The sequence below is a fragment of the Aminobacter sp. 01T433 genome (assembly GCF_056398585.1).
The window spans coordinates 55,671-111,454 of record NZ_JBFTPR010000010.1; the positions used below are offsets into that span (position 1 = coordinate 55,671).

Annotated in this window: 57 protein-coding genes (1 of these 57 only partly in view); 37 read left to right on the plus strand and 20 right to left on the minus strand. The window is 62.3% G+C overall.

Annotated elements, in window-relative coordinates:
• The first annotated feature begins 8 nt into the window (after positions 1-8).
• The 8 genes from ccoO (at position 9) to holA (ending at position 7,498) form a co-directional block, all read left to right on the plus strand.
• Positions 9-740 (plus strand): cytochrome-c oxidase, cbb3-type subunit II, encoded by a 732-nt coding sequence (ccoO, locus tag AC1DLV_RS18250; protein WP_476801311.1) that lies wholly within the window; start codon positions 9-11, stop codon positions 738-740.
• Positions 741-750: 10 nt separating this feature from the next.
• Complete coding sequence (locus AC1DLV_RS18255) at positions 751-900, plus strand: cbb3-type cytochrome oxidase subunit 3 (RefSeq protein ID WP_476782226.1); 150 nt, start codon at positions 751-753, stop codon at positions 898-900.
• Between the two features lie 3 nt (positions 901-903).
• A complete protein-coding gene (gene ccoP / locus AC1DLV_RS18260) occupies positions 904-1,767 on the plus strand; it encodes a cytochrome-c oxidase, cbb3-type subunit III (protein WP_476801312.1) in 864 nt (287 codons plus the stop codon).
• A gap of 165 nt (positions 1,768-1,932) precedes the next feature.
• Positions 1,933-3,495 (plus strand): cytochrome c oxidase accessory protein CcoG, encoded by a 1,563-nt coding sequence (ccoG, locus tag AC1DLV_RS18265; protein ID WP_476801313.1) that lies wholly within the window; start codon positions 1,933-1,935, stop codon positions 3,493-3,495.
• Positions 3,492-3,989 carry a FixH family protein gene (locus AC1DLV_RS18270; RefSeq protein WP_476801314.1) on the plus strand — a complete coding sequence of 166 codons (498 nt, stop codon included), beginning with the start codon at positions 3,492-3,494 and terminating at the stop codon, positions 3,987-3,989. Before ccoG ends, AC1DLV_RS18270 begins: the two co-directional genes overlap by 4 nt.
• A complete protein-coding gene (locus tag AC1DLV_RS18275; protein ID WP_476801315.1) occupies positions 3,986-6,259 on the plus strand; it encodes a cation-translocating P-type ATPase in 2,274 nt (757 codons plus the stop codon). Before AC1DLV_RS18270 ends, AC1DLV_RS18275 begins: the two co-directional genes overlap by 4 nt.
• Positions 6,256-6,396, plus strand: coding sequence for a cbb3-type cytochrome oxidase assembly protein CcoS (ccoS, locus tag AC1DLV_RS18280; RefSeq protein WP_476782221.1), 141 nt, complete (start codon positions 6,256-6,258; stop codon positions 6,394-6,396). The genes AC1DLV_RS18275 and ccoS overlap by 4 nt, the downstream gene beginning before the upstream one ends.
• A gap of 52 nt (positions 6,397-6,448) precedes the next feature.
• Positions 6,449-7,498 (plus strand): DNA polymerase III subunit delta, encoded by a 1,050-nt coding sequence (gene holA / locus AC1DLV_RS18285; protein WP_476801316.1) that lies wholly within the window; start codon positions 6,449-6,451, stop codon positions 7,496-7,498.
• A 62-nt stretch (positions 7,499-7,560) separates the two neighbouring features.
• On the opposite strand, the gene AC1DLV_RS18290 is transcribed toward holA, so the two are convergent.
• From AC1DLV_RS18290 to mnmE, 5 genes are all read right to left on the minus strand, one after another.
• Positions 7,561-8,442: a ParB/RepB/Spo0J family partition protein gene (locus AC1DLV_RS18290; RefSeq protein WP_476801317.1), complete on the minus strand. Its 882-nt coding sequence runs from the start codon at positions 8,440-8,442 to the stop codon at positions 7,561-7,563.
• A 33-nt stretch (positions 8,443-8,475) separates the two neighbouring features.
• Complete coding sequence (locus AC1DLV_RS18295) at positions 8,476-9,273, minus strand: ParA family protein (RefSeq protein ID WP_476801318.1); 798 nt, start codon at positions 9,271-9,273, stop codon at positions 8,476-8,478.
• A gap of 41 nt (positions 9,274-9,314) precedes the next feature.
• Complete coding sequence (gene rsmG / locus AC1DLV_RS18300; RefSeq protein WP_476801319.1) at positions 9,315-9,947, minus strand: 16S rRNA (guanine(527)-N(7))-methyltransferase RsmG; 633 nt, start codon at positions 9,945-9,947, stop codon at positions 9,315-9,317.
• Complete coding sequence (gene mnmG, locus AC1DLV_RS18305; RefSeq protein WP_476836205.1) at positions 9,944-11,818, minus strand: tRNA uridine-5-carboxymethylaminomethyl(34) synthesis enzyme MnmG; 1,875 nt, start codon at positions 11,816-11,818, stop codon at positions 9,944-9,946. The genes rsmG and mnmG overlap by 4 nt, the downstream gene beginning before the upstream one ends.
• Before the next feature lie 169 nt (positions 11,819-11,987).
• Entirely contained in the window at positions 11,988-13,307 is a 1,320-nt protein-coding gene (gene mnmE / locus AC1DLV_RS18310) for a tRNA uridine-5-carboxymethylaminomethyl(34) synthesis GTPase MnmE (protein ID WP_476801321.1), read from the minus strand.
• Positions 13,308-13,369: 62 nt separating this feature from the next.
• On the opposite strand from mnmE, the gene AC1DLV_RS18315 reads away from it, so the two are divergent.
• Positions 13,370-15,388: a thioredoxin domain-containing protein gene (locus tag AC1DLV_RS18315; RefSeq protein WP_476801322.1), complete on the plus strand. Its 2,019-nt coding sequence runs from the start codon at positions 13,370-13,372 to the stop codon at positions 15,386-15,388.
• Between the two features lie 10 nt (positions 15,389-15,398).
• On the opposite strand, the gene rho is transcribed toward AC1DLV_RS18315, so the two are convergent.
• The 3 genes from rho to hemE form a co-directional block, all read right to left on the minus strand.
• Positions 15,399-16,664, minus strand: coding sequence for a transcription termination factor Rho (gene rho, locus AC1DLV_RS18320; protein WP_115730026.1), 1,266 nt, complete (start codon positions 16,662-16,664; stop codon positions 15,399-15,401).
• Between the two features lie 170 nt (positions 16,665-16,834).
• Complete coding sequence (gene hemJ, locus AC1DLV_RS18325; protein WP_476801323.1) at positions 16,835-17,374, minus strand: protoporphyrinogen oxidase HemJ; 540 nt, start codon at positions 17,372-17,374, stop codon at positions 16,835-16,837.
• Positions 17,371-18,405 carry a uroporphyrinogen decarboxylase gene (hemE, locus tag AC1DLV_RS18330; protein ID WP_476801324.1) on the minus strand — a complete coding sequence of 345 codons (1,035 nt, stop codon included), beginning with the start codon at positions 18,403-18,405 and terminating at the stop codon, positions 17,371-17,373. The genes hemJ and hemE overlap by 4 nt, the downstream gene beginning before the upstream one ends.
• Positions 18,406-18,805: 400 nt before the next feature.
• Between hemE and AC1DLV_RS18335 the strand changes: the two genes are divergently transcribed.
• The 5 genes from AC1DLV_RS18335 (at position 18,806) to dnaQ (ending at position 22,576) form a co-directional block, all read left to right on the plus strand.
• Positions 18,806-19,627 carry a pyruvate, water dikinase regulatory protein gene (locus tag AC1DLV_RS18335; protein ID WP_476801325.1) on the plus strand — a complete coding sequence of 274 codons (822 nt, stop codon included), beginning with the start codon at positions 18,806-18,808 and terminating at the stop codon, positions 19,625-19,627.
• A 152-nt stretch (positions 19,628-19,779) separates the two neighbouring features.
• Positions 19,780-20,379, plus strand: coding sequence for a Maf-like protein (locus tag AC1DLV_RS18340; RefSeq protein ID WP_476801326.1), 600 nt, complete (start codon positions 19,780-19,782; stop codon positions 20,377-20,379).
• On the plus strand, positions 20,372-21,214 hold the full coding sequence (locus tag AC1DLV_RS18345; RefSeq protein ID WP_476801327.1) for a shikimate dehydrogenase: 843 nt from the start codon (positions 20,372-20,374) through the stop codon (positions 21,212-21,214). Before AC1DLV_RS18340 ends, AC1DLV_RS18345 begins: the two co-directional genes overlap by 8 nt.
• On the plus strand, positions 21,211-21,816 hold the full coding sequence (gene coaE / locus AC1DLV_RS18350; RefSeq protein ID WP_476801328.1) for a dephospho-CoA kinase: 606 nt from the start codon (positions 21,211-21,213) through the stop codon (positions 21,814-21,816). Before AC1DLV_RS18345 ends, coaE begins: the two co-directional genes overlap by 4 nt.
• 55 nt (positions 21,817-21,871) lie before the next feature.
• A complete protein-coding gene (gene dnaQ / locus AC1DLV_RS18355) occupies positions 21,872-22,576 on the plus strand; it encodes a DNA polymerase III subunit epsilon (RefSeq protein WP_476801329.1) in 705 nt (234 codons plus the stop codon).
• 60 nt (positions 22,577-22,636) lie between these two features.
• On the opposite strand, the gene secB is transcribed toward dnaQ, so the two are convergent.
• Both secB and AC1DLV_RS18365 read right to left on the minus strand, forming a co-directional pair.
• Positions 22,637-23,131, minus strand: coding sequence for a protein-export chaperone SecB (secB, locus tag AC1DLV_RS18360; protein WP_476783238.1), 495 nt, complete (start codon positions 23,129-23,131; stop codon positions 22,637-22,639).
• A 110-nt stretch (positions 23,132-23,241) separates the two neighbouring features.
• Complete coding sequence (locus AC1DLV_RS18365; RefSeq protein ID WP_476801330.1) at positions 23,242-23,715, minus strand: FxsA family protein; 474 nt, start codon at positions 23,713-23,715, stop codon at positions 23,242-23,244.
• Between the two features lie 217 nt (positions 23,716-23,932).
• Between AC1DLV_RS18365 and AC1DLV_RS18370 the strand changes: the two genes are divergently transcribed.
• From AC1DLV_RS18370 to AC1DLV_RS18385, 4 genes are read left to right on the plus strand one after another with little or no spacing between them, the layout of a single operon-like run.
• Positions 23,933-24,643, plus strand: a complete 711-nt coding sequence (locus AC1DLV_RS18370; protein WP_476801331.1) for a Tim44/TimA family putative adaptor protein — start codon at positions 23,933-23,935, stop codon at positions 24,641-24,643.
• Between the two features lie 22 nt (positions 24,644-24,665).
• Positions 24,666-25,772 carry a murein transglycosylase A gene (gene mltA, locus AC1DLV_RS18375; RefSeq protein WP_476801332.1) on the plus strand — a complete coding sequence of 369 codons (1,107 nt, stop codon included), beginning with the start codon at positions 24,666-24,668 and terminating at the stop codon, positions 25,770-25,772.
• Positions 25,769-26,314, plus strand: a complete 546-nt coding sequence (locus tag AC1DLV_RS18380; protein ID WP_476801333.1) for a Smr/MutS family protein — start codon at positions 25,769-25,771, stop codon at positions 26,312-26,314. The genes mltA and AC1DLV_RS18380 overlap by 4 nt, the downstream gene beginning before the upstream one ends.
• On the plus strand, positions 26,311-26,685 hold the full coding sequence (locus AC1DLV_RS18385) for a helix-turn-helix domain-containing protein (RefSeq protein WP_476801334.1): 375 nt from the start codon (positions 26,311-26,313) through the stop codon (positions 26,683-26,685). The genes AC1DLV_RS18380 and AC1DLV_RS18385 overlap by 4 nt, the downstream gene beginning before the upstream one ends.
• Here AC1DLV_RS18385 and AC1DLV_RS18390 read toward each other — a convergent pair.
• The 6 genes from AC1DLV_RS18390 to hslV form a co-directional block, all read right to left on the minus strand.
• Positions 26,682-27,641, minus strand: a complete 960-nt coding sequence (locus AC1DLV_RS18390) for a DUF1402 family protein (protein ID WP_476801335.1) — start codon at positions 27,639-27,641, stop codon at positions 26,682-26,684. The two genes, AC1DLV_RS18385 and AC1DLV_RS18390, sit on opposite strands and share 4 nt — an antisense overlap.
• Positions 27,642-27,803: 162 nt before the next feature.
• On the minus strand, positions 27,804-29,111 hold the full coding sequence (hslU, locus tag AC1DLV_RS18395; protein ID WP_476801336.1) for an ATP-dependent protease ATPase subunit HslU: 1,308 nt from the start codon (positions 29,109-29,111) through the stop codon (positions 27,804-27,806).
• Positions 29,112-29,140: 29 nt separating this feature from the next.
• Positions 29,141-30,211: a hypothetical protein gene (locus AC1DLV_RS18400; RefSeq protein ID WP_476801337.1), complete on the minus strand. Its 1,071-nt coding sequence runs from the start codon at positions 30,209-30,211 to the stop codon at positions 29,141-29,143.
• The gene (locus AC1DLV_RS18405; protein ID WP_476783247.1) at positions 30,211-30,813 is read right to left on the minus strand and encodes a DUF2585 domain-containing protein; all 603 of its coding nucleotides are present in this window, start codon (positions 30,811-30,813) and stop codon (positions 30,211-30,213) included. The genes AC1DLV_RS18400 and AC1DLV_RS18405 overlap by 1 nt, the downstream gene beginning before the upstream one ends.
• The gene (locus AC1DLV_RS18410) at positions 30,810-31,331 is read right to left on the minus strand and encodes a GNAT family N-acetyltransferase (RefSeq protein ID WP_476801338.1); all 522 of its coding nucleotides are present in this window, start codon (positions 31,329-31,331) and stop codon (positions 30,810-30,812) included. The genes AC1DLV_RS18405 and AC1DLV_RS18410 overlap by 4 nt, the downstream gene beginning before the upstream one ends.
• Positions 31,321-31,869 (minus strand): ATP-dependent protease subunit HslV, encoded by a 549-nt coding sequence (gene hslV / locus AC1DLV_RS18415; RefSeq protein WP_109578294.1) that lies wholly within the window; start codon positions 31,867-31,869, stop codon positions 31,321-31,323. Before hslV ends, AC1DLV_RS18410 begins: the two co-directional genes overlap by 11 nt.
• A gap of 299 nt (positions 31,870-32,168) precedes the next feature.
• Between hslV and hisB the strand changes: the two genes are divergently transcribed.
• From hisB to coaA, 8 genes are read left to right on the plus strand one after another with little or no spacing between them, the layout of a single operon-like run.
• Positions 32,169-32,768 (plus strand): imidazoleglycerol-phosphate dehydratase HisB, encoded by a 600-nt coding sequence (gene hisB, locus AC1DLV_RS18420; RefSeq protein ID WP_476801339.1) that lies wholly within the window; start codon positions 32,169-32,171, stop codon positions 32,766-32,768.
• A 2-nt stretch (positions 32,769-32,770) separates the two neighbouring features.
• Positions 32,771-33,247 (plus strand): DUF2628 domain-containing protein, encoded by a 477-nt coding sequence (locus AC1DLV_RS18425; RefSeq protein WP_476801340.1) that lies wholly within the window; start codon positions 32,771-32,773, stop codon positions 33,245-33,247.
• A gap of 1 nt (position 33,248) precedes the next feature.
• A complete protein-coding gene (gene hisH / locus AC1DLV_RS18430; RefSeq protein WP_476801341.1) occupies positions 33,249-33,899 on the plus strand; it encodes an imidazole glycerol phosphate synthase subunit HisH in 651 nt (216 codons plus the stop codon).
• Positions 33,896-34,189: a DUF1330 domain-containing protein gene (locus AC1DLV_RS18435; protein ID WP_476801342.1), complete on the plus strand. Its 294-nt coding sequence runs from the start codon at positions 33,896-33,898 to the stop codon at positions 34,187-34,189. Before hisH ends, AC1DLV_RS18435 begins: the two co-directional genes overlap by 4 nt.
• Before the next feature lie 2 nt (positions 34,190-34,191).
• Complete coding sequence (hisA, locus tag AC1DLV_RS18440; RefSeq protein WP_476801343.1) at positions 34,192-34,956, plus strand: 1-(5-phosphoribosyl)-5-[(5-phosphoribosylamino)methylideneamino]imidazole-4-carboxamide isomerase; 765 nt, start codon at positions 34,192-34,194, stop codon at positions 34,954-34,956.
• Entirely contained in the window at positions 34,953-35,738 is a 786-nt protein-coding gene (hisF, locus tag AC1DLV_RS18445) for an imidazole glycerol phosphate synthase subunit HisF (RefSeq protein ID WP_476801344.1), read from the plus strand. The genes hisA and hisF overlap by 4 nt, the downstream gene beginning before the upstream one ends.
• A gap of 15 nt (positions 35,739-35,753) precedes the next feature.
• Positions 35,754-36,080, plus strand: a complete 327-nt coding sequence (locus AC1DLV_RS18450; RefSeq protein WP_476801345.1) for a phosphoribosyl-ATP diphosphatase — start codon at positions 35,754-35,756, stop codon at positions 36,078-36,080.
• A gap of 30 nt (positions 36,081-36,110) precedes the next feature.
• A complete protein-coding gene (coaA, locus tag AC1DLV_RS18455; protein WP_476801346.1) occupies positions 36,111-37,073 on the plus strand; it encodes a type I pantothenate kinase in 963 nt (320 codons plus the stop codon).
• Between the two features lie 59 nt (positions 37,074-37,132).
• On the opposite strand, the gene AC1DLV_RS18460 is transcribed toward coaA, so the two are convergent.
• The 4 genes from AC1DLV_RS18460 to AC1DLV_RS18475 form a co-directional block, all read right to left on the minus strand.
• Positions 37,133-37,750, minus strand: a complete 618-nt coding sequence (locus AC1DLV_RS18460; protein ID WP_476801347.1) for an alpha-ketoglutarate-dependent dioxygenase AlkB family protein — start codon at positions 37,748-37,750, stop codon at positions 37,133-37,135.
• A 96-nt stretch (positions 37,751-37,846) separates the two neighbouring features.
• Positions 37,847-38,362 (minus strand): peptidoglycan-binding protein LysM, encoded by a 516-nt coding sequence (lysM, locus tag AC1DLV_RS18465; RefSeq protein WP_476801348.1) that lies wholly within the window; start codon positions 38,360-38,362, stop codon positions 37,847-37,849.
• A gap of 80 nt (positions 38,363-38,442) precedes the next feature.
• Positions 38,443-38,880, minus strand: a complete 438-nt coding sequence (arfB, locus tag AC1DLV_RS18470) for an alternative ribosome rescue aminoacyl-tRNA hydrolase ArfB (RefSeq protein ID WP_476801349.1) — start codon at positions 38,878-38,880, stop codon at positions 38,443-38,445.
• A gap of 87 nt (positions 38,881-38,967) precedes the next feature.
• Positions 38,968-40,578, minus strand: coding sequence for a phosphoenolpyruvate carboxykinase (locus AC1DLV_RS18475; RefSeq protein ID WP_476836206.1), 1,611 nt, complete (start codon positions 40,576-40,578; stop codon positions 38,968-38,970).
• 359 nt (positions 40,579-40,937) lie between these two features.
• Between AC1DLV_RS18475 and AC1DLV_RS18480 the strand changes: the two genes are divergently transcribed.
• The 11 genes from AC1DLV_RS18480 to addA form a co-directional block, all read left to right on the plus strand.
• Positions 40,938-41,639: a response regulator transcription factor gene (locus tag AC1DLV_RS18480; RefSeq protein WP_476781684.1), complete on the plus strand. Its 702-nt coding sequence runs from the start codon at positions 40,938-40,940 to the stop codon at positions 41,637-41,639.
• A 28-nt stretch (positions 41,640-41,667) separates the two neighbouring features.
• A complete protein-coding gene (locus tag AC1DLV_RS18485) occupies positions 41,668-43,443 on the plus strand; it encodes a stimulus-sensing domain-containing protein (RefSeq protein WP_476801443.1) in 1,776 nt (591 codons plus the stop codon).
• 13 nt (positions 43,444-43,456) lie between these two features.
• Positions 43,457-43,888: an HPr kinase/phosphorylase gene (locus AC1DLV_RS18490; protein ID WP_476801444.1), complete on the plus strand. Its 432-nt coding sequence runs from the start codon at positions 43,457-43,459 to the stop codon at positions 43,886-43,888.
• A gap of 163 nt (positions 43,889-44,051) precedes the next feature.
• Positions 44,052-44,453, plus strand: coding sequence for a PTS sugar transporter subunit IIA (locus AC1DLV_RS18495; protein ID WP_432285855.1), 402 nt, complete (start codon positions 44,052-44,054; stop codon positions 44,451-44,453).
• Positions 44,450-44,752, plus strand: coding sequence for an HPr family phosphocarrier protein (locus AC1DLV_RS18500; RefSeq protein WP_476781682.1), 303 nt, complete (start codon positions 44,450-44,452; stop codon positions 44,750-44,752). The genes AC1DLV_RS18495 and AC1DLV_RS18500 overlap by 4 nt, the downstream gene beginning before the upstream one ends.
• Before the next feature lie 152 nt (positions 44,753-44,904).
• Positions 44,905-46,305, plus strand: coding sequence for an adenosylhomocysteinase (gene ahcY, locus AC1DLV_RS18505; protein WP_476801351.1), 1,401 nt, complete (start codon positions 44,905-44,907; stop codon positions 46,303-46,305).
• A gap of 196 nt (positions 46,306-46,501) precedes the next feature.
• Positions 46,502-49,051: a sensor histidine kinase gene (locus AC1DLV_RS18510; protein WP_476801352.1), complete on the plus strand. Its 2,550-nt coding sequence runs from the start codon at positions 46,502-46,504 to the stop codon at positions 49,049-49,051.
• 8 nt (positions 49,052-49,059) lie between these two features.
• Positions 49,060-50,571 carry a tRNA (adenosine(37)-N6)-threonylcarbamoyltransferase complex ATPase subunit type 1 TsaE gene (gene tsaE / locus AC1DLV_RS18515; protein WP_476801353.1) on the plus strand — a complete coding sequence of 504 codons (1,512 nt, stop codon included), beginning with the start codon at positions 49,060-49,062 and terminating at the stop codon, positions 50,569-50,571.
• 26 nt (positions 50,572-50,597) lie between these two features.
• Entirely contained in the window at positions 50,598-51,302 is a 705-nt protein-coding gene (locus AC1DLV_RS18520; protein WP_476836208.1) for a nucleotidyltransferase family protein, read from the plus strand.
• Entirely contained in the window at positions 51,299-54,424 is a 3,126-nt protein-coding gene (gene addB / locus AC1DLV_RS18525; protein ID WP_476801354.1) for a double-strand break repair protein AddB, read from the plus strand. The genes AC1DLV_RS18520 and addB overlap by 4 nt, the downstream gene beginning before the upstream one ends.
• Positions 54,421-55,784, plus strand: the beginning of a protein-coding gene (addA, locus tag AC1DLV_RS18530; protein WP_476801355.1) for a double-strand break repair helicase AddA. It continues 2,173 nt past the right edge of the window; 1,364 of the gene's 3,537 nt are visible here — the first part of the coding sequence; it begins with the start codon at positions 54,421-54,423; its stop codon lies off the right edge, out of view. The genes addB and addA overlap by 4 nt, the downstream gene beginning before the upstream one ends.

The following is a 55,784-nucleotide window of genomic DNA, read 5'->3' on the forward strand; positions in this document are numbered from 1 at the left end:
AGCCCGATATGGCACTGCTCGAAAAACACAAGATCATCGAGAAGAACGCGACGCTCCTGCTGGTCGGCACGCTTTTGGTGGTCAGCATCGGCGGCATCGTCCAGATCGCGCCGCTCTTTTATCTCGAAAACACCATCGAGAAGGTCGATGGCATGCGTCCCTACTCGCCACTGGAGCTGGCCGGCCGCAACATCTACGTCCGCGAAGGCTGCTATCTCTGCCACAGCCAGATGATCCGGCCGTTCCGTGACGAGGTGGAGCGTTACGGCCACTACTCCCTGGCGGCCGAGTCGATGTACGACCACCCCTTCCAGTGGGGATCCAAGCGCACCGGCCCGGACCTCGCCCGGGTCGGCGACCGCTACTCCAACGAATGGCACGTCCAGCATCTGATCGAGCCGCGCTCTGTGGTGCCGGAATCGATCATGCCGAGCTATGCCTTCCTCAAGGAAACGCCCGTTGTGGTGAAGAACATCAGCTACGACCTGATCGCCAACCGCCGCGTCGGCGTGCCCTACAGCGACGAGATGATCGCCAGCGCCGAGGCCGACATGAAGGCACAGGCTGACCCGAATGCCGACACGTCAGGTCTTCTGGCGCGCTATCCCAAGGCGAAGATCGGCGACTTCGACGGCAACCCGGCAGCACTGACCGAGATGGACGCGCTTGTCGCCTATCTGCAGATGCTCGGCACCTTGGTCGATTTCTCGACCTACGACCCAGCCACCGGCTACCGCTAGGAGATTTGTCATGGACTACAACACCTTGAGACATTTCGCCGACAGCTGGGGGCTGCTGGCGATGACCGTCTTCTTCATCGGCGCGGTTATTTTCGCGCTTCGCCCCGGCAGCCGCGAATCGGCCGAGCAGGCCGCCCAAATTCCGCTCAAGGAGGACTGATCTGTGGGCGACAAGAATATCGACGAACTGTCTGGCGTCGAGACCACCGGACATGAATGGGACGGCATCACCGAGCTCAACAATCCCATGCCGCGCTGGTGGCTGTGGACCTTTTACGCTACAATCGTCTGGGCTGTGGCTTACACCATCGCCTACCCGGCCTGGCCGATGATTCATTCCGTCACCACTGGCGTTCTGGGCTACTCCAGCCGCGCGGATGTCCAGGCCGAACTCACTGCCGCCGAAGACGCCAAGAGCGCCTATGTCGATGCGGTGAAAAGCAAGAGCGTCAGCGAGATCATGGCCGACGAAAACCTGCGCCAGTTCGCGACTTCTGCCGGTTCGGCTGCCTTCAAGGTCAACTGCATCCAGTGCCACGGCTCGGGTGCGCAGGGTTCGCCCGGCTTTCCCAACCTGAATGACGACGAATGGCTGTGGGGCGGCAAGATCGACCAGATCTACCAGACCATTGCGCACGGCGTCCGCTTTGCCGGCGACGAGGAAACACATGTTTCGGAGATGCCGGGCTTTGCCGAAATTCTTGAGCCGCAGCAGATCAACGAGGTTTCGGCCTATGTCGCAAGTCTTGCGGGCAAGGCCGACACCCCGGATCTGGTGCCCGCCGGCGCCAAGGTCTTCGCCGACAATTGTGCCGCCTGCCACGGCGAAAACGCCAAGGGCAACAAGGAATTGGGTGCGCCGGACCTGACCGACGCGATTTTCCTCTATGCCTCCGGGCAAAACGCGATTGCCCAGCAGGTACGCCATCCCAAGCACGGCGTCATGCCAGCCTGGGGTGCGCGTCTGGGCGACGTGAAGGTCAAGGAGCTTGCCATCTTCGTCTATTCGCTGGGTGGCGGCGAATAGCCCGCCATCGCCGACATGCGGTGGACAAAAAGCAAGCAAGGGGGCTCGGCAGAAATGCCGGGCCTCGACGCGTAGAAAACCCAGGGCTTGACCTGGGTCAAAGCCGGTTGACAGCTGGCCAAGCATAAAGAGCAAACCCGGATTTCGGGGGTGCAGGAGATACAGATGCTGGACGAGACGGAAGTCGAGAGGCTCGAAGTAGAAGCGGTCAACTCCGCAAAGACCCGCCAGCCGCTTTACACTGCGCGCAAAAAGGTTTTCCCCAAGCGCGCCTCCGGACGTTTCCGCCAGTTCAAATGGCTGATCATGGCGATCACGCTCGGCATCTACTATCTGACGCCGTGGATCAGGTGGGACCGCGGGCCTTACGCGCCCGACCAGGCGGTTCTGCTCGACATCGCCAACAGGCGTTTCTACTTCTTCGCCATCGAAATCTGGCCCCAGGAATTCTACTACGTCGCCGGCCTGCTGGTCATGGCCGGTATCGGGCTGTTCCTCGTCACCTCGACGGTCGGCCGCGCCTGGTGCGGCTACACCTGCCCGCAGACGGTGTGGGTCGACCTGTTCCTCGTCGTCGAGCGCGGCATTGAGGGCGACCGCAACGCCCGCATCAAGCTCGACGCAGCGCCGATGTCGGCAAACAAGCTCGCCAAGCGCACGGTAAAACACCTGATCTGGCTGTTGATCGCAGTTGCCACCGGTGGCGCCTGGATCTTCTATTTCGCCGACGCACCTACCCTGCTCCGCGATGTCGTCACCGGCCACGCCGAGCCTGTCGCCTACATCACCGTCGCCGTCCTCACCGCCACCACCTATCTCTTCGGCGGGCTGATGCGCGAACAGGTCTGCACCTATATGTGCCCCTGGCCACGCATCCAGGCAGCGATGCTGGACGAAAACTCGCTGACCGTCACCTACAATGACTGGCGTGGCGAGCCGCGCTCGCGCCATGCCAAGAAGGCCGCCGCCGAAGGCCTTGTCGTTGGCGATTGCGTCGACTGCAACGCTTGCGTCGCCGTCTGCCCGATGGGCATCGACATTCGCGATGGCCAGCAGCTCGAATGCATCACCTGCGCGCTCTGCATCGACGCCTGCGACAGCGTCATGGATAAGATCGGCAAGGAACGCGGCCTGATCTCCTACGCCACGCTTGCCGACTATCAGTCGAACATGGCGATCGCCACGGATCCGGTAAGCAAGACCATCGACCCGAAGCGGGTGCGCGACGACAAAGGCAAAGGCAAGCTCAACGCGGCAATTGCTCATTTCCGCCTCGGCCGGATATTCCGCCTGCGAACCTTCATCTATGCCGCCGCCTGGAGCCTGATCGGCGTTGCCCTGCTTTTTGCCCTGCTGAGCCGCGACAGGCTCGAGGTCAACGTGCTGCAGGACCGCAATCCGCAATTCGTCCGCCTGTCGGACGGGTCGATCCGAAACGGCTATACCGTCAAGCTGCTCAACATGGTGCCTGAGCCGCGCAGCTTCGAGCTCAGTATCGAGGGTTTGACCGGTGCCAGCATGAGCGTCGTGGGTATGGACTTGCCCGAGAGCCGTTCCATCATCGTCGAGGCCGAACCCGATAAGCTCAAGACGATCAGGGTCTATGTCCGCCAGCCACGCGAAAACCTGGCGGAGGGGCAAAGCTTCAGATTCAACGTGGTGGACAAGGCAGGTTCCGAAAGAGCCTCTTATGTCGCAAAGTTCAACGTTCCGGAGGCAAGCAGATGAGCTCTCGCGCCATTCAGCCCAAACCATTCACTGGCCGGCACATGCTGGCCATCATGGTCGCGTTCTTCGGCGTCATCATTGCCGTCAATCTGCTCATGGCCACCTTGGCCAATACGAGCTGGACCGGGCTTGTCGTGCAAAACACCTATGTCGCCAGCCAGCAGTTCAACGAGCGCATTGCCGAGTCACGCGCCCAGGCAGCACTTGGTTGGAAAGCCACGCTCAAGATCGCCAATGGCGACATACACTACAGCCTGGTCGATGCTTCCGGCGCGCCCATCGCGGTCGAGGCGGTCACGGTTTCTTTCCGCCGCCCGGCCTATGAGGCGGAGGATTGGCAAGCAACACTCGCCCGCAACGCCGACGGCACCTTCTCCACAACTGCTGCCGTCCGCGACGGCATCTGGATCGTCAACACCGAGGCAAAGCTGAAGGACGGCGCGCCCTATCATGAGGCGCATCGCCTGATCGTTGCCGCTGGAGAGGCAAAATGAGCTGCTGCGCGCCTGACGTCGATGCCGCGATGGGCCTCGCTGCGAGCGCACCCCAAGGCCCGTCCCGCGACGAGCTGGCGCTGTCGAGCCGCACCTTGCCCGGCGGCCTACGCCAGACCGATCTCTCCGTTCCCGGCGTGCACTGCGGCGCTTGCATGACCAACATCGAGTCAGCACTCGGCAAGCTCGACGGCGTCGAGCAGGCGCGGGTGAACCTGTCGACCAAACGCGTTTCCATACGCTGGCGCGAAGATGCGGGCGCACCAGCCATCACCGATGCTCTTGGCAAGCTTGGCTACGAGAGCCATCTGTTCGAGCAAGGTGCCGACGAAAAAGACGAAACCCTCGCCGAACTGATCCGCGGCCTGGGCATCGCCGGTTTCGCTGCCGGCAACATCATGCTGCTTTCGGTGTCGGTATGGTCAGGCGCGCAAGATTCGACGCGTGATCTGTTTCATTGGCTCTCGGCACTGATAGCGCTGCCTGCGCTTGCCTATTCCGGCCGCATTTTCTTCCGCTCGGCATGGGGCGCCTTGCGCAATGGCCGCACCAACATGGACGTCCCGATCTCGATCGGTGTCCTTCTCGCCTATGGCATGAGCCTCTATGAGACGGCCAATCACGGCCCTCACGCCTATTTCGACGCCTCGGCATCGCTGTTGTTTTTCCTGCTCATCGGCCGCACGCTTGACCATGTCATGCGTGAGCGCGCCCGCGTCGCGGTCAAGGGTCTGGCGCGACTTGCCGCCCGTGGCGCGACAGTGCTTCAACCCGACGGCACCAGCGCCTATGTGCCGGTCAGCGACCTCAAGCCGGGCACGCACATCCTGCTTTCGGCCGGCGAACGCGTACCAGTCGACGCCAAGGTGCTCAAGGGCCGCTCCGAGCTCGATTGCGCCATCGTTTCGGGTGAGAGCGAACCCGTTGCCGTAGAGTCAGGCGCCGAACTGCGCGCAGGAACGCTCAACCTGACCGGTCCATTGACCATCGAGGCGACCGCTGCGGCACAGGATTCCTTCCTGGCCGAAATGATGCGCCTGATGGAAGCTGCAGAGAGCGGACGCGGCGGCTATCGCCGCATCGCCGACAAGGCAGCCTCACTTTATGCCCCTGTCGTGCATTTGACCGCATTCCTGGCCTTCATCGGCTGGATGGTAGCTGCCGGCAACTGGCACCAGGCGATCACCATCGCCATCGCAGTCCTCATCATCACCTGCCCCTGCGCACTTGGCCTTGCCGTGCCGATCGTCCAGGTGGCTGCCGCGCGGCGCCTGTTTGAAAACGGCATCATGGTCAAGGACGGCTCCGCCATGGAGCGGCTGGCAGAGATCGACACGGTCGTCTTCGACAAGACCGGAACACTGACGCTGGGCAAGCCCAGGCTGGTCAATATGAACGAGATTCCAGCCGAACTGCGCTCACTTGCCGGTGCCATGGCGCTGCATTCGCGTCATCCGGTCTCGCAGGCGCTCGCCGAAGCGGGCGGCACTGGAGCTACCCGGCAATGGAGCTTCGATAGCATCCAAGAGGTTCCTGGCTTCGGGCTGGAGGCAAAGCTCGGCGAAGACATCTACCGGCTTGGCCGCGCGCCCTGGGCAACTGGAAAAGAAGGCTCCATCGCCGGCACGGTGCTGTCGAAGAATGGTACAGAGATCGCAGAATTCGCCTTTGACGACCGGCCTCGCGCCGGTGCTGCCATGGCGATCGCCGAATTGCGGGACCAAGGCCTGGCTATCGAGATCGTTTCGGGCGATCGCCCAGCCGCGGTGGCTTCCATTGCCGCCGCACTCGGTATCGAACGCTTCTCTGCCGGAGTATTGCCCAGCGGCAAGGTCGAAAGGCTGGCAGCGCTCAAGGCGGAAGGCCGCAAGGTTCTGATGGTCGGCGACGGGCTCAACGACGCGCCCGCACTGGCTGCGGCGCACGTTTCCATGGCGCCGGCGAGTGCTGCAGACATCGGCCGTGCGGCTGCAGACTTCGTCTTCCTGCGCGAAAGCCTCTCGGCCATCCCGCTGACGCTCGCAACCTCCCGGAAAGCGAACCGCCTGATCCGCCAGAACCTTACGCTCGCCGTCGTCTACAACGCGATTGCCGTGCCCATTGCGCTGCTCGGCTATGTCACGCCGCTGGTTGCCGCGTTGGCGATGTCGCTGTCATCGGTTATTGTCATTGCCAACGGGTTGCGGCTCAGCGCGGGAAAAACCAGCGCACCGCAGCCTGCCGCAAACAAGGAGCAAGCCTTCCCCGGCAAGGAGGCTATGGCATCATGAGCAATCTGCTGTTTCTTCTACCCGTAGCACTCTTTCTCGGCGGGCTTGGCCTTGCAGCCTTCCTGTGGTCGCTGCGCAGCGGTCAATATGAAGACATGGACGGTGCTGCTGAGCGCATTCTGGTCGACGACGACTAACGTCGGGACAAAAATGCTGCGGCCTCCCAAGCGCCTGTGCTAACAGAGCGGAATGGCGCAAAAGAAAGCTCACGAGGTCGATTCCTGGCTTGCACGTCCCGCTGCCGAGGCGGTGATCGTGCTCATTTATGGCCCTGACCGCGGCCTCGTTTCCGAGCGCGCGGCAGCCTTTGCCGCCAAGACCGGCCTTCCCCTCGACGATCCGTTTTCCGTGGTGAAACTCGACGCCGCCGATGTCGAACGCGACAGCGGTCGCCTTGTCGACGAAGCGCGCACCGTACCGATGTTTTCGCCGCGCCGCCTGATCTGGGTGCGCAACGCGGCTGCCCAGAAAAACCTCGCCGACGACATCAAGGCGCTGGTGGCCGAGCCGCCACGCGACGCCATCATCCTGATCGAGGCCCAGGACCTCAAGAAGGGCGCGCCCTTGCGCACTGTCGTTGAAGGCGCTTTTGCCGGCATGGCGCTGCCCTGCTATGGCGACGAAGCGCGCGACATCGAAACCGTCATCGACGACGAGCTGCGCGCGTCCGGCCTGACCATGGCGCTCGACGCCCGCAATGCGCTGCGACGCAGCCTCGGCGGAGACCGTCTGGCGACACGCGGAGAAGTTCAAAAACTCACCCTTTATGCCATGGGACGCGGGGAAATCAGCCTCGAAGACGTCAAGGATATGACTGGCGACGTCTCGGCTTTGTCGCTGGACGATGCCATCGACGCAGCACTTGGCGGCAACATCGCCGAGTTCGATGCCGCCTTCACCAAACAGTGCCAGACAGGCAGCCAGGCAGCACAATTGCTGGCCACGGCCACCCGCCACCTGCAGAACATCCATTTGATGCGTGGCGAGATGGAAAACGGCAGCCGCAACGCCGCCGCCATCATAGCAGCGGCCAGGCCGCCGGTGTTTTTTGCGCGGCGCCGCGCGGTCGAACGTACGCTGACAAGCTGGAGTTCGGCCGCCTTGACCCGGGCGCTGACGAGGCTGCAGTCGACGACGCTTCAGACCCGGCGCAGGCCCGACCTGGCTGTTGCACTGGCGCGTCAGGCGATGCTGGGCATTGCGGTCGAAGGCGCACGTCTCGCCAGCGGCAGGCGCTGAAAACAAAAAGAAACGCCGGCTAACGAGCCGGCGCCTTCAAAAACAAGATTCAATAGAATCAATCAGATATGGTCGTTCTTCAGGCGGCGGCAAAGATCGTCGAGCTGCTCGAGCGAACGATAGCTGACGCGCAATTCACCACCCTTTTCCTTGTGCGCGATCGAAATCTTCATGCCGACAACGTCGGTGAGAAGCTTTTCCAGCGCAATCGTATCCGGATCCTTCTCGACCGGACGCGTCGGCTGCTTTTCCACGATCGCATCTGCCGGAAGCTGAGCCAGAGCCTCGGCCTGGCGCACCGACAGGCCCTCTTCAACGATCCGCTTGGCAAGCCCGGCCGGGTCCTGGGCCGTGATCAGGGCACGCGCATGGCCGGCCGACAGTTCGCCATTGATCAGCATGTCGCGAACCACGTCCGGCAGCTTGAGCAGCCGCAGCGTATTGGCGACGTGGCTACGGCTCTTGCCGATGACCTGGCCGAGGTCAGCCTGGGTATAGCTGTGGTCGTCGATCAGCTGCTGGTAGCCCATCGCCTCTTCGATGGCATTGAGATCACTGCGCTGAACGTTTTCGATGATGGCGAGTTCAAGCGCGGTGCGATCATTGACGTCACGCACGATGACAGGGATTTCGTTGACCCCTGCACGCTGGGCCGCGCGCCAGCGGCGCTCGCCTGCGATGATCTCATAGCGGCCGGGTTCGGCGGCGGGCCTGACTACAACCGGCTGCACCAGCCCATGCTCACGGATCGACTGCGCCAGATCGGCCAGTTCGGCTTCGCCAAAATGGCGGCGCGGGTTGCGCGGGTTCGGGCTGACGAACTCGATCGGTACGCGTCCATCGGCCAGTGCGGCCGGCTTTTCCGGCGCAACCGGCTTGTCCATCTCGCCGATTAGGGCGGCGAGTCCTCGCCCAAGGCGTTTTCTGGAAAGGTCTTCGTTCATGTCTTGTCCAGCTTGTTTCGAGTCCGAATCGATTTACGCGGCCCGGAGTTTACGTTCGCGCCTGATGACTTCCGAGGCGAGCTGCAGATAGGCCTGGCTTCCGGAGCACTTCAAATCGTAGAGAATCGCCGGCTTGCCGTAGGACGGTGCTTCCGAGATACGCACATTGCGCGGGATCACCGTATCGTAGACCTTTTCGCCCATATGAGCGCGCACATCTTCGACCACCTGGTTGGCCAAATTGTTGCGGCCATCAAACATCGTCAGCACGATGCCTTGGATGGTTAGGTCCGGATTGATCGACCGGCGCACCTGATCCACCGTCTCAAGCAGTTGGCTCAAGCCCTCGAGTGCGAAGAATTCGCATTGCAACGGCACCAGAACGGAATCGGCCGCGGCCATCGAGTTCAACGTCAAAAGATTGAGTGACGGCGGGCAATCGATCAGCACATAGCTGTAGCCAGCCGCCCGCTCCGACGACGCCCGCAAGGCGTTGCGCAGCTTCAGCACACGATCCGGCGCCGAGGCGATTTCCATTTCAATTCCAAGCAGATCGAGTGTCGACGGGATGATCGACAGGCCAGGTACGGCCGTTTCCATCGCTGCCTGCTCGATCTCCAGTTCGCCGGTCAGCACGTCATAGGACGACACGCTGCGATCCTTGCGATCAATACCAAGACCCGTGCTGGCATTGCCCTGCGGATCGAGGTCGATGATGAGCACGCGCTCGCCAATGGCAGCAAGTGCCGTCGCCAGGTTGATGGCGGTGGTCGTTTTGCCGACGCCGCCTTTCTGGTTGGCGACTGTGATGATTCTAGGTGTGATCTTCATGGCTCGACTGCTGTTTTCCGTCTCGTCACATGGCGCCGCAATCAAATGTGGCGCAGGTTCCGAATCTCGAGGATGACTCCCTGCGCGTCGGTCAGGCTTGGGTGTTCTACCAGATCGAATCCCCACTGATGAGCGCTATCTTCGATTTCCTGGCGGTAATCCCGGCCTTTATGGAAAAGGGCTGTAGTCCCTGCCTGCAGCCAGGGCGCTGACAGCTCCAACAGCAATGGCAGTGGCGCCAAAGCCCGTGCGCTCAAGATCTCAGGCGAACGAACCACACCATGAACATCTTCGATTCGCTTGGCATGAACCCGCGCCGGAAGATGAAGCTCGCCAACAACAGCCTGCAGGAACCCGGCCTTTTTGCGGTTGCTTTCGACCAGATCGATGGACGCGCCTGCCCGCTCAGTGATCATCGATGCGATGATCAGGCCAGGGAACCCGCCACCCGAGCCGATATCGAGCCAGCTCTTGGCTTCACCGCCAAGCCTCACCACCTGGGCACTGTCGAGAATATGACGCTCCCAAGCGTCATCCAAAGTCGATGGCGCCACGAGATTGATGCGCTGCGCCCACTTGCGGAACACAGTTTCGAAGGCGATCAGCTTGTCAAATGTTTCACGTGAAACGGGACCTGCTACTTCTTGCAACCTTGCATAGGCGTCTCGTTTCAAGCTGCGCCCCTGCGTGATTGTGCTTCTGAATTGCGAACATGCGCGAGAATAATCGCCAAAGCTGCCGGCGTCATGCCATCGATACGCTGCGCTTCGGCCAAGGAACGTGGCCTGCGGGTCCGCATCTTCTGGCGCAACTCGTTCGAAAGCCCAGGAACCGACTCAAAATCAAGCGCTTCGGGGATGACCCTCTCCTCTTCCTTGAGCATCAAGGCCGCGTCGGCCTTCTGCCGATCCAGGTACACGGCATATTTCGCTTCAGTTTCAATAGCTTCTGCCGTCTTAGCGTCAATCGAAGCGAGTTCTGGCAAGACCTTAACAAGTTGGATGAGGTCAATATTCGGATACGCCAGCAGGTCATAAAGCGAACGCTTGACGCCATCAAAGTTGACTTCGATGCCATGGCGACGCGCCTCGTTGGGCGACAATTTATGCGATTTGGTCAATGTCCGAGCTGCATCGACGCGCGCAGTCATCTCGTCAAAGCGCTTTTCACGCTCCGTCGATGCGATGCCCAGCGAGATCGCCAGGGGCGTCAGGCGCTCATCGGCGTTGTCCGCGCGCAGCGAAAGGCGGAATTCGGCGCGCGAGGTGAACATGCGGTATGGCTCGCTGATCCCCCTACTCGTCAGATCGTCGACCATGACACCAATATAAGCCTGGCTTCGGCTGAGGATCAGCTGTTCGCTGTCACCAGCGAGACGGGCCGCGTTGATGCCGGCAAGCAGGCCTTGCGCGCCGGCCTCTTCATAACCCGTCGTGCCATTGATCTGCCCCGCGAGAAACAAACCGCGCACGCGCTTGGCTTCAAGCGTCGGCTCCAATTCGCGCGGATCAATGTGATCATATTCGATGGCATAGCCGGGCTGCAGCATGACAGCTCGCTCGAGGCCAGGAATGGATTTCAGGATGTCGAGCTGCACATCCTCCGGTAGCGAAGTCGAAATGCCGTTGGGATAGACAGTGTCGTCGTCGAGGCCTTCCGGTTCGAGGAATATCTGGTGACCCTCGCGATCGCCGAACTTGACGATCTTGTCTTCGATCGACGGGCAATAACGCGGCCCGATGCCTTCGATCGATCCCGAATACATCGCCGAGCGGCCAAGATTCTCGCGAATGATCTGATGCGTTGCAGTTGTCGTGCGCGTGATGCCGCATTCAATCTGCGGATTGGTGATCTTGTCGGTGAGCAGTGAAAAGGGCACCGGATCCTCGTCGGCCGCCTGCGTTTCGAGCGAGGACCAGTCAATCGTGCGCCCATCGAGCCGCGGAGGCGTTCCAGTCTTCAGGCGCCCGAGTCGAAGGCCAGCGCGTTTGAGCGTTTCAGACAGCCCCAACGAAGCCTGTTCATTCATCCGGCCCGCAGGGAATTTGCGCTCACCAATATGAATCAAGCCGCGCAGGAATGTACCAGTGGTCAAGACCACCGCAGCGCAGGAAAGTCGGCGGCCGTCGGCGAGGACGACAGCACTCAGACAGTTACTATCTATAATGAAATCAAAGACTTCCGCCTCAACGACGGTGAGGTTTGGCTGTGCCGCGATGGCTTCCTGCATCGCCAGCCGATAGAGCTTTCGATCGGCTTGAGTGCGCGGACCACGCACCGCCGGGCCTTTGCGGCGATTGAGCAGACGAAACTGGATGCCAGCGGCGTCTGCGACCCGGCCCATGAGCCCATCCAGTGCGTCGATCTCACGGACGAGATGGCCCTTGCCGAGCCCTCCGATCGCCGGATTGCAGGACATCGTGCCTATGGTGTCGCGACGAAGGGTAACGAGCGCTGTCTTGGCGCCAGCTCGTGCCGAGGCAGAAGCCGCCTCACAGCCGGCATGGCCGCCACCGACCACGACGACGTCGTAGCTTTCACTCATGACTGTCTCCAGGAACTTGTGCGGCGACAAATGTCCCGATCACCGCCCCATGTCAAGAGAATCGCTGTGGTGGTGGTTTCACGTGAAACAACCTGGCCGCGCGGCAGGGAGTCAACGGTGGTGTTTCACGTGAATCAAGGCAATCCACTGCCAAGATGTTTCACGTGAATCACTTTCCGATACAGAATTGCGAGAAAATGACGTCGAGCAAGTCTTCGACGTCGACTGCGCCAGACAGTTTGGCGATTCGGTCGCTAGCTAGGCGCAGGTTTTCTGCCTTCAACTCCAGCATGGCATCCGGTGCAGCGAGCGCAGATACAAGGTAACTGCTAGCATCCCTTAGCAATTCGACGTGGCGCAAGCGCGAAGGCAGGATATCGCCACGTTGCCCGATAGCGCCGGCGGCCCGATCGCCGATCATCTTGAGTAGGTCATCGATGCCATGCCCCGTCGCCGTTGAGATCACGAGCGCGTAGCGAGCGTCTCCGGCAGCTTTCCGATGGAGATCGAGTTTCGAGCCTATCAGTATGGCCGGTACATCAGACGGCGCGCTCAACTCGCCTGCCTCGGATACATCCTCCAGGAAAAGCACGAGGTCGGCGGATTTTGCGCGCTCCTTGGCGCGCTCGATTCCGATCGCCTCCACTTTACCGGCTGGCTCACGCAGGCCGGCTGTGTCGGTTATGCGAACCTTCAGCCCGTCCAGATCAAGAACGGCCTCGACCAGATCGCGTGTGGTACCCGGTTCGTCGGTCACGATCGCTGCTTCACGTTGCAACAGCGCATTGAGAAGGCTGGATTTTCCAGCGTTTGGGGCGCCCAGGATGACGACATCGAAGCCGTCGCGGATCATCTCGGCCTTGCTGTAGCCAGCGACGTGAAGCGTGATTTCTTCAATCAGCAAGCTGACGTCCTGCCAGACCAGTGACGATACCGAACCCGGAACGTCGGCCTCGTCGGCAAAGTCCATCTCGGCTTCTATCATCGCGCGCGCATGGATCAGCCGTTTGCGCCAGCCAAGATAAAGCTCGCTTTGCGCGCCGCCGGAATTCATCACAGCGAATTGCCGTTGGGCTTCGGTCTCGGCATTGATCAAATCGGCTAGCGCCTCGGCTTCCAACAGATCCATCTTGCCGTTCAAAAAGGCGCGCTTGGTGAATTCGCCAGCCTCTGCCTGCCTGAAGCCGGGCAGCTTGCCGATCTCGCCGAGCAGGGAAGTCACCACCGCGCGGCCGCCATGGACCTGGAACTCGCCGCAATCCTCCCCGGTGAAGCTATTTGGTCCCGGAAAGAACAATGTCAGGCCGTGGTCGATCAGCTTTCCATCAGGAGTCTGCAGGGGGCCATAATGCACCTTGCGCGGTTGCGGCAGCAGTCCGGAAATCGTTTCGAGTGCGAATCGAACATGTGGCCCTGAAATGCGCACTATCGCCACGCCGGATGGCAAATGGCCGCTGGAAAGTGCGGCGATGGAATCGGTGAATAGCATTTGCCGGTCTCTCGGAAGCGCCCTAGGTTGGGCCTGTTATCACTGTTTTGGGCCGAATACGCATGCTTCCGCAAGACAACCTGCTTCGCGACGAAGGTAGCCCCTATCTGCGCCAACATGGCGACAACCCGGTGCATTGGCGCCCTTGGTCGCCAGCGGCACTTGCCGAAGCAGTGCGGCTTGATCGGCCAATCCTGCTGTCGGTTGGTTACGCCGCCTGCCATTGGTGCCACGTCATGGCGCATGAAAGCTTCGAAAACAACGAAGTTGCCGAGGTCATGAACCGGCTCTTCGTCAATATCAAGGTCGACCGCGAGGAGCGGCCTGATATCGACCAGATCTATATGGCCGCGCTGGCCAGCATGGGCGAGCAAGGCGGCTGGCCGCTGACAATGTTCCTGACGCCCGATGCCAAGCCGTTCTGGGGCGGGACCTATTTTCCACGCGAGCCGCGCTATGGGCGGCCCGGCTTCATCCAGGTGCTCAATGCTGTCGACGCAGCCTGGCGTGGCAAACGTGCCAGCATCCTGCAGAGCGGTACCGAGCTTGCCCAGCATGTCGGCAAGCGCCTTGGTGGAAGCAGCGCACCGGGTAAGCTGTCGATTGATACGGCCAGGACACTGGCTTCGGGCATCTATGACATGATCGACCGAGATCTGGGCGGACTACGCGGCGCGCCCAAGTTCCCCAATGCGCCTTTCATGCAGGCCCTGTGGCTGTCCTGGCTGCGCTCCGACAACCAGGAGCATCGTGACGCGGTGACGGAAAGCATGGAGCGCATGCTCGCAGGCGGGATCTACGACCATATCGGCGGCGGTTTGGCGCGCTATTCGACCGATGCACAGTGGCTCGTTCCGCATTTCGAAAAGATGCTGTACGACAATGCCCAGCTGATCCGCCAAGCAAACTGGGCCTATGCCGCGACTGGCAATGAACTGTTTCGGATACGAATCGAAGATACGATCACCTGGTTGCTGCGTGAAATGCGCCTGCCCACCGGCACGTTCGCATCGAGCCTCGATGCCGACAGCGAAGGTGAAGAAGGACTGTTCTACACCTGGACCGCAGACAGCATAAAGGCTGTCTTGGGAGACGAATCGCCCATATTTTTCAACTACTTCACGCTCACCAAGCCAAATGGTTGGGAAGGCGATCCGATTATTCACCAGACGGGGAGCCAAGCGCAGCAATCGGCCAAGGACCAAGAGAGCGTTTCCAGGCTGACGTTGCGCCTGCTTGCAGAGCGGGAAAAGCGCATCCGCCCCGGCCGCGATGACAAGGCGCTCACGGACTGGAACGGCCTGGCCATCGTTGCACTCGCTGAGGCTGGCCGGAGCCTAGATCGCAACGACTGGGTGGCGGCAGCGGCGACCGCTTTCGATGCCATCCTGGCCTCCGCGACGCTTGAGGGCCGGTTGCCGCATTCAAGTCTCGGCGAAAAGCGGCTCTATCCCGCCTTGTCGAGCGATTATGCCGCGATGATCAACGCCGCCATTTCATTGTTCGAGGCGACCAGGGCTGCGCGATACCTCGACCATGGCGCGCATTTCCTGAAAATGCTCGAAACCTGGCACGCGGATGCCGACAAGACAGGCCATTACCTGACTGCGTCTGACAGCGCCGACGTGCCGATGCGTATTCGTGGCGACATCGACGAAGCGATTCCGTCGGCCACCAGCCAGATCATCGAAGCAGTGGTGCGATTGGCGAACATCACGGGCGACATCGAGCTCCAGCAACGTGCCTGGACCATCGCTGAGCACGCCACCGGCCGCATTCAAAACCAGCAATACGGCCAGGCCGGCATCGTTAACGCCTGCGTCCTGGCGTTAGAACCGTCGAAACTTATTGTTGTCGAAGGCCCAGCGCAGCCAAGCCTTGTTACGGTAGCGAATCGGAATCCAGATCCGCGCCGCGTCGACGTTTTTATCACCTTGGGCGGCGATACAGAGCGCGCGAAACTGCCCGGCAACACGCTGCCGGATACGAAAAAGGCCGGTGCCTATCTGTGCACCGGCCTTATCTGTCTGCCTGTGATCAGCGATCCGGCGAAGCTTGAAGAAGCGCTTCGCCGCCGCTGACGCGACTTCGTCAAGTATTCATCGAATCGAAGAAGTCGGCGTTGGTCTTGGTCTGCTTGAGCTTGTCGATCAGGAATTCGATCGCATCTGTCGTGCCCATCGGCGCAAGGATACGGCGCAGCACGAAGATCTTCTGCAGATCCTGGCGTGCGACCAGCAAATCTTCCTTACGCGTGCCGGACTTGAGGATGTCCATCGCCGGGTAGATGCGCTTGTCTGCAACCTTGCGGTCGAGCACGATTTCCGAGTTACCGGTGCCCTTGAATTCTTCGAAGATGACTTCGTCCATGCGGCTGCCGGTATCGATCAGCGCGGTGGCGATGATGGTCAGCGAACCGCCCTCTTCGATGTTGCGGGCGGCACCGAAGAAGCGCTTCGGGCGCTGCAGCGCGTTGGCGTCGACACCACCGGTCAGAACCTTGCCGGATGACGGCACGACCGTGTTGTAGGCGCGGCCGAGGCGGGTGATCGAATCGAGCAGGATAACGACGTCGCGGCCATGTTCGACAAGGCGCTTGGCCTTTTCGATGACCATTTCGGCGACCTGAACGTGGCGAACCGCCGGTTCGTCGAAGGTCGAGGACACGACCTCGCCCTTCACCGAACGCTGCATGTCGGTCACCTCTTCCGGACGCTCGTCGATCAAAAGCACGATCAGGTAGCATTCGGGATGGTTGGTGGTGATCGAGTGCGCGATGTTCTGCAGCAGCACGGTCTTGCCGGTACGCGGCTGTGCCACGATCAGAGCGCGCTGGCCCTTGCCGAGCGGCGCGACCAGGTCGATGACGCGAGGCGAAATGTCCTTGGTGGTCGGGTTTTCGACTTCCATCTTGAGCCGCGAAGTCGGGTAGAGCGGCGTCAGATTGTCGAAGTGGATCTTGTGGCGGATCTTTTCGGGATCGTCGAAATTGATCGTGTTGACCTTGAGCAACGCGAAATAGCGCTCGCCTTCCTTGGGGCTGCGGATCGGTCCTTCGACCGTATCGCCGGTCTTCAGCGAAAACCGCCTAATCTGCGAGGGCGAAATGTAGATATCGTCCGGACCCGGGAGATAATTGGCGTTGGCCGAGCGCAGGAAGCCGAAACCGTCCTGCAGAACTTCGACAACGCCGTCACCGATGATCTCGATATCCTGGCCAGCCAGTTTCTTGAGGATCGCAAACATCAGTTCCTGCTTGCGCATGACGCTGGCGTTTTCGACCTCGAGCGATTCGGCGTAAGCGATCAGCTCCGGCGGCTTCTTGTTCTTGAATTCGGCGAGTTTGGTTTCCTGCATGGACGGACTCTGAGCGTGGGGAATTAGGGAAGTTGGCTATCGGCGTTTTGCGATAAGCGCCGAGCGCGGCCGGGGAATGGAAATGGGGCGGCGCATGGCGGGAAGGAAGAACAGCCTTTTAGCTCTCCCGAATTGAAAGAGCAAGGCGCAGTCCAGCAATTTTAGGCAGGTCAGAAAGGTTTCACGACCACCAGGATGACGATGACGATCATCAGCACGGTCGGAATCTCGTTGACGATGCGCCAATGCCGCGCGGGCTTTTCGTTGCGGTCCTCAGCAAAACGGCGAACCGACGCCGAGAGATAACCGTGAACGCCCGACATCAGCAGCACGGCGGTGATCTTAGCGTGCAGCCAGCCGCCGGCAAAGCCAAAGCCTTTCCAGGCGAGCCACAGGCCGAACACCCAGGTGACGATCATCGCCGGATTAATGATGGCGCGCAGCAGCCGGCGCTCCATCACCTTGAAGGTCTCGGACTGAACCGAGCCCTTCTCCGCTTCCACGTGATAAACAAACAGGCGTGGCAGATAGAGCATGCCGGCCATCCACGAGATCACGGCGATGATGTGGATTGCCTTGGCCCAGAGGTAGAAATCCTCGGGCGCCGCATAAAATAGCAGGGCTGTGAGCGCCACCAGGACAATGACGGCGATGACGGCTCGTTTGGCCGCTGCAGCACCGCTCGACGGCGCAAGGTTTTGACTGCTCATTGCTGGGTTGCCTTTCGCACCTGGCGTACCATCGCTTCGACATGCGCCACCGGCGTCTCGGGCGTGATGCCGTGGCCGAGGTTGAAGATCAGCGGACCAGCGCCCAGCGCCTTCAGGATGGCGTCTACGCCCTCTTCCAGCGCCTTGCCGCCGACAACGAGCCTGAGAGGGTCGAGATTGCCCTGGACCGCTCCAGCGCCCTGCAGACGCTGCGCCTGTGACAGAGGCACCGTCCAGTCGAGGCCGAGGCCGGTGACACCCGTACGCTGCCTGTAACTGTCGAGCTGGGCGCCTGCGCCTTTCGGAAAGCCGATGATCGGAACGTCTGGATAGACCGCACGCACCTGGCGCACGATGTCTGCGACCGGCTTGACGCAGCAAGCCTCGAACGTCGCCTCGTCGAGCACACCCGACCAGGAATCGAAAATCTGCACGACATCAGCGCCGGCCTCGATCTGGCGGATGAGATAGGCGGCCGAATGATCGGCAAGGATCGACAGCAGCTGCGCCATCGCTTCCGGCTCGCGATAGGCAAACAGCCGGGCTGGTGCCTGATCCGGCGTGCCGTGGCCGGCGATCATGTAGGTGGCAACCGTCCAGGGTGCGCCGCAGAAGCCGATCAGTGCCGTCTTCTCAGGCAATTCGCGGCGCAGCCGGCGCACGGTTTCGTAGACCGGCTCGAGATTCACGTGAAACTTTGAGCCGTCGAGGGCAGCGATACCGTCGGCGGTGATCGGCGTCATCAGCGGGCCCCTGCCTTCCTCAAAGCGCAGATCGCGGCCGAGCGCATGGGGAACGACCAGAATATCGGAAAACATGATCGAGGCATCGAAGTCGAAGCGCCGGATCGGCTGCAGCGTCACTTCGACGGCGAAATCGGGATTGTAGCAAAGGTCAAGGAAGCTCCCGGCCTTTTTCCGCGTCTCGCGATACTCGGGGAGATAGCGGCCTGCCTGACGCATCATCCAGAGCGGAGGGACCTCCAGGCTTTCGCCTTTCAGGACTTGGAGCAGAGCGCGTTTCACGGGCATCAGCCTGCCTTTCCTTGAGCCTTCTATAAATAAAAATTTATATCCGAAGGATTCTTCTAATTCTTAGAGTCTGTTGGAATCGAGAATTACGACCTGTCCATAGGCGGCCTGAGATATCCACTTGTCATAGTGACGCGCGGACGATTTCGCCAGCGGGGAAAACTTCGGGTAGCAGGCGGATTCGTTGATTTGAATCAGGAATCTAGCCTGGGGCACGGGAAGTGCTGATTCTGTGGACAGCCGGGGACTAAAAAACTATCCCCATAATACTCCCCGGCGCTGAATCGAAACAGACAGGAGGGCGAATTGTGGACAAGTGGCCATCTGATACAGTCGCTCCGACCGCTTCGGGCCAAACTGCCCGTTTATCCACATTTGACCACAGACCCAGGCGCCCGCTGTGAACAAACCCCAAAGCTTCTTCCATCTGCACCTGATTTCCGATGCCACCGGCGAAACGCTGCTGGCGGCGGGGCGCGCGGCTTCGGCGCAATACAAGGATGCGCGCGCGATCGAGCACATCTACCCGCTGATCCGCACCGAAAAGCAGCTGATGAAGGTGTTCGACGACATCGAAGAAGAGCCGGGCATCGTGCTCTATACGGTGGTCGACCAGCACCTTGCCGGCACCATCGACAGCCGTTGTGCGGCGATGGGCCTGCCCTGTGTGTCAGTGCTTGAGCCGGTGCTGACGGTGTTCCAGTCTTATCTCGGCACGCCGGCGGGCCGCCGTGTCGGCGCCCAGCACGTGCTCGACGCCGAGTATTTCCGCCGCATCGATGCGCTCAATTTTACCATGGAGCACGATGACGGCCAGTTGCCCGTCGACATGGAACAGGCCGACGTGGTCCTGATCGGTATTTCCAGAACGTCGAAGACGCCGACGAGCATTTATCTCGCCAATCGCGGCATCAAGACCGCCAATATCCCGATCGTGCTGGGCGTTCCCGTGCCCGACAGCCTGGTCCAGGCGGAGAAGCCGCTGGTCGTCGGACTGATCGCCACCGCCGAGCGCATCTCGCATGTGCGCCAGAACCGCGTTCTCGGAACGACAATGGCATTCGACGCACAGGAATATGTCGATCGTGCCTCTATTACCGAAGAGCTGGCCTATGCCCGCAAGATTTGCACGAAGCACAACTGGCCGATGATCGACGTCAGTCGCCGCTCGATCGAGGAAACGGCCGCCGCCATCGTCGCGCTGCGCAACAAGAACCGCTAGGCTCGCCGCATCGCCGCGCAGGTGTGGAACCGACCGCTATTGGTAGCCATCTCAGCCTGGCGAAAATCGATTCCGCTTTACGGATCGATGCGCTAGGACCACTTTTGTAGCCGCACAAGCTTCCCTGCAACGTGTCCTTCAGGAGAAAAGCCGTGACCGAAAAACTGATCCTGGCATCTGCAAGCCCGTTCCGGAAGAAGATGCTGGAAAATGCCGGCGTCGATGTCGAGGCTATCCCAGCCGATCTTGATGAAAGAGCCGTCGAAGCCCCCTTGGCTGAAACCGGCGCCTCGCCCCAAGACGTGGCGCTTATTCTGGCTGAGGCCAAGGCGGTCGCGGTCAGCGAAGCGCATCCTGGTCGACTGGTGCTTGGTTGCGACCAGACGCTTTCACTTGACGGAGAGGTGTTTCACAAGCCCACCGACATGGAAGCCGCGCGTCGCCATCTGCTCAAGCTTTCAGGTCGGACGCATCAGTTGAACAGTGCGGTCGTCATCGCTCGCGACGGAGAAACGCTTTGGCGCCACGTCGAGGTCGCATCCATGACGATGCGCCATCTTGAGCCTGGATTCATCGGCCGCCATCTTGCTCGCGTCGGTGATAGGGCGCTATCGAGCGTCGGCGCATATCAGATTGAAGGCGAAGGCATTCAGCTCTTCGACAAGATCGATGGCGATTATTTCACGATTGTCGGCCTGCCCTTGCTGCCAGTGCTGGCGGAACTGAGGAAACTGGGCGCGATTGATGGCTGAAGCGGACTTGAAGGCATTTGTTTGCGGCCATCCTATCGCGCATTCGCGCTCGCCGATGATCCACGGCCATTGGCTGAAGAGCTATGGCATCGACGGCAGCTACACGGCGATAGATGTCGCGCCCGAGAATTTTGCCGCCTTTGTCGCTGGACTTGCTGCGGCTGGCCTGCGCGGCGGCAACGTCACCATTCCGCACAAGGAAGCGGCGTTCGCTGCGGTCCAGCGCTGCGACGAGGCAGCCGAACAGATCGGCGCGGTCAACACGCTATGGCTCGAGGATGGTGTCTTGTGGGGCGGCAATACCGACGCCTACGGTTTTGCCGCCAATCTCGATCATCTGGCGCCCGGCTGGACCAAGGGCGATGTCGCAGTCGTTCTCGGCGCAGGTGGGGCGTCGCGGGCGATCATCCATGCGCTCAAGCAGCGCGGCTTCAAGGATATCCGCATCGTCAACCGCACGGTTGCGCGCGCAGAAGAGCTTGCCGACCAGTTCGGCGCAGGCATCACGGCGCATCCGCCAGCTGCTACGGCCGAATTGCTGGGCGATGCATCTCTGCTGGTCAACACGACGGCACTTGGCATGCACGGCAATGAGGGCCTGCCCGCCGATCCGGCTGCGTTGCCCGACCATGCCATTGTCACCGACATCGTTTATGTGCCGCTCGAAACCCCACTGCTTGCTGCTGCCAAGGCGCGCGGGTTGAAGACGGTGGACGGGCTCGGCATGCTGCTGCACCAGGCGGTGCCTGGCTTCGAACGCTGGTTTGGCCATCGGCCCGAAGTGACTGCCGAATTGCGCAACCTGATCGTCGCCGACCTGGACAGGACAAAATGATCGTTCTGGGGCTGACAGGGTCGATCGGCATGGGCAAGTCGACGACGGCGAAGATGTTCGCCGAAGCGGGCGTTCCGGTTCACGATTCCGACGAGGCCGTGCATCGGCTCTACGCCGGCGAAGCTGCACCTTTGATCGAGGCGGCTTTCCCTGGAACGGTGAAGGACGGCGTCGTCGATCGCACTGAGCTTTCCCGCCATGTGCTGGGCGATGCAGCGGCACTGAAGAAGCTCGAAGGCATCATCCACCCGTTGGTCCGGGCCGATGCGAATGCCTTTCTCGACCGCAACCGTGCCGACGGTACGCCAATTGCCGTGCTCGACATCCCGTTGCTGTTCGAAACGAATGGTCGAGGCCGCGTCGACAAGGTGGTGGTGGTCACGGCTTCGGCAGAGGTCCAGCGCGAACGTGTCTTGGCGCGGCCCGCCATGACCGAGCAGAAATTCGAGGCGATCCTTGCCAAGCAGGTTCCCGACGCTGAAAAGCGCAAGCTCGCCGACTACATCATCGATACGGGCAGCGGCCTCGACGCCGCGCGTGGGGCCGTACGGTCAATCATTGACGATTTGACGGTGGGAAAGCCGGCGCCGCGGGCCTCCTAGGCCTTGTTTGGGTGCAAATGGCGGGCGCATGCTCGCGCCAAGGAGAATCAATACATTGCGCGAGATCATATTCGATACGGAAACGACCGGGCTTGATTCACGCGAGGACCGCGTCATCGAAATCGGCGCCATCGAGATGGTCAACCGCTTCCCGACCGGCAACACCTTCCACAAATACATCAATCCGCAAGGGCGGCAGGTCCATCCCGACGCCCAGAATGTGCACGGCATCTCGAACGCCGACCTCGAGGGCAAGCCGACTTTCTCCGAGATCATCGATGAATTCATCGACTTCATCGACGGCGCCAAGCTTGTCGCGCACAACGGCAACTTCGATCTGGGCTTCATCAATGCCGAATTCGCAAGGCTCGATCAGCCCGCCATCGACCCCGGCCAGCTGATCGATACGCTGGCGCTTGCCCGCCGCAAGCACCCGATGGGTCCGAATTCGCTCGATGCGCTGTGCCGTCGCTACGGCATCGACAACAGCCGCCGCACCAAGCATGGCGCCCTGCTCGACTCCGAGCTTTTGGCCGAGGTCTATATCGAGCTGATTGGCGGCAAGCAGTCGGCGCTGGTTCTGGAAAGCTATTCGTCATCGAACGGCAATGGCGGCTCAACGCGGCAGATCGAAATCATTGTCGCCGAGCGGCCCGAACCCTTGCCGTCGCGGCTGACCGAGGCCGAACTTGCCGCGCATGAAAAGCTGGTTGGCGGTCTTGGCGAAAAGGCCCTTTGGGCCAAGCTCACACAAGCTTGAATACGAAAAAGCCCGGCGCTGAGGCCGGGCTTTCGATGAATGACGCTTTTGGGCGTGGTCTTAGCTGACCTTGACCTTGGAAGCGGCCTGTTCCTCGGCGATCTTCTGCTGGAACATCTGCGCGAAATCGATCGGGTCGAGCATCAGCGGCGGGAAGCCGCCATTGCGGGTGGCTTCGGCGATGATCTGGCGTGCGAAGGGGAACAGCAGGCGCGGGCACTCGATGAAGAGCAGCGGCAGCATGTGCTCCTGCGGGAAGCCGTCAATGCGGAACACGCCGCCATAGACCAGCTCGACGTTGAACAGCACGTCCTTGTCGAAGGCGGCCTTGGCGCTCAACGTCAGGTTGACGTCGAACTGCTTGTCCGTCATCGGATTGGCGTTGACGTTGACATTGATGTTGATGCCAGGAGCCTTGTCGCGGCCGCGCAGCGAATTCGGAGCGCCGGGGCTTTCGAAGGAGAAATCCTTCACATACTGCGCCAGCACGTTGAGCGTGGGCTGCTGTGCATTACCGTTGCCGTTGGCACCTTCCGGCGCTTCATTAGTGGCCATAAGCCCATGTCCTCTTGGCTCGGCCGCGACGCGGCCCGGATTGGAATCCGCGGTTCGCTAGCATGCTCGGCATGCCAAGACAAGGTTTTGCCTGTGGCGGAGGCCGCCCGCTACTCGTCGCGGATGGAGCGCCAGGGCGATTTCGGGTTGGGCTGGCGCGAAAAGTCGTCCTCATCGAGATCGATGGTCTTGCCACCTGCTGGGCCGCCGCGACGGGCAAAACCGCTGAAATCGGAGGTGAAACGCACCCGCTTGCTGAGGAATCGCCAGGCCAAGGCGCGACCCGGCGGCAGGAACAGCAGGATGCCGACAATGTCGCTGATGAAGCCGGGAATGACCAGCAGGATGCCGGCCAGCACGATCATCGCACCGTTGGCGAGTTCCTTTGACGGGTCACGACCGGCTTCCATTTCGGTACGGATACGGGTCATGACGCCAAAACCCTGCACGCGCAGCAGGATGGAGCCCAAGACAGCGCTGAGCAGAACAAGCCCGATGGTCGACAGCACGCCGATTTCGCTGCCCACCAGCACAAATCCGGCTATTTCGAGCAAAGGCAGGGCAAGGAGCAGGAGAGGCAGCATCTAGAGCGTTGTTCCGGTCCGGTTTGAGTTGACGTGACAGCCATATGCGGTCACAGGCATAGCGCATACATCTTTAGATAGGGCGCTGCGCCTTTAATTTGAATGATCGGTGCATGCGTTCTATATGCAAGGCTAACAGGCGCTGCACAGATGCGGCGCCGGCGAATGGCACTTAAGCTGGCTTCGGCCGCGAACAAGGGACGGATCGGCAGAAGATATGGAATTCTTCGATTTCGGCACGATTTTCTTTCTAATCGCAGCGGTGGTGATCTTTTTCCAGCTCCGCAACGTGCTTGGACGCCGTACCGGCAATGAACGTCCGCCCTTCGACCCCTACACGGCGGCCCGCAACAAGCCTCAGGACGCCAATGGCAAGCCCGAGAACGTCGTGTCGCTGCCGCAGCGCAAGCGCGCCGCTGGCGAGCCGGCTGAAGACGTCTATGTCGCCATCGACGCCTTCGCCAAGCCCGGCACCGACCTGAACAAGGGCCTGCGCGCCATCAGGGACGCCGACGCATCTTTCGAGCCCAAGGGTTTCGTCGAAGGCGCCAAGATGGCCTACGAGATGATCGTCATGGCCTATGCCGACGGCGACCGTAAGACGCTCAAGAACCTTCTGTCGCGCGAGGTCTATGACGGCTTTGTTGCGGCGATCGCCGACCGCGAAGGCCGCTCGGAGAAGATCCAGTCCTCTTTCGTCGGCATCAACAAGGCCGATATCGTATCGGCGGAGATGAAGGGCGGCGAGGCTCATGTCACCTTGCGCATCGTCAGCGAGCTGATTTCGGCGACGCGCGACAAGGCCGGCGACGTCATCGACGGCGATCCGGAGACCGTGGCCGAGGTCAAGGATGTCTGGACCTTTGCCCGCGACACCCGTTCGCGCGACCCGAACTGGAAGCTTGTCGCCACCGAGGAAGAAGACTGACCGCGCGTGGCGGGCGAAGCCCGTGTTGCTCTCGCCCGCATTCGCTCCGGTCGGTTTTGCCGACCTTCCCGGTTGGCTGGAAGATGACCATCTAGCAGCCTTCGGGGCCTTTCGCCGCTCTGCCTTCCATGTCCTGAGCAAACCCTATCGCAGCGGCGCCCTCGGTGTCGCTTTCGATGCTTTTGGCCCAGCCTACGCCGAGGCGCGCGCGCGACCGGCGAGCAATGGTGCCGAAGCCCGCGCGTTCTTCGAACGTCATTTCCAGCCCGCCTTTGTTGCGCCGGAAGGCCGCGAGGCCGGTTTCGTCACCGGCTTTTACGAGCCCGAAGTCGAGGCCTCGTCCGTCAGGACAGAGATTTTCCAGGTGCCGCTGCTGTCGCGACCGGCCGATCTTGTCGACATTGACGACCACAACCGCCCCGCCGGCATGGACCCCTATCTCGCTTTCGCGCGTCAGACGCCCGAGGGGCTGGTCGAGTATTTCGACCGCCCAGCGATCGAACAGGGCGCGCTTTCAGGCAAGGGACTTGAGATCGCCTGGCTTGCCGATCCGGTCGACGCGTTCTTCGTCCATGTCCAAGGCGCTGCCCGACTGAACATGACCGACGGTTCGCTGCGGCGTGTCACCTATGCCGCCAAATCCGGCCAGCGTTTCACCGGTCCGGGCGGAATTCTGGCCGAAGTCGGTGAGATTCCGCTCGCAAAAGTAACGATGCAGTCGATCCGCGCCTGGTTCAAAGCCAATCCGCAGCGCGTCGAAGATATCTTGTGGCGCAATCGCTCCTACATCTTCTTCAGGCATGCCGAGGTCGATGATCCGTCGCTTGGGCCCATCGCTGCGGCGAAGGTGCCGCTGACACCGGGCCGTTCGGTTGCGGTCGACCGCCTGCTCCACACCTTCGGCACGCCGTTCTTCATCGCCGCCCCTGCCCTCACCGCATTTGGCGGCAAATCTTTTGCCCGGCTGATGATTGCCCAGGATACCGGTTCAGCCATCACCGGCGCGGCGCGTGGCGATTTGTTTGCCGGCTCAGGTTTCGATGCAGGCGAGATTGCCGGCGTGGTGCGCAACGGCGCCGATTTCTTCGCTTTGCTGCCGAAGCCCCTGTTTTTTGGTGGTGCGTCATGAGCACACGCCGCGACCGCAAGCTCAGCGACGAAGAACGCGTGTTGTGGAACGTCATTGCCCGCACGACCTCGCCGCTCAAGGGCAAACGGGCGATCGAGATCCCCGAGCTGCCAGCACCTGTTGTCGCCAAGCCGGATCCGACACCTGCCAAGGCGACGCCTGCGCAGGCAGCTTCACCCGCAGCTGCGCCCAAGCGCCTCTATGTCGCCCATTCGCTCGATGAACCGACGCGCGACAAGCTGTCGAAAGGCCGCCTGCCGATCGAAGGCCGGGTCGATCTCCACGGCATGACCCAGGACGAAGCCTATTCGCTGCTGCTGCATTTCCTGGCGCGCGCGCATGCCGGCGGCGTCCGTTATGTGCTTGTCATCACCGGCAAGGGCAATTCCAAGGGCGGCGATGGTGTGTTGCGTCGCATGGTTCCGGCATGGCTGAACACCGCACCGTTCCGCATGCTGGTGTCGAGTCATGATCATGCCGCCCGCCATCATGGCGGTTCGGGCGCGATCTACATCAGGCTGCGGCGGAGTATGGGCATTTGACGCCGCTCGGCGAGCGGATCCGCGAGCTCAGGCGCGAGCGCGGCGTCAGCCAGAAGGATATGGCCGCGACCATTGGCGTCAGTGCCGCCTATCTTTCAGCGCTCGAGCACGGCCATCGCGGCGTGCCGACATGGGCGATGATCCAGAAGATCATCGGCTACTTCAATGTCATCTGGGACGATGCCGAGGAGCTGCAGAAGCTGGCCGAAGGCTCGCATCCGCGCGTGGTGGTCGACACGGCAGGACTTTCGCCCGCCGCCACTGAGCTTGCCAACCTGATGGCCCAAGCCATCGGCGAAATGAATGACAGCGAGCTTGCCGCCCTCAATAGCCAGGTGCGCGAGGCGATAGCGCGGAAGAAACGCGGCTAAAACAGCGCTTCGAGTTCGGTCAGCTTGTCGTTGACCAGCCAGCCATAATAGTTCTCTTCAGGCATTTTCGCCGGTTCGCCCGCAGCCGCGCGCCTGTCGTTTTCGGCTTTGAGCGCATGGGCGCGAGCTTCAGGGTTGCCGACATTGTAGAGCGTGGCGGTGAGCCCTGGATTGCCCGAGATGTCGAAGCCGGCGATGTTTTTATAGGCCTCGATTGAGGTCTTCACAGTGGCTGCGACGTAAGGCAGCGTCAGGTCGGGATCCATGATGGTCTTGTAGACGCTGTTCGGGTCGGCGGCATCGAGCTTGGGCAGGCGCGAGACCTTGTGCACGAGGTCGCTCATCTGGAGCGCTGTTAGCGGATTGAGCTGGCCGATGCCAAAGGTCTGGCCGGCGTAGAAGGGCTGGAAGAATGTGGCGCTGAAGCGATCGTCGGGAAAGCTGGTGCCGCCCACAGTCTTGCCGCGAAAGCTCTGGTTCCATACCGTTTCGCGGCATTCCCACAAATCGTAGCTGTCCGACTTCGCCGCGCATTCGGAAAATTGCGGCCGCTTGACGAAATCGGTGACCTCTTCGCCGCCGTAGCTGAAGTTGAATTTGCTCGACAGGTAGGACACCGCCTTGACGTAGTAGGTCTGCATCCGGTCGTAGGCGTCGACATTGTAGGTGTGCTCGCCGACGATGGCGCCGACGACGTGGATCGGATCGATCCCATAGGCGCGCGCCACTGTCTTGATCTTGCCGCGCAGTTCGGCATCGTTCTGCAGCAGCGCGTAGACCTTGCGATACTTGGCGTCGAAGGTGGTCTTGCCGGCCTTGGTGCGCTTGGACGAGGCACCAGGCACATCAGGCTGCTCGGCATGGATATTGCCGGCGGCGACCAGGGTCGTTGCCGATGCCTGCGGCACGCCGAAGACCGCCGCCAGAAGAAATGCCGAGAGAAATACGCGTTTCATATGCTGCTGTTGCCCAAGCTCTATCAAGGCAAACTAAGAAAAGCCCTCGGCTTAGTCGAGGGCGTTGTCGCCTGACGGAAGCGAAAGGTGGCCGGATGGTTCCATTCGGCCACATGTCACATTGTTCCGGCGCGTGCACTGCGCCCGTGCCGGAAGCCCGCTTTAAAGGATGAAACGCGACAAATCTGTGTTCCTGGAGAGATCGCCGACGTGCTTTTCGACATAGGCCGCGTCGATCTTCACAGTCGTGCCGTTGCGATCGGGCGCGTCATAGGAGACCTCGTCGAGAACACGCTCCATCACCGTCTGCAAACGCCTGGCGCCGATATTCTCGACACTGCCGTTGAGGTCGACCGCGATGCCGGCGAGCGCGTCGATGGCGTCGTCGGTGAATTCGAGGTTGACGCCCTCGGTCGCCATCAAAGCGATATACTGCTTGATCAGGCTGGCTTCGGTCTCGGTCAGGATGCGAACGAAATCGTTCTTCTCCAGCGCCCGCAGCTCAACGCGGATCGGCAAGCGGCCCTGAAGCTCCGGCAGGAGATCCGAAGGCTTGGAGATGTGGAACGCACCCGAAGCGATGAACAGGATGTGGTCGGTCTTCACCTGCCCATATTTGGTCGCAACCGTCGTGCCCTCGACCAGCGGCAGCAGATCGCGCTGCACGCCTTCACGCGAGGGGCCGCCGGAGACGTCGCCACGCGCAATCTTGTCGATCTCGTCGAGGAAGACGATGCCTTCGTTCTCGGTCACTTCGAGCGCGCGCCGCACCACCTCATCCTGGTCGAGCAGCTTGTCGGACTCATCGCCGATCAGCAGTGCGTAGGATTCCTTGACGGAGGTCTTGCGCGTCTTGGTGCGCTGGCCGCCCATCGCCTTTTGCAGCATGTCGTTGATATTGAGCACGCCGACATTGCCGCCCGGCATGCCGGGGATATCGAAGCTCGGCATGCCGCCTGTGCCGCTATCGGCGACCTCGATTTCGATTTCCTTGTCGTCGAGCTCGCCGTCGCGCAGCTTCTTGCGGAAACTATCGCGGGTCGCCGGGCTTGCCGTCTTGCCCACGAGGGCTTCCAGCACGCGCTCTTCGGCGTTGACATGGGCACGCGCCTTGACGTCTTCGCGCATCTTCTCGCGCACCAGGCCGATGGCAATCTCGACCAGATCGCGGATGATCTGCTCGACGTCGCGGCCGACATAGCCGACTTCGGTGAACTTGGTCGCCTCGACCTTGACGAAAGGCGCGCCTGCAAGCTTCGCCAGGCGGCGCGAGATCTCGGTCTTGCCGACGCCGGTGGGTCCGATCATCAGGATGTTCTTGGGCATGACCTCTTCGCGCATCTGGCCTTCCAGCTGCTGGCGGCGCCAGCGGTTGCGCAGCGCGATCGCCACGGCGCGCTTGGCGTCCTTCTGGCCGATGATGAAGCGGTCGAGTTCTGAAACGATCTCACGGGGAGAAAATGTTGACATAGCGATACTCTTGAATACTCGGTTGTGGCTTATGTATGGGCTGGAAGCCGGCGCGCAAGGGCACCTGGCAGCAGCGGCACAAGGCCCCGGCGTAGCGTATGCCAGCCAGCGCTGAGCAGCAGCACAAGCGCGCCAAGCACCAGCATGGTGAGTGGCACGACGCTGTCGGAAAGCCCCGCCTTGACGACCAACGCACCGAAGGCGAAGCCGGCATAAGACAGGCCCGAGACCAAAATGGCCCGCCTGTCGACCACAAGCGCAACGAAGGCCAGCCCGATGAAGATCGCCAGGATGCTCCAGGCCGAACCCGCTTCAGTGCCATCCTGTCCGACCAGTCCGCTGACCAGCGGATGCACGATCAGCGGTGCTGCCAGCATGTGCAGCCAAAATGCGATGTCGGTGCGACGGGTTTGGCGCAGCGGATCGCTGAGGTCGAAACGCATGGCAAGCGTAAACACGGCAAGGCCGCAGGCCAGCAGCAGCGGCTTGGCGGCCTGGATGGCGAAATCGGGTGCCGCCATGAAAAGAAGCCCGACGGCGGAGGCGACAAGGGCCGCGACGCCGGCTGCGATCGTCACCGGCACGCGGAAACGCCAGTAGTGCAGCCAAGCCGCCCCAGCGGTAACAAGACCGGCAACGACGATCGGCGAGCCGCCGTGGTTGCCGAGGCCCATGCCGAAGCTCTGGCTGGGGTTGAAGGCTGCCGCCACCGCCGAAAAGACCGCTCCGGCATAGACCAGAAGCAACACGATGCTGGGCAGCGCCATGCGCTGCTTGCGGGTGAAGTACTCGGCCAGAAGCCAGCTCGCCACGGCGATGACAACGAACATGCCGGTGTTGCCGATCATGTCGCCGGAGAAATAGCCCAGGGCGCCCAAGAACAGCCCAAGGCCGATGGTGACGAAGATGTCGCTGAAACCGCTGATGAAACGAAACCTCTCGTCGTCATGCGGTTCCCTGTCGAAGGCGGGCGTTCTGGCGCTTTCCAGATCGCGCAGGCCTTGCGCCTGCGCGGCCGTCACCAGCCCGTTCGCCACTGCGGTGCGCAGCGCGTCGGGCGAAATGGCGAGCATGTCGGGCGGTGTCGAAGACTCGTTCACTACAGGATACCCGCCTGCCAATGCTTGATCGTATCGAGCGGATAAACCAGCATGATGACGTTGAGCGTCAGGTTGTCACGGATGACATAACCGACGCCGATTTCGAAGATGACGGCCAAGGCAACGACGCTCCAGACCGGAAGCCGCGCGGCCATGAAGAAGCCCAGCACCATGGCCAGCGTGTCGAACACCGAGTTCAGGACGCTGTCGCCGTAATAGTCGAGGGAAATGGTGCCCTCGCGGTAGCGGTTGATGATGAAATCGCTGTTTTCGACCAGCTCCCACGCCACTTCGATGCCGATGGCGACCGCAAGGCGGAAACCAAGCGAACTCTTGGGCGCGAGCCAGGTCAGCAGCGCGTAGAACAGGAATCCGTGGATGATATGCGAGAAGGTGTACCAGTCGGAGATGTGCTGGGAGTTCTCCGAACTCATCACGACGCCCTGCCACAGCTTGACGTAGCCGCATTTGCAGATTGCCGGGTGGCCCATCCAGTAAAGCGCCACCGCCTGTCCTGCGATCAGCAAGGCAGCCACAAGCAGCCACCAGCCCAGCTTCTCGCGTTGCCCGGCTGCCGCCTCCTCCCCTTGCGCAAGCATCATTCGTCGAAATCCCCCTCTTCGGCATCGCGCGCCATCATCAGCGTCGGACCGTAAATCGACGTTCGCGTATCGAAAGCCACGAAGCCAGCTTTTTCATAAGCGCGGATGGCCCGTTTGTTCGCCGGATTAGGATCGATGATCACGCGCGGCACGCCTTCCTCGAACAGTTCGTCGACGAATTGCCGGATGATGGCCGCACCATGACCCTTGCCGACCAGGTCCGGCACGCCGATCGACAAGTCGATGCCGAGCGTGCCGAATGGCTGGTCCTGGTAGGGGTGGTCGTCCTCCATATGCGGGTCGTAGCTCTGGAGGTAGCCGATCGGCTTGCCGTTCAGCTCGACGATCAGCGGCTCGACCGAGATGCTGTCGATGTGCTCCTCGATCGCTGCGATCTCGTCTTCGGGATGGCTCCACCATTCGGCGACGTGCGGCTGGGCCAACCATGCCTTGATCATCGGCAGGTCGGCCTTGGTCACCGGACGGAAGTCGTAGCGCGCGGTTGCCTCAATCGGCATCGAGCGTTTCGATCACGAAGCTGTGGTTGGTGTAGACGCAAATGTCGGCCGCGATCTGCATCGCCTTGCGGGCGATCTCCTCGGCGTCCTTGTCGGTGTCCATCAGCGCGCGCGCTGCAGCCAGCGCATAGTTGCCGCCCGAGCCGATGGCCATGACGCCGAATTCCGGCTCCAGCACGTCGCCGGTGCCGGTCAGCGCCAGCGAGACATTCTTGTCGGCGACCAGCATCATTGCTTCGAGGCGGCGCAAATAGCGGTCGGTGCGCCAGTCTTTGGCGAGCTCGACGCAGGCGCGCGTCAGCTGGTCTGGATATTGCTCAAGCTTGGCTTCGAGGCGTTCGAGAAGGGTGAAGGCGTCGGCGGTGGCGCCGGCAAACCCAGCGATGACATTGCCCTTGCCGAGGCGGCGCACCTTGCGGGCATTGCCCTTCATGATGGTCTGGCCGAGGCTGACCTGGCCGTCGCCGGCGATGACCACCTTGTTGCCCTTGCGCACGGTCACGATGGTTGTGGCGTGCATACTTTGTTCACTGGACATATGTTGCTCCGATGGCGCGCGGCCCCTTTGCGGCAGCTTGCGCGTTACGAGTGGAAGTTCGATCTTATGTATGACGCGGCGCAAGGAATGCAAATCCTCGCCGCCTATGACGAAATGCCCTTTCGCGACGATTGGCAAGCGGTCGCTCATGCTGCTAATACAGCGCCGCGCGTCCACTTGGACGCGCAAAGGACGCTGTAACAGTTTGAATCTGGTGCATGATCCTTTCCGAAAATCGGGACCGATTTTCGGAAAGGATCATGCACTAGGCTCTCGTTTTTGAGGACAAGGATCCGCCAATGGCCCCCCGTTCCGCCGAAGTCAGCCGCAAGACCAAGGAAACCGAGATTGCCGTCTCGGTCCATGTCGATGGCACCGGCCGTTCGGAAATGTCGACTGGCGTCGGTTTCTTCGACCACATGCTCGACCAGCTGTCGCGCCATTCGCTGATCGACATGAAGGTTTCGGCCAAGGGCGATCTGCACATCGACGATCACCACACCGTCGAGGATTGCGGCATCGCGATCGGCCAGGCGCTATCCAAGGCGCTCGGCGAACGTCGCGGCATCATGCGCTACGCCTCGATCGACCTGGCCATGGACGAGACGCTGACGCGGGCGGCGATCGACGTGTCGGGCCGCCCCTTCCTGGTCTGGAACGTTAACTTCTCGGCACCCAAGATCGGCACCTTCGACACCGAGCTGGTGCGCGAATTCTTCCAGGCGTTGGCCCAGAACGCCGGCATCACCTTGCATGTCACCAATCATTACGGTGCCAACAACCATCATATCGCCGAAACCTGCTTCAAGGCCGTGGCGCGCGCGCTGCGCATGGCCCTTGAAAGCGACCCGCGCCAGCCTGACGCAGTACCCTCGACCAAGGGCAGCCTGAAGGGATAGCCATGGCCATCCATGTCGTCATGGAGCCGCCTGCTTCGGCAGGAAAAAACGCTTCGGAAGCTGCCGTCTTTATCCGAGACGGCTTTTACATCCTCGGCTTCGTCGTGCCGCTGCTTTGGCTTTTGTGGCATCGCCTCTGGCTCGAAGCGGCGGTGACGCTTGCCGCCACGATGGCGCTTGCTGTCGCCAGCGAAGCTGCGGGGCTTACCTTTGCCGCACCGCTGCTGCCGCTGCTGATTTCGCTCTATGTCGGGCTCGAAGGTGGCGCCTTGCGTATCGCCGCCCTTCGCCGTGCCGGCTGGCACCAGTGGGGCGTGATCGAGGCCGACAGCATCGAGGATGCCGAGACGCGCTACCTCTTCGCCGGAGAACCTGGCGAAGAGCCTGCGCCGGCTGCTGTCACCATCTCCCCTGCCACGCACCGGCCTCAACCTGCTGGCGGAGCGCTCGGCCTGCTGCATTATCCCGGAAGACACTGACATGCGCGTTGCCATCATCGACTACGGTTCGGGCAATCTGCGCTCGGCGACCAAGGCCTTCGAGCGCGCCGCCCGCGAAGCCGGCATATCGGCTGAGATCGACCTGACCGCGGACGCCGAACGTGTGCGCACCGCCGACCGCATCGTCTTGCCCGGCGTTGGCGCCTATGCCGATTGCGCGCGCGGGTTGCGTGCCGTGGACGGCATGTGGGATGCGGTCGAAGAGGTCGCCATCCACAAGGCGCGGCCGTTCCTCGGCATCTGCGTCGGCATGCAATTGATGTCGGAGCGCGGGCTTGAAAAGACCGTCACACAAGGCTTTGGCTGGATTGCCGGCGACGTCAAGGAGATCACGCCGTCCGACCCGTCGCTCAAGATTCCGCAGATTGGCTGGAACACGATTCACGTGAAACATGCCCATCCGGTGTTCGATGGCATCGCCACCGGACCGACCGGCCTGCACGCCTATTTCGTGCATTCCTACCATCTCGACGCGACCAACGAGAAGCAGGTGCTGGCGACCGCCGACTATGGTGGCCAGGTCACCGCTGCGGTTTCGCGCGACAACCTTGTCGGCACGCAGTTTCATCCCGAAAAGAGCCAGGCGCTTGGCCTCGGCCTCATTGCCAATTTCTTGAGGTGGAAGCCATGACGACGAAAAAGGGCTACTGGATGGCGATGGTGGAGATCACCAACCCCGAGGCCTATCCGGCCTACATCGCGGCCAACCTTGCGGCGATCGCCCCATACGGCGCCAAGCTTCTGGTGCGCGGCGGCCAGTACGACCAGCCCGAAGGCCCGACCGGCAACCGCCATGTCCTGGTCGAATTCGAATCCTACGAGCAGGCGATCGCCTGCTACCACTCACCTGCATACCAGGAAGTCGTGAAGCTGCGGCACGCAGCTTCCGTCGGCAAGTTTGTCATCGTCGAAGGCGTCTGAGCATGATCCTTTTCCCCGCCATCGACCTCAAGGACGGCCAGTGCGTGCGCCTCAAGCTCGGCGACATGGACCAGGCGACCGTCTACAATGACGACCCGGGCGCCCAGGCGAAAGCCTTCGAGGACCAGGGTTTCGAGTGGCTGCATGTGGTTGACTTGAACGGCGCCTTCGCCGGCGCAAGTGTCAATGGTTCGGCGGTCGAGGCGATCTTGAAAGCGACCAAGAATCCGGTCCAGCTCGGCGGCGGCATTCGTTCGCTCGATCATATCGAGAGCTGGCTTTCGAAGGGCCTTGCCCGCGTCATCTTGGGCACGGTCGCCGTTCGCGATCCTGAACTGGTCAAGGAAGCCTGCAGGAAATTCCCCGGCAAGGTCGCTGTCGGCATCGACGCCAAGGGCGGCAAGGTCGCCGTCGAAGGCTGGGCCGAAGCCTCAAGCCTTGGTGTCGTCGAGCTTGCCAAAAAATTCGAGGGTGCCGGCGTCGCCGCCATCATCTACACCGACATCGACCGCGATGGCGTGCTGGCCGGCATCAACTGGGATTCGACCATCGATCTCGCCGAGGCCGTATCGATCCCGGTCATTGCCTCGGGCGGCCTCGCCTCAATCGCCGATATCGTGCGCATGACCATGCCGGATGCCAAGAAGCTCGAAGGTGCTGTTTCCGGCCGTGCTCTCTACGACGGCCGCATCGATCCGACCGAAGCGCTCGCCATTCTGCGCGGCACGCTCAAGCCAGAGCCCGGACTGTTCGAGGAACGGAAATGACCCTCAAAGCCCGCGTAATTCCTTGCCTCGACGTCAAGGACGGCCGTGTCGTCAAGGGTGTCCAGTTCGTCGATCTGATCGACGCCGGCGATCCGGTCGAGGCCGCCAAGGCTTATGACGCGGCCGGTGCCGACGAGCTCTGCTTCCTCGACATCACCGCTTCGTCGGACAATCGCGAGACCATCTTCGACGTCATTTCCCGCACCGCCGAACAATGCTTCATGCCGTTGACCGTCGGTGGCGGCGTGCGCCAGGTTTCCGACATCCGCAAGCTGCTTCTGGCCGGCGCCGACAAGGTGTCGATCAACACGGCGGCGGTGAAGAACCCCTCCTTCGTCGCCGAGGCCGCCGACAAGTTCGGCAACCAGTGCATCGTCGTTGCCATCGACGCCAAGAAGGTGTCGGCTGCAAACGAAGCTGACCGCTGGGAGATATTCACCCATGGCGGGCGCGAGCGCACCGGCATCGACGCCGTCGAATTCGCCCGCAAGGTCGTCGACCTTGGGGCCGGCGAAATCCTGCTCACCTCGATGGACCGCGACGGCACCAAGATCGGCTACGATTTAGCCCTGACCCGGGCCGTGGCGGATGCGGTGCGCGCGCCGGTCATCGCCTCGGGCGGCGTCGGCAATCTCGACCACATGGTCGAAGGCATCCGCGAGGGCCATGCGACGGCCGTGCTTGCCGCCTCGATCTTCCATTTTGGCACCTACACCATTGCCGAGGCCAAGGCCCACATGGCAAAAGCGGGTCTGCCGATGCGGCTCGATCCCATTGGCTGAGCTACCGAGGCAATGATGAGTGCATTCTCCCTTTCCGACCTGGAAAAGATCGTCTCCGAGCGCGCGCGTTCGGGCGACGCCAATTCATGGACGGCCAAGCTCTATCAAAGCGGCATGGAACGCGCGGCCAAGAAGCTCGGCGAAGAGGCGGTCGAAACCGTCATCGCCGCGGTCAAGGGCGACGATAGCGCCCTCGTTTCGGAAAGCGCTGATCTCCTTTATCATTGGCTCGTCGTGCTGGCTGTAGCCGGCATTCCGATGGCGGAGGTGATGGCCGAGCTGGAGCGGCGCACGTCGCAATCCGGAATCGCCGAAAAGGCCTCGCGGAAGAACGAGGGCTGACCGCTGGTCAGGTCCCGCAGGGGAGGTTCGATGGATCAGCTCGCGCCGTCGGAGAAATATTCTCCATACTGGTTCTTCTCAGCCGAGCATTGGGCCGGCTTCGGCGCCGACATGTCGATGACCTTGACCCAGGACGAGGTCGGGCGTCTGAGCTCGATGTACGAGCCGATCGACCTTGAGGAAGTCCGGCGCATCTACCTGTCGCTGTCACGCCTGCTGTCGGCCCATGTCGAGACCAGCCAGCAGCTGTTTCGCCAGCGCCAGCGCTTCTTCAACTCCGAAAAGAAGGGCACCAAGACACCCTTCATCATCGGCATGGCTGGGTCGGTCGCCGTCGGCAAGTCGACCACCGCGCGTATCCTGAAGGAGCTACTCACGCGCTGGCCGTCGAGCCCGAAGGTCGATCTGGTCACCACCGACGGCTTCCTCTACCCCAACGAGGTGTTGCGGCGCGACAATCTGATGGAACGCAAGGGCTTTCCCGACAGCTACGATGTCGGCGCCCTGCTGCGCTTCCTCTCGGCCATCAAGTCGGGCCAACCGAATGTGCGGGCGCCGGTTTATTCGCACCTGACCTACGACGTGATGCCGGGCGAGTTCGTCACCGTCGACCGGCCCGATATCCTGATCTTCGAGGGCATCAATGTGCTGCAGCCGCGCGAGCTGCCCAAGGATGGCAACTTCGTGCCCTTCGTCTCCGACTTCTTCGACTTCTCGATCTATATCGATGCCGATGAGCAGGTGATCCACGAGTGGTACATCGACCGCTTCATGCGGCTGCGCGAGACCGCCTTCCGCAATCCGCAGTCCTTCTTCCATCGTTACTCGCAGCTGTCGGAAGATGCGGCGCGGGCCATCGCCGAGGGGCTGTGGGCCAATATCAATTTGAAGAACCTGCGCGAGAACATCTTGCCGACGCGCCCGCGCGCCGATCTGATCCTCAAGAAGGGTGCCGGGCACCTGGTCGAGGAAGTGGCGATCCGCAAGCTCTGAGGGCTTTTGTTGGAGCATGATCTTTTCCGAAAACCGGCATCCACTTTTCGGGATCATGCTCAGGCCGGCTTCGTCACCCGCCGCAGGGTCAGGTTGATCCGACCGCCCTGCTTCAGCAACGCCGACGTCATCGGGTAGATGCGGTCGACGCCATGGAAGGCGAGCCGCCCCTCCCCGCCCAGCACGACGATGTCGCCGCTCTCCAGCCTGAACGAAACCGTCCGGTCGTCGCGTTTGGTGCCCCCGACGCGAAACAGGCAGGCATCGCCGAGTGATACCGAAACCACAGGTGCTGAAAACTCGCGCTCGTCGCGGTCCTGGTGCAGGCCCATCTTGGCCGCATCGGTGTAGAAATTGACGAGGCAAGCTTCGGGCGGGTGCGGATAGCCCGACACTTCGCGCCACAACGCCAGAAGCGCATCGGGGATCGGCGGCCATGGTTCGCCCGTCACCGGATGCTCGGGCTGGTAGCGATAGCCGCGCTCCTTGTCGGTGACCCAGCCGAGCGAGCCGCAATTGGTCATCCGCACGCTCATTTCCTTGCCGGTCTTGGGCATGGCTGGTGTGTAGAGCGGTGCTGCTTTCACCACCTCGCGTATGCTTTCGACCAGGCCTTCCTGCACTTCGCGTGAGAGAAAGCCGGGCATATGGCGGACGCCTTTGGGCAATACGAGCACGTTTGAGCTGCCTTGTTCGATCTGGCCGTCCAGAATGCCACCTGAAAAGCAAAACGGCGACCCGAAAGCCGCCGTTGCGCATCATGAAAGCTTGTATCAGGCCGTGGCGATTTCGGGGATGCGCAGCACCTGGCCGGGATAGATCTTGTCGGGGTGCGTCAGCATCGGCTTGTTGGCCTCGAAGATGACGGTGTATTTCGACGCCTTGCCCTTGCCGTACTGTGCCTCGGCGATCTTCGACAGGTTGTCGCCCTTCTTGACGGTGTAGAACACCGGCGCCTTGGCAGGGGTCGCTGCCTTGACCAGCTCGGTCATGTCGACCTTGCCGTCGAGCTTGAGGCCGGAGTCAGGCGCTACGACCTTGAGCTCGTCGGCCTGCACCTTGGAGACGCCCAGCGTGTTGCCGACGGCGATGACCGCCTTTTCGAAGATCGACTGGTCCTTGACCACGCCGGTCAGCACGGCAGTGTCGCCCTTGACCACAACCTGGACGTTGTCAGTGCCGAGCTTGTGAGAGTCGAGTTCCTTCTTCAGCGTGTCGGCGCTCGGAGCCTCATCGTCGCCGAAACCAAGCTTCTTGCCGACATTCTTGACGAAATCGAACATGCCCATTCGTGATCTCCCTTGCTGTGGCAGTTGCCGAAGCTTGGCATCTGCAAAACCAAATTGGAAGCACGATCAGTGCTTGACGTTTAATCGCCGTCGACCCGGCCGCGCAGCTTCTTGACTGTCGACCGCCCGGACTTGGACTTGAGGCGCCGTTCGACCGAGCCTTTTGTCGGCCTGGTCTTCTTGCGTGGCGGCGGTGGCGGCTCGGCTGCCTTGGCGACGAGTGCCGTCAGCCTGGCCCGCGCGTCGGCCCGGTTCTGCTCCTGGGTGCGGTAGCGTCCGGCCTCGATGACGATGACGCCGTCCTTGGTCGCGCGCTGGCCGGCGAGCTTGATCGTGCGTTCGCGCACCCGCTCGGGCAGCCCCGGGGCGTTTGCGGCATCGAAGCGCAGCTGAACGGCGGTAGCCACCTTGTTGACGTTCTGGCCGCCCGGCCCCGACGAGCGGATGAAGTTCTCTTCGATGTCATCGGGATGGATGACCACGTCATTGGCTATGAAAATCTTGTCGTCGGCGCTCATGCGCCAAGTCATGCCGTGTAGTCGCCGAAAAGAAAAGGCCCGGCTTTTGGCCGGGCCTTGAACGTTACGTTTCGAAAATCGCTCGGATTACTCGGCGGCTTGCTGGGTGCGTGGTGCGGCACCGCGCACGGCGGCGTCGACATGGCTTTCGAACTTGCCGAAATTGTCGATGAACATCGACACCAGCTTCTTGGCCTGGCGGTCATAGGCGGCAGCATCAGCCCAGGTCGAACGCGGGTCGAGGATCTTGCTGTCGACGCCGGGAACCGAGACCGGAACGGCGAAGCCGAAATTGGCGTCGGTGCGGAATTCGACCGTGTTGAGCGAGCCGTCGAGGGCCGCCGACAAAAGTGCGCGCGTCGCCTTGATCGGCATGCGCGAGCCCACGCCATAGGCACCGCCAGTCCAGCCGGTATTGACCAGCCAGCAGTCGACGCCGTGGTCGGCGATCAGCTGGCGCAGCAGGTTGCCGTATTCGCTGGGGTGCCTCGGCATGAAAGGTGCGCCGAAGCAGGTCGAGAATGTCGCTTCCGGCTCGGTCACGCCGCGCTCGGTGCCAGCCACCTTGGCAGTGTAGCCCGACAGGAAGTGATACATCGCCTGTGCTGGGGTCAGCTTGGCGATGGGCGGCATCACGCCGAAGGCGTCGGCCGTCAGCATGATGATGTTCTTGGGGTGGCTGGCGAGGCCGGTGGCACTGGCGTTCGGGATGAAGTCCAGCGGATAGGCGCAACGGGTGTTTTCGGTGCGCGAGCCGTCGTTGAAGTCCGGCACGCGGTTTTCGTCCAGGACGACGTTTTCGAGCACCGTGCCGAAGCGACGGGTCGTTGCGAAGATTTCCGGCTCGGCTTCGGCCGACAGGCGGATGGTCTTGGCGTAGCAGCCGCCTTCGAAATTGAAGATGCCGTCCGGGCCCCAGCCATGCTCGTCGTCGCCGATCAGCGTGCGCTTGGGATCGGCCGACAGCGTCGTCTTGCCGGTGCCCGACAGGCCAAAGAAGATGGCGGCGTCGCCATCGGGGCCCTCATTGGCCGAGCAGTGCATCGGCATGACGCCGCCCGCCGGCAGGATGTAGTTGAGTGCTGTGAACACCGACTTCTTCATTTCGCCGGCATATTCGGTGCCGCCGATCAGAACGATCATGCGCGTCAGGTCGACGGCGATCAGCGTCTCGCTGCGTCCGCCATGGCGCGCCTTGTCGGCGCGGAAGGACGGCAGGTCGATGATCGTCATCTTGGGCACGAAGCCCGCCAGCTCCGCCTCGTTGGGGCGAATGAGCAGGTTGCGGATGAACATCGAATGCCAGGCATATTCGGTGACGACGCGTGTCGGCAGGCACAGCGAGCGGTCGGCGCCGCCGATCAGGTCCTGCACGAACAGGTCCTTGTCGGCCGCATGCGCCAGGAAGTCGGCATGCAGGGCGTCGAACTGGGCCCGGGTCATCGCATTGTTGTTGTCCCACCAGACCTGAGCCTCGGTGTTTTCGTCCCGCACCACGAACTTGTCCTTGGGCGAGCGACCGGTGTACTGGCCGGTGTCGGCGACAAGCGCGCCATGCGCCGTCAGCTTTGCCTCGCCGCGGCGGATCGCCTCTTCGGCAAGCAGTGCCGGGCCAAAGTTGTAACGGACGGTACCCGAGGTTTTGAGCCCTGCTGTTTCAATCCCGCAATTGGGATTGCGCTTACCGATTTCCGACATTCGGGAACCCTCGTTCGATTTGACGCCAATGTCCGGTCTGCGGGCCGGACGCCGCTGTCCCGAGGGACTGAAGTCAGCCAGAAACAGAAAAACCGAGCGATTTCAAATCTTTAATCGATTTAAAAATTTTGAAATCTATCTAAATCGTTTAAAAGCCGGGGATGAGCCGGGCGTTGCCCTGGAAGCAGGCAGGTTTTTTGTTCGAGGTTCCGCACAGGCACCCCATATAGAGTGGGCACCGGTCGTGGCGGTTGCGCTCCTGGCGATCGGAGGGTATGCCACATTTTGTACCTAATTTGTCCTGCAAAAGCCCTGCTCCAAGCAGGAAGGGACACCCGCTCATGAGGGAGCCGCAGGAAATGGCAACGATCGCGCTTGTCGACGACGACCGCAACATTTTGACATCGGTTTCGATCGCGCTCGAGTCCGAGGGCTACCGGGTCGAGACCTACACCGACGGTGCTTCGGCACTTGAAGGCTTGGCTGCGCGTCCGCCGAACCTCGCCATCCTCGACATCAAGATGCCGCGCATGGACGGCATGGAGCTGTTGCGCCGGTTGCGCCAGAAGACCGACCTTCCGGTGATCTTCCTGACCTCCAAGGACGATGAGATCGACGAGCTGTTCGGCCTCAAGATGGGCGCGGACGATTTCATCCGTAAGCCGTTCTCGCAGCGGTTGCTGGTCGAACGCGTGCGCGCTGTCCTGCGCCGGGCAAGTGCCCGCGAAGCAGGTGTCAAGGCGCCGACCCAGCAGGCACGCTCGCTCGAGCGCGGCCAGCTGGTGATGGACCAGGAGCGCCACACCTGCACCTGGAAGGGCGAGCCGGTCGTGCTCACCGTCACCGAATTCCTGATCCTGCACTCGCTGGCGCAGCGTCCTGGCGTCGTCAAAAGCCGCGACGCTTTGATGGATTCGGCTTATGATGAGCAGGTCTATGTCGATGACCGCACCATCGACAGCCACATCAAGCGCCTGCGCAAGAAGTTCAAGGCCGTCGATGACGACTTCGAGATGATCGAAACGCTCTATGGTGTCGGCTACAGATTCCGCGAAGCGTGATATCGGCGGGGGCTGAGATCATATGGCGATGGAAGCAGAGATCAGCAAACCGGCGGCCGTTGCAAAACGACCGCGCGGACGCCTGCTGTTTCTCGACCGGGCCAGGATCAGGCTCGGCCGCCTGCTCGGCCACTACTTCTTTTCGAGCCTCACCCGCCGCATCCTGTTTCTCAACCTGGCCGGGTTGGCGGTTCTGGTCGCCGGCATCCTCTATCTCAACACGTTTCGCGACGGCCTGATCGGCGCTCGTGTCGAGAGCCTGATGACGCAGGGCGAGATCATCGCCGGTTCCATTGCCGCCTCGGCCACCGTCGAAACGGATTCGATCAGCATCGACCCCGAAAAGTTGCTCGAACTGCAGGCGGGCGAAACACTCGGCCCCGGCTCCGACCAACTCGACAGCCTCGACTTTCCGATCAATCCCGAACGCGTCGCGCCGCTGCTTCGCCGACTGATCTCACCGACCCGCACCCGCGCGCGCATCTATGATCGCGATGCCAATCTGCTGCTCGATTCGCGCCGTCTTTATTCTCACGGCCAAATCCTTCGCTACGACCTGCCGCCGGTCGAAGAAGAGCAGCCGACCGTCTTTGAACGGGTGCAGAAGTTCGTCTTCGGCTTTTTCCGTGACAACGCGCTGCCGGTCTACAAGGAGCAGCCCGGTGGCAACGGCGCGGCCTTCCCCGAAGTCGTGCAGGCGTTGACCGGTGGCCCGGCGACGATCGTCAGGGTCAGCGAACAGGGCGAGCAGATCGTCTCCGTCGCCGTCCCGATCCAGCGCTTCCGCGCCGTGCTTGGGGTGCTGATGCTGTCGACCGAAGGTGGCGACATCGACAAGATCGTTGCCGCCGAGCAGAAGGCCATTCTGCGCGTCTTTGGCGTTGCGGCCCTGGTCACTGCCATCCTTTCGATGCTGCTGGCATCGACAATCGCGACGCCCCTTCGCCGTCTTTCCGCTGCAGCCAATCGGGTTCGCCGTGGCGGCAAGAGCCGCGAGGAGATCCCCGATTTCTCCGACCGCCAGGACGAGATCGGCAATCTGTCGGTCGCCATACGCGACATGACCAACGCGCTCTACGCTCGCATCGAGGCCATCGAGAGTTTCGCCGCCGACGTTTCGCATGAGCTCAAGAACCCGCTGACCTCGCTACGCAGTGCGGTGGAAACGCTGCCGCTGGCCAAGAACGAGGACTCGCGCGCGCGTTTGATGGAGATCATCCAGCACGACGTCCGGCGCCTCGACCGCTTGATCACCGACATCTCCGACGCCTCGCGCCTCGATGCCGAGCTCGCGCGGGAAGACGCGAGCCGGGTCGATCTCAAGAGGTTCATCGGCGACCTGGTTTCAGTGTCGCGCGAGACCAGCCGCCACAAGAAGCCGGTCGAGATCGCGTTCAATGTCGCCAAGTTGCCGCCTGGGGTGAAGAACTACAATATCGTCGGCCACGATCTGCGTATCGGCCAGGTCATCACCAACCTGATCGAAAATGCCCGCTCCTTCGTGCCCGATGACCATGGCCATATCGCCATTTCGCTGGCGCGGGTCGGCAAGTTCAATGTCGTCACTGTCGAGGACAACGGTCCCGGAATCCGTGCGGAAAACATCGATCGTATCTTCGAGCGCTTTTACACTGACCGGCCGGCCGGCGAAGCCTTTGGCCAGAATTCGGGCCTGGGCCTGTCGATCAGCCGCCAGATCGTGGAAGCCCATGGCGGCACGCTGACGGCCGAAAACATCACCGGCACCAAGCCGGGCGAGATCAAGGGCGCCCGCTTCGTCGTCGCCTTCCCTGCGGAAAGCTGACGTGCCCGCCAACATGCATGCCACGGCGGTTGTGCTCGGCGATCGCGGCGTGCTGGTGACTGGACCCTCAGGCTCAGGCAAGACCGCGCTGGCTTTGGCGCTGGTCGAAAAGTCCCGCGCCTCTGGCAGTTTCGCCCGGCTGGTATCAGACGATCAGGTCTTTCTTTCGGCACATCAAGGCAGGCTTGTGTGCCACGCGCCGCCAACGATTGCCGGCCTTGTGGAAGTTCGCGGCCTCGGCCCCGTCCCTGTCGAACATGAGGTTGCGGCAGCCGTCGACCTGCTTGTCAGGCTGGTGCCGGCAAATGAGATGCAGCGGTTGCCTGAGACAGACAGCGAGCTTCTCTTGGGTTGCAGGGTCTCTAGGCAGATGCTCGCGGAGCGGGAAATCGCTGCGGCTGTGCCTGCCATATTGGCCCTGCTCGGCAATGGACTCTTCGCCTGAGCCTGCCCATTATTTTTGCTGCATTGCGTCAAAATGCCATGTCGTGCCGAAAATTGGGGCTTGTAAACGCCCTCGCCGTCGACAAGATAGCGCTCCCGCCCTCCGCGAAGGCGGCAAAAATACTGCGCGGTTGTGAAAGTGCCATGACGGGAGCCATGACAGAATGATCGGACTCGTGCTTGTAACGCACGGTCAACTGGCTGAGGAGTTCCGCCACGCGGTGGAACACGTCGTCGGACCGCAGGAGAATTTCGAGACCGTTTCGATCGGGGCCGATGATGACATGGCGCAGCGTCGCAGCGACATCATCAATGCCGTTGCGCGTGCCGACACCGGCACCGGCGTAGTCGTTTTGACCGACATGTTCGGCGGCACACCCTCCAACCTCGCCATTTCGGTGATGGAAGCGGGACGCGTCGAGGTCATCGCCGGCATGAACCTGCCGATGCTGATCAAGCTGACCAGCGTGCGCAAGGCCGACAACATGTCGGGAGCGCTTGACGAGGCGCAGGCCGCAGGGCGGAAATACATCAATGTGGCAAGCCAGGTGTTGAGCGGCAAATGAGCGGCATGCCCTTTTCGGCCGAAGACGGCCACGTCGTCCGCGACCTCGCCATCGTCAACCAGCGCGGCCTGCATGCCCGCGCTTCGGCCAAATTTGTGCAGATCGCCGGTGAATTCCAGGCCTCGGTCAGTGTCGAAAAGGACGGCATTTCCGTCGGCGGCACCTCGATCATGGGCCTGATGATGCTGGCTGCCAGTCCCGGCTGCACCATTCGCGTCACCGCGAGCGGTCCAGAAGCCAATGAGGCGATGGAAGCGCTGGCGACACTGGTCGCCGCACGCTTCGGCGAGGAATGCTGATCGTCTGGCACTCGCTGAGCGACATGCACGAATAAAGATTTCTTTATGTCCCATTTACGATGGCTGCCTGATCTGGTAGTCAGGCCGCTCTTTCGCGCGCCCTTATCAGGCCTCCCGCGCCGGCGCGCAGTAAACAGGAATCGGAGCAAGCCATGACGGGTAGCAAGGATTATCTGGTCGCCGACATTTCGCTCGCCGGCTGGGGTCGCAAGGAAATCGAGATCGCTGAAACTGAAATGCCGGGCCTGATGGCCTGTCGCGAGGAGTTCGGCGAGAAAAAGCCGCTCACAGGCGCGCGCATTTCCGGCTCGCTGCACATGACCATTCAGACGGCAGTGCTGATCGAGACGCTGAAGGAACTCGGCGCCGACATCCGCTGGGCCTCGTGCAACATCTTCTCGACCCAGGATCACGCAGCCGCTGCGATCGCCGAAGCCGGTATCCCGGTGTTCGCCGTCAAGGGCGAGACGCTTGAGGAATACTGGCAGTACACCGACCAGATCTTCCAGTGGACCGATGGCGGCGCCACCAACATGATCCTCGATGATGGCGGCGACGCCACCATGTATATCCTGATCGGCGCCCGCGCCGAGGCAGGCGAGGACGTGCTGTCCAATCCGGGCAGCGAAGAAGAAGAGATCCTGTTTGCCCAGATCAAGAAGCGCATGGCGGCAACGCCGGGCTTCTTTGCCAAGCACAAGGCCGCCATCCGTGGCGTCACCGAAGAGACCACGACCGGCGTCAACCGTCTCTACCAGTTGCAGAAGAAGGGCCTGCTGCCCTTCCCGGCAATCAACGTCAACGATAGCGTCACCAAGTCGAAGTTCGACAACAAGTACGGCTGCAAGGAATCGCTGGTCGACGGCATCCGCCGCGGCACCGACGTCATGATGGCCGGCAAGGTCGCCGTCGTCTGCGGTTATGGCGACGTCGGCAAGGGTTCGGCAGCTTCGCTCCAGGGCGCTGGCGCTCGCGTTAAGGTCACCGAAGTCGATCCGATCTGCGCGCTTCAGGCAGCCATGGACGGCTTTGAGGTCGTCACCCTTGAGGACGCTGCTCCGACCGCCGACATCGTCATCACCACGACCGGCAACAAGGATGTCATCACGCTCGACCATATGCGCCTGATGAAGGACATGGTCATCGTCGGTAACATCGGTCACTTCGATAACGAGATCCAGGTTGCTGCTCTGCGCAACCTGAAGTGGACCAACGTCAAGCCGCAGGTCGACATGATCACCTTCCCGGGTGGCAAGCGCATGATCCTGCTGTCGGAAGGCCGTCTGCTCAATCTCGGCAACGCGACGGGCCATCCGAGCTTCGTCATGTCGGCGTCCTTCACCAACCAGACGCTGGCCCAGATCGAGCTCTGGACCAAGCCCGGCCAGTACAAGAACGAAGTCTATGTCCTGCCCAAGCACCTCGACGAGAAGGTCGCGCGCCTGCATCTCGACAAGCTTGGCGCCAAGCTGACCACGCTGAGCGACGAACAGGCATCTTATATCGGCGTCACGCCGAAGGGCCCGTTCAAGCCGGAACACTACCGCTATTAACCATAGCGCATAAACCTACAACATGTTGAAGCCGGGCGATTGACTTTCGCCCGGCTTCTCTTTTTGCGCAAACGCCTTCTTCACGACGATTCGCCTAGCGGCTATTGTGGCGTGATTCGCCACGCGCCCGTTCTCGGCGGGAATTTTGGGGCGCTTCAGGGCGGTCTTGCATTCAGGCGGCGGAGAGGAACAAGACATGCCGGGGGAATACCCGCTTCTAGCGGGACAGGCCGTTTCCGGCGGCCGACAGGATTCGCAGATGGCCCTTTCGAGCGCCAGATGGCAGACCGCGCGCCGGCTCGGTAGCCGCGCCGCCGCTGTTCTGCTCGGCGCCACTGCCCTGTGCACGCCTTTCGGATTTGCGCATGCCCAGCAGGCTTCCATTTCCGGCCTGCCCGTCAGCACGGCCGAAGTCATCCAGCTCGCCATGTTCGTCGGCGTCATGGGCGCCGCCCTGATCTCGGCTGTCGCGCTGATCCGCGAAAAAGCGCGCGTGAGTGCGGAGAATGTCGAGCTGCGCGGGCGCGTCGCCGACCTCAACGCTTCGCTGCAGCGTTCCGAAGCCCTGCTCAATCTGCGCGACCAGCGCGTCATTGTCTGGGCCAGCGAAAACAAGAAGCCCGAGCTGATCGGTTCGCTGCCGATCGAAACCGGCGCGCCTGACGAGCGCGCTGCCTTCCTCGGCTTTGGCCGTTGGCTGATGCCGCGTTCGGCCGCAGCGCTTGAAAACGCCATCGCTGCCTTGCGCGACAAGGGCACCGCTTTCGAGCTGGTGGCCGAAACCCACGCCGGTGCGGCCCTCGAGGTCCAGGGTCGCAAGAGCGGCGCGCATGTCATCGTCCGCTTCATTTCGATCTCCGAGGCGCAGCGCGGTCAGGCGCGGCTGAAGCTTGAAAACCAGCGCCTCGGCGCCGAATTCGAAACGCTGGTCGCCCTGATCGATGCCATCGACATGCCATCTTGGATGCGCGATGCCGATGGCCGACTGAAATGGGTCAACAAGGCTTTCGCCAGGGCAGTCGAAGCCGCCGATTCCGCCGCCGCCATCCGCGACGGCAAGGAGTTCCTGGGCACCCAGTCGCGCGAGGCCATTGCCCAGCAGCACCTGTCGCGGCCCGTGTTTCAGCAGACGCTGTCGACCGTCATCGACGGTGACCGCAAGATGTTCGCCGTCACCGATGTGGTCGGCAAGGAAGGTTCGGCAGGCATCGCCGCCGACATGAGCGCTGCCGAAGCCATCCGCGAGGAATACAGCCAAGTGGTGCGCAGCCACTCTGACACGCTCGATCAGGTCGCGACTGCGGTTGCCACCTTCGACGCCAACCAGAAGCTGCGTTTCTACAACAACGCCTTCCAGAAGCTCTGGGATCTCGACGCCGGCTACATCTCGAGCGCGCCCGACAATGCGCTGCTGCTCGACCGCCTGCGCAGCGAACGCAAGTTGCCGGAGCAGCCGGAATGGCGCCGCTGGAAGGAAAACCTGCTTTCCGCCTATCGCGCCGTCGAGCCGCAGGAGCATCTGTGGCACCTGCCCGACGGCCGCACCATCCGGGTGGTAGCCAACCCGCAGCCCAAGGGCGGCGTCACCTGGGTGTTCGAGAACCTGACCGAGAAGATCGATCTCGAAAGCCGCTACACCACCGCCGTGCGCGTGCAGGGCGAAACCCTCGACAATCTCGCCGAAGGCGTCGTCGTCTTCGGCCCCGATGGCCGCATCCGCCTGTTCAATCCGGCGTTCGGTCAGCTGTGGGGCGTCTCGGCGGACGCGCTGCGACAGAGCACGCATATCTCGGCGATCCGCGCCGAATGCGACACCCGAGCCGAGCAGAGCCCATGGGGCGATTTCGTCGCCGCGGTCACCGGTTTCGATGAGCGTAGCGACCGCCACGGCCAGACCGAGCTCAGGAACGGTTCGGTGCTTCAGCACGCCGTCATCCACCTGCCCAACGGCCAGGTGATGCTGACCTTTGTCGACGTCACCGACAGCGTCAATGTCGAGCGCGCGCTGAAGGACAAGAACGAGGCGCTGCAACGCGCCGACCAGATCAAGAACGAGTTCGTCCAGCACGTTTCCTACGAGCTGCGTTCGCCGCTCACCAATATCATCGGCTTCACCGAGCTTTTGTCGCTGCCCGGCACCGGGCCGCTGTCGCAGCGCCAGCGCGAATATGTCGAGCATATCGGCTCGTCGTCGGGCGTGCTTTTGACCATCGTCAACGACATCCTCGACCTCGCCACCGTCGATGCCGGTATCATGCAGCTCGATATCGCCGAGGTGCATGTCGACCGCTCCATCGAGGCGGCAGCCGACCTCGTCGCCGACCGGCTGGAAGAGCATTCGATCAAGCTTGCCATCGACACCAGGAGCGCGCCCAAGAGCTTCAATGGCGACGAGACGCGTGTCCGCCAGATCCTGTACAATCTGCTCAGCAACGCCGTGAACTACGCGCCCGCCGCAAGCACCATCACGCTGACCTGCCGCCAGCTTGCCGAAGGTGTCGAATTCTCCGTCCACGACGACGGTCCGGGCATGCCGCCGGAGGTGCTCGACACGATGTTCCAGCGCTTTGAATCCCGCGTCAACGGCGGCCGCAAGCGCGGCGCGGGCCTTGGCCTGTCGATCGTCAAGAGCTTCGTTGAACTGCATGGCGGCTCGGTCCGCATCGACAGCGGCAAGGATCTCGGCACCACTGTCATCTGCCTGTTCCCAGACGTGCCCGCCGGCGTCCGGGTCGCGGCGGAGTAGACCCTTTGATGACGGCCAGATCGCTGGAGCTTTTCCTCCCCGACGATGTCGCGACCACGCGGCTGGGCGAGGACCTGGCGCTGGCGCTCAAAGCCGGCGACGTGCTTCTGCTCGACGGCGATCTGGGTGCGGGCAAGACGACCTTGGCGCGCGGCCTGATCCGTACGCTTGCCAGCGATCCGATGCACGAAGTGCCGAGCCCGACCTTCACGCTGGTGCAAAGCTACGACACGCAGCTGCCTGTGCATCATTTCGATCTCTATCGCCTGTCTTCGCCAGATGAGCTGGAGGAGCTGGGCTTCGACGAAGCAATCGCCTCCGGCGTCGCGCTGGTCGAATGGCCCGAGCGTGCGTCCGACGCCATGCCGGCGACAAGCCTGCGTATCGCGCTCGACCATGAGGGCGATGGCCGTCGCGTGACGATATCAGGTGGCGGCGATGACTTCGACCGTGTCGCCCGCTCGCTTGCCATGCGCGCATTTCTCGTTGCTTCCGGCTGGGGTGATGCTCGCCGGGCCCGCTTCACGGACGACGCTTCGGCACGCGCCTATGAGACGGTGACGCGCGACGGCAGCGAACCGCTGGTTCTGATGAACGCGCCGCGGCTGGTGCTTGGCCCGCCGGTGCGCGATGGCAAGCCTTATGCCGAGATCGCCCATACCGCGCAGTCGGTGGCGGCCTTTGTCGCCATCGACCGCGCGCTCGCCGCTGGTGGTGTTTCGGTGCCCGGCATCGTCGCCCAGGATCTCGACCAGGGCTTTTTGCTGCTCGAACACCTCGGCACCGGCGCTTTCCTTGGCCCAGACGGCGAGCCCGTTGCCGAACGCTACGCCGCCGCTGCCGAATTGCTGGCAATGATTCACGGGAAACATTGGCCTGATCGCATGGAGGCTGCCGCTGGCGTCTTCCACGATGTGCCGCCTTTCGATCGCGATGCGTTGATGATCGAGGTCGACCTGCTGGTCGACTGGTATGTGCCAGCCGTCACAGGCGCATCGGCATCCGATGCGCTGCGCGAAGGCTATCGCCACGCCTGGAACGCTGCCTTCGATCGCCTCGCGGACAAGCAATACGGCCTCGTCCTGCGCGACTACCATTCGCCGAACATCATCTGGCGCGATGATCGCAAGGGGCATGACCGGCTCGGCATCATCGATTTCCAGGACGCGCTGATCGGACCCGTCGCCTATGACGTCGCCTCGCTTGCCATGGATGCGCGGGTGACGGTTTCACCGGAAATCGAGCGCAGCACTGTCGACGCCTATGTCGCCGCGCGTCATGCCGCCGGTGCGTTTGATGAAGTCGCGTTTCGCGAGGCCTACGCCATCATGGCGGCGCAGAGGAATTCCAAAATCCTGGGCATCTTCGTCCGCCTCGACCGACGCGACGGCAAGCCGCAATATCTGAAGCACCTGCCGCGGATCCGCGATTATCTCGGCCGTGCGCTCGCCCATCCGGCACTTGCCGAACTCAGTGATTTCTATCGCGAAAATCGCCTGCTCGAGGAGTTCGATACGTGAGCGGTGCGAAGATCCCGCCCGTCGCCATGGTGCTTGCAGCCGGCCTCGGCAAGCGCATGCGGCCGATCACCGACACGATCCCCAAGCCGCTGGTGCGCGTCGCCGGAAAGACGCTGCTCGACTGGGGGCTCGACAGCCTCGCTGGGATTGGCGTCGCAAAGGCCGTGGTCAATGTCCACTATCTGCCGGACCAGATCGTCGCCCATGTCGCGGACCGCGAGAAGCCACGCATCGTCATATCGGACGAAAGCGACGGCCTGCTCGATTCCGCCGGCGGCATCGTCAAGGCGCTGCCAGAGCTTGGCACTGACCCCTTCTACATCGTCAATGCCGACACCTTCTGGATCGACCATGGCACGCCGAACCTGACCCGTCTCGCACTCGCCTGGGACGCCGCGCGCATGGATATTCTGATCATGCTCGCGGATCTTAGACAGGCAACGGGCCATTCGGGCGGCACCGACTTCCTCGTCGCGCCGGACGGCGCCTTGAGCCGTGCCAAGGGTGCGCCCGAGGGCCTGATCTATGCCGGAGCCGCGATCATTCATCCGCGCCTCTTCGCCCATGCTTCTGAAGCGCCGCATTCGCTCAACCGCTATTTCGACGAGGCCATATCAACTGGCCGTTTGTTCGGCATGCAGATGCACGGCAGCTGGATCACCGTCGGCACGCCCGACGCCATCCCGCAGGCGGAGGCCGCGGTGAAAAGGGCATTGGCGGAAGCGCAATGAGCGGCCGTGCGTCGCCACGCGTTTATTCGATCCCGCCAGGCATTCCTTTCCTGCCGACGTTGGCGCAGGCGCTGCTCGATGGCCGGCTGATCCCCGATTTCCGCTACGCCGGCGATCCGCTCTCGCTCGCCGATGTCACCATCTATGTGCCGACGCGGCGTGCGGCGCGCGCCTTGCGCGGCGTCTTTGTCGATGCTGCCGGCGGTGGTTCGGCCATCCTGCCGGTCATCAAGCCGCTGGGCGAATTCGACGAGGACGAGGCGGCGTTCGAGGCCGAGGGCCGCGGCGCGCTTGACCTTGCCCCGCCTGTCTCGTCCACCGACCGCCTGTTGTTGCTTGCGCCTTTGGTGCGCGCCTGGAAACGTCGACTGCCGGCCCATGTCGCAGCACTTTTCGAAGAAGAGATCGTCGTTCCGGCATCCGCCGCCGACGCCATCTGGCTGGCGCGCGATCTTGCCGGGCTGATGGACGAGATCGAAACCGAAGGTTCCGACTGGTCGCGGCTGGCCGGGCTTGTGTCAGGCGAATTGTCGGGCTGGTGGCAGGTGACACTCGACTTCCTGTCCATCGTCACCGGCGCCTGGCCGGAGATGCTCAAGGAGCGCGACCAATCCAATCCTGCGGCGCATCGCAGCGCCCTGATCCGGCTTGAAGCCGAACGGCTGGAGCGCAACCCACCTGCAGGTCCCGTCATTGCCGCCGGCTCGACCGGCTCCATTCCCGCCACCGCCGAACTGCTCGCGACGATCGCGCGCCTGCCGCGCGGGGCCGTGGTGTTGCCAGGGCTGGATGCAACGCTTGACGAGCGCGCCTATGAGACGATCACGGCGATCGGCGCGAAAGCCTCGGTGCTCGGCCATCCGCAATATGGCCTTGCCAAGCTGATCGGCAAGATTGGCCTTCTGCGTGGTGATATCGAGGAACTCGGCGCGCCGTCGCAAGCCATGGTGCTGCGGGCGTCGCTTGTCGGCGAAGCGCTGAGGCCGGCCGAAACCACAGACGCCTGGGCCGACAAGCGCGGTGACGTCGACGATACAGAGATCGCGGATGCCCTTGCCGGCATAACCTTGCTCGAAGCAGCGCATGAGCGCGACGAGGCGGCGGCCATCGCCCTCGCCTTGCGCCAGGCAGTCGCGGAGCCGGGTCATCGTGCCGCATTGGTCACCGGCGACCGCAATCTGGCGCGACGCGTTGCGTCCGAACTCCGCCGCTTCGGCATCCAGGCCGACGATTCCGGCGGCATGCCGCTTGCCAACACCCCACCCGCAGCCCTGTTGCGCACCATGCTCGACGCTGCCTTCCGCCCCGGTGATCCGGTCGCGGTACTGTCGCTGCTCAAGCACCCGCTGCTGCGGCTCGGGGCCGACCGAGCCACGGTCAGGCGGGCCGCCGAGACGCTGGAATTGGTCGTGCTGCGCGGCGGCGTCGGCCGTCCCGATATTGCCGGCCTCGCCGAAACCTTCGACAGCAGGATGAGCGATGTCGCCGGCGGGTCGCGCAAACCGTTCTGGTTCGACCGCATCACGGTGCGCCGCATCGAAGAAGCGCGCGACGTCGCCACAAGGCTCGTCACTGGTCTGGCGCCTTTGTTTGCCTTCCGCGGTGATACGTCGGTCGAACTCGCGGCGATCGTCAAGGCAACGGTCGAAGCGCTCGAAAATCTCGGCCGCGATGAGCTTGGCGGCCTCGGCGCGCTCTATGATGGCGACGCCGGCGCCAAGCTCGCCGAAGCGCTTCGCTCGCTTGTCGCCGCGCAAGCGTCATTCACCTTCGCCGCCGACGAATGGCCCGACGTCATGGACGCTCTGGTGGCGCCCGAGGCGGTCAAGCCGGCGCAAGGTGCCGACCGCGCCATCGCGATCTGGGGCGCGCTCGAAGCCCGCTTGCAAAGCGTCGACACGCTGGTCATCGGCGGGCTCAACGAAGGCAGCTGGCCGCGCAAGGCCGAGGCCGATCGCTTCATGTCGCGCGTCATGAAGACTGGCATCGACCTGGAGCCGCCAGAGCGGCGCATCGGCCTTGCCGCCCATGATTTCCAGATGGCGATGGGCGCGAAGAACGTCGTGCTGTCGCGCTCCGCCCGTTCGGGCGATGCGCCTGCGGTGCCTTCGCGCTGGCTGCAGCGGCTGTTGACCTACGCCGGGCCCGATCATGCCGCCGTCTTGCGCAAGCGCGGCGAAAAGCTGCTCGTCTGGGCGCGCGCTCTCGACGCCGGCCACAAGACCGATTTCGCAGCCCGGCCCGAACCCAAGCCCCCCGTGGCTGTCAGGCCACGCCGTTTCAGCATCACCGAGGTCGAGACGCTGCGCCGCGACCCTTACGCCGTTTATGCCAGGCGCATCCTTGGCCTGTCGGCGATCGACCCGCTGGTGCGCGATCCCGGCGCTGCCGAGCGCGGCACGCTGTTCCACGACATATTGCATCTGTTTTCTTCGACCATCGTCGGTCCGCGCGCGCCCAATGCGTTCGAAGCCCTGATCGCTGCCGGGCGCCACTGCTTTGCCGAAGCTGCCCTTCCCGCCGATGTCGAGGCCGTCTGGTGGCCGCGCTTCGAGCGGCTGGCGGTCAATATCCTCGTGTGGGAACGCAGCCGCGCCGACGCCGTTGCCAGCCGTCACGCCGAAGAAGGTGCCTCGGCGATCGAGGTCGGCCTCACCGGCGTCACCCTTTCGGGCCGTGCTGACCGCATCGACGTTCTCGCCGGCGGCATGGCCGACATCCTCGACTACAAGACCGGCTCGTCGCCATCCAAGGCGCAGGCACACACGCTGATCTCGCCGCAGCTGGCACTCGAAGGCGCGCTCTTGCGGCGTGGTGCCTTCCGCGAGCTTGGCACGCGCGAACCCTCGCAGCTTGCCTTCGTCAGGCTGAAGCCCAATGGCGAGGTGTTCGAGGAATCGATCCTCGAACACAACAGGAAGCCGAAATCAGCCCTCGAGCTGTCCGAAGAGGCATGGACCAGGCTGGAACAGCTGTTGCTGCACTACAACGACCCGACCACCGGCTATCTCTCACGTGCCCTGCCCTTCCGCGAAGGCGAAACCGACGGCGACTATGACCATCTCGCCCGCGTGCTTGAATGGTCGGCCGGCGGTGACGGCGGTGCGGAGGGCGAGGAATGAAAAAGAAATTCTTCGTCCCCACCGAAACCGCCGAACGCCAGGCCCGCGCCTCCGATCCCGCCAACTCGGTCTGGGTGTCGGCTAATGCCGGCTCGGGCAAGACGCATGTGCTGTCGCAGCGCGTCATGCGGCTTTTGCTGCGCGGTACCGACCCGTCGAAGATACTCTGTCTGACGTACACGCGCGCCGCCGCCGCCAACATGTCGAACCGCGTCTTCGCCAATCTGTCCGAATGGACAATGCTGCCCGACGCCGAGTTGACTGAGCGTATCGCTGCCCTCGACAGCGCCCGGCCCGATGCGGCCAAGCTGCGCCGTGCCAGGCGGCTGTTTGCCGAGGCGCTGGAGACGCCGGGCGGGCTGAAGATCCAGACCATCCACGCCTTCTGCGAGTCGGTGCTGCATCAGTTTCCGCTCGAAGCCAACATCGCCGCCCATTTCGAGATGCTCGATTCGCAGATGGAGGCGACGCTGTTTGCCACCGCTCGGCGCGACATGGTCACTGGCGCTGGCGAACACAATCCGGAACTCGCCGAGGCCTTCGCCAAGGTGCTGGAGCGCGGCGGTGAAGCCGGGCTTGATGCGCTGCTTGCCGAGATCGTGCGCAAGCGCGACGGCCTGCGCGCCTTCATTGGCCAGATCCAGGACTTTTCCTGGCCGTTCGGCACGCTCTATGAAGAGTTCGGGTTTTCGCCCGACGACAGCGCCGAGGCCATCGCCGCTTCGATCTGGCCGCTATCAGGTTTCGAACCGGCCTTCTTCAATACCTTCGCCGCTGCCGCCGAAGCGACCGACGCGCGTAGCGTGCTCAACAACATCCTGCCTTACGCACGCCTTGCGTACGCCGAGGCCGATCCGCTCCGCCGGCTCGCGCTGCTGGGCGATGCCTTCCTCAAGGCCGATGGCGACCCCTACAATCCATCCAGCGCTTTCAAGAAGGCCCTGCTCGACCGGCTGCCTGATTTGCCTGAGCGCTACGCGGCGACCGCCGCCGCAATCACCGAGGCCGCCGACCGCCTCGCTCATTTCCGCATGCTGGAAGCAACGCAGGCGGCACTGACCATCGCCGACTGGCTGATCGCCCGTTATGAGCGGCTGAAGACTGGGCGCGGCTTCCTCGATTTCAACGATCTCATCACCCGCACGGTCAACCTTTTGGCGCGGCCCGACGCGGGCCCATGGGTGCAATACAAGCTCGACAAGGGCATCGACCACATCCTTCTCGACGAGGCGCAGGACACCAGCCCCGACCAATGGGAAGTGGTGAAGCGGCTGGCCGAAGAGTTTTTCTCCGGCTTCAGCGCGCGCGACAACGTCCACCGCACGGTCTTTGCCGTCGGCGACGAAAAGCAGTCGATCTA

What these genes read in the sequence shown, in the direction of transcription:
- AC1DLV_RS18435 (WP_476801342.1), top strand. Translation starts at nt 33,896, where the DNA reads ATGACGACGAAAAAGGGCTACTGGATGGCGATGGTGGAGATCACCAAC.
- coaA (WP_476801346.1), top strand. Translation starts at nt 36,111, where the DNA reads ATGGATCAGCTCGCGCCGTCGGAGAAATATTCTCCATACTGGTTCTTC.
- hisH (WP_476801341.1), top strand. Translation starts at nt 33,249, where the DNA reads ATGCGCGTTGCCATCATCGACTACGGTTCGGGCAATCTGCGCTCGGCG.
- mnmE (WP_476801321.1), bottom strand. Translation starts at nt 13,307, where the DNA reads ATGCTATTCACCGATTCCATCGCCGCACTTTCCAGCGGCCATTTGCCA.
- AC1DLV_RS18490 (WP_476801444.1), top strand. Translation starts at nt 43,457, where the DNA reads ATGCATGCCACGGCGGTTGTGCTCGGCGATCGCGGCGTGCTGGTGACT.
- tsaE (WP_476801353.1), top strand. Translation starts at nt 49,060, where the DNA reads ATGACGGCCAGATCGCTGGAGCTTTTCCTCCCCGACGATGTCGCGACC.
- AC1DLV_RS18520 (WP_476836208.1), top strand. Translation starts at nt 50,598, where the DNA reads ATGGTGCTTGCAGCCGGCCTCGGCAAGCGCATGCGGCCGATCACCGAC.
- mnmG (WP_476836205.1), bottom strand. Translation starts at nt 11,818, where the DNA reads ATGAGTGAAAGCTACGACGTCGTCGTGGTCGGTGGCGGCCATGCCGGC.
- hisB (WP_476801339.1), top strand. Translation starts at nt 32,169, where the DNA reads ATGGCCCCCCGTTCCGCCGAAGTCAGCCGCAAGACCAAGGAAACCGAG.
- AC1DLV_RS18510 (WP_476801352.1), top strand. Translation starts at nt 46,502, where the DNA reads ATGCCGGGGGAATACCCGCTTCTAGCGGGACAGGCCGTTTCCGGCGGC.
- rho (WP_115730026.1), bottom strand. Translation starts at nt 16,664, where the DNA reads ATGCAGGAAACCAAACTCGCCGAATTCAAGAACAAGAAGCCGCCGGAG.
- AC1DLV_RS18475 (WP_476836206.1), bottom strand. Translation starts at nt 40,578, where the DNA reads ATGTCGGAAATCGGTAAGCGCAATCCCAATTGCGGGATTGAAACAGCA.
- ccoO (WP_476801311.1), top strand. Translation starts at nt 9, where the DNA reads ATGGCACTGCTCGAAAAACACAAGATCATCGAGAAGAACGCGACGCTC.
- coaE (WP_476801328.1), top strand. Translation starts at nt 21,211, where the DNA reads ATGATCGTTCTGGGGCTGACAGGGTCGATCGGCATGGGCAAGTCGACG.
- AC1DLV_RS18450 (WP_476801345.1), top strand. Translation starts at nt 35,754, where the DNA reads ATGAGTGCATTCTCCCTTTCCGACCTGGAAAAGATCGTCTCCGAGCGC.
- AC1DLV_RS18380 (WP_476801333.1), top strand. Translation starts at nt 25,769, where the DNA reads ATGAGCACACGCCGCGACCGCAAGCTCAGCGACGAAGAACGCGTGTTG.
- hemJ (WP_476801323.1), bottom strand. Translation starts at nt 17,374, where the DNA reads ATGAGCAGTCAAAACCTTGCGCCGTCGAGCGGTGCTGCAGCGGCCAAA.
- AC1DLV_RS18410 (WP_476801338.1), bottom strand. Translation starts at nt 31,331, where the DNA reads ATGCCGATTGAGGCAACCGCGCGCTACGACTTCCGTCCGGTGACCAAG.
- addB (WP_476801354.1), top strand. Translation starts at nt 51,299, where the DNA reads ATGAGCGGCCGTGCGTCGCCACGCGTTTATTCGATCCCGCCAGGCATT.
- AC1DLV_RS18255 (WP_476782226.1), top strand. Translation starts at nt 751, where the DNA reads ATGGACTACAACACCTTGAGACATTTCGCCGACAGCTGGGGGCTGCTG.
- AC1DLV_RS18390 (WP_476801335.1), bottom strand. Translation starts at nt 27,641, where the DNA reads ATGAAACGCGTATTTCTCTCGGCATTTCTTCTGGCGGCGGTCTTCGGC.
- holA (WP_476801316.1), top strand. Translation starts at nt 6,449, where the DNA reads ATGGCGCAAAAGAAAGCTCACGAGGTCGATTCCTGGCTTGCACGTCCC.
- ccoS (WP_476782221.1), top strand. Translation starts at nt 6,256, where the DNA reads ATGAGCAATCTGCTGTTTCTTCTACCCGTAGCACTCTTTCTCGGCGGG.
- AC1DLV_RS18345 (WP_476801327.1), top strand. Translation starts at nt 20,372, where the DNA reads ATGGCTGAAGCGGACTTGAAGGCATTTGTTTGCGGCCATCCTATCGCG.
- ahcY (WP_476801351.1), top strand. Translation starts at nt 44,905, where the DNA reads ATGACGGGTAGCAAGGATTATCTGGTCGCCGACATTTCGCTCGCCGGC.
- AC1DLV_RS18425 (WP_476801340.1), top strand. Translation starts at nt 32,771, where the DNA reads ATGGCCATCCATGTCGTCATGGAGCCGCCTGCTTCGGCAGGAAAAAAC.
- AC1DLV_RS18290 (WP_476801317.1), bottom strand. Translation starts at nt 8,442, where the DNA reads ATGAACGAAGACCTTTCCAGAAAACGCCTTGGGCGAGGACTCGCCGCC.
- hisA (WP_476801343.1), top strand. Translation starts at nt 34,192, where the DNA reads ATGATCCTTTTCCCCGCCATCGACCTCAAGGACGGCCAGTGCGTGCGC.
- ccoG (WP_476801313.1), top strand. Translation starts at nt 1,933, where the DNA reads ATGCTGGACGAGACGGAAGTCGAGAGGCTCGAAGTAGAAGCGGTCAAC.
- secB (WP_476783238.1), bottom strand. Translation starts at nt 23,131, where the DNA reads ATGGCCACTAATGAAGCGCCGGAAGGTGCCAACGGCAACGGTAATGCA.
- AC1DLV_RS18480 (WP_476781684.1), top strand. Translation starts at nt 40,938, where the DNA reads ATGGCAACGATCGCGCTTGTCGACGACGACCGCAACATTTTGACATCG.
- AC1DLV_RS18495 (WP_432285855.1), top strand. Translation starts at nt 44,052, where the DNA reads ATGATCGGACTCGTGCTTGTAACGCACGGTCAACTGGCTGAGGAGTTC.
- hslU (WP_476801336.1), bottom strand. Translation starts at nt 29,111, where the DNA reads ATGTCAACATTTTCTCCCCGTGAGATCGTTTCAGAACTCGACCGCTTC.
- lysM (WP_476801348.1), bottom strand. Translation starts at nt 38,362, where the DNA reads ATGGGCATGTTCGATTTCGTCAAGAATGTCGGCAAGAAGCTTGGTTTC.
- AC1DLV_RS18485 (WP_476801443.1), top strand. Translation starts at nt 41,668, where the DNA reads ATGGAAGCAGAGATCAGCAAACCGGCGGCCGTTGCAAAACGACCGCGC.
- hisF (WP_476801344.1), top strand. Translation starts at nt 34,953, where the DNA reads ATGACCCTCAAAGCCCGCGTAATTCCTTGCCTCGACGTCAAGGACGGC.
- AC1DLV_RS18365 (WP_476801330.1), bottom strand. Translation starts at nt 23,715, where the DNA reads ATGCTGCCTCTCCTGCTCCTTGCCCTGCCTTTGCTCGAAATAGCCGGA.
- AC1DLV_RS18295 (WP_476801318.1), bottom strand. Translation starts at nt 9,273, where the DNA reads ATGAAGATCACACCTAGAATCATCACAGTCGCCAACCAGAAAGGCGGC.
- arfB (WP_476801349.1), bottom strand. Translation starts at nt 38,880, where the DNA reads ATGAGCGCCGACGACAAGATTTTCATAGCCAATGACGTGGTCATCCAT.
- AC1DLV_RS18405 (WP_476783247.1), bottom strand. Translation starts at nt 30,813, where the DNA reads ATGATGCTTGCGCAAGGGGAGGAGGCGGCAGCCGGGCAACGCGAGAAG.
- AC1DLV_RS18315 (WP_476801322.1), top strand. Translation starts at nt 13,370, where the DNA reads ATGCTTCCGCAAGACAACCTGCTTCGCGACGAAGGTAGCCCCTATCTG.
- AC1DLV_RS18500 (WP_476781682.1), top strand. Translation starts at nt 44,450, where the DNA reads ATGAGCGGCATGCCCTTTTCGGCCGAAGACGGCCACGTCGTCCGCGAC.
- AC1DLV_RS18275 (WP_476801315.1), top strand. Translation starts at nt 3,986, where the DNA reads ATGAGCTGCTGCGCGCCTGACGTCGATGCCGCGATGGGCCTCGCTGCG.
- hemE (WP_476801324.1), bottom strand. Translation starts at nt 18,405, where the DNA reads ATGCCCGTGAAACGCGCTCTGCTCCAAGTCCTGAAAGGCGAAAGCCTG.
- hslV (WP_109578294.1), bottom strand. Translation starts at nt 31,869, where the DNA reads ATGTCCAGTGAACAAAGTATGCACGCCACAACCATCGTGACCGTGCGC.
- AC1DLV_RS18370 (WP_476801331.1), top strand. Translation starts at nt 23,933, where the DNA reads ATGGAATTCTTCGATTTCGGCACGATTTTCTTTCTAATCGCAGCGGTG.
- AC1DLV_RS18270 (WP_476801314.1), top strand. Translation starts at nt 3,492, where the DNA reads ATGAGCTCTCGCGCCATTCAGCCCAAACCATTCACTGGCCGGCACATG.